Genomic DNA, 49,446 nt, shown 5'->3' with positions numbered 1-49,446 from the left:
AGTGGCATTCTACTCAACCGCCTTCTCGAGTCAAGCCTTATTTGCAAAGGCTTTTCGAGGTTACCGACCCGGTTGTTTGCGTTGCCGCTTGCCGTGTCGATGGAGGCGCATTATAGGGATCCTGATCACGTTGGCAAGGGTGTTTTTGCATTAAATTCGTATTTTCCGCACGACCGCTTACTTATTGTTCGAAACGATGACTTATTCCACGAAACAGCCCACCACAGTCGCCTGCGGCTATCTTCTTTAGTGCCTTCTCTGCGACAAATCAGGGCCATCATGATTTGATCTCATCCCTCTATATCCTTGGTGATCGAGGTCACTCCTTCGGGTAACATAGCGCCCCTTTGCGATTCACACACTCTTGGGCTTTGGAGAGTTTAATGCCTTTTGCACTTGGCCAGCGTTGGATTAGTGATACAGAGACGGATCTTGGTTTGGGGACTGTCGTTGCTGTTGAAGGACGCATGGTTACCCTGTTGTTCCCGGCTACCGGTGAAAACCGCATGTATGCCAAAGAAGAGGCGCCGGTGACCCGGGTCAGCTTCAATGTGGGCGATCAGATTGCCAGTCACGAAGACTGGACCATGACGGTCGACGAAGTGCAGGAGAAAGATGGCCTGCTTATATATGTAGGTGTTCGCACCGACAATGATGAGCCGGTTGTCCTCAAGGAAGTGTTTCTCAACAACTTTATCAAGTTCAACAAGCCGCAGGATCGCCTGTTCGCCGGTCAGATCGATCGGATGTCCCGCTTTACCCTGCGCTACGAAGCGCTGGTCAACCAGCACAAGCGTCGTCGCAATCCGACCCGCGGTCTGGCCGGTGGCCGGGTCAGCCTGATCCCGCACCAGCTCTATATCGCCCACGAAGTGGGTCACCGCTACGCTCCGCGCGTACTGCTGGCCGATGAGGTTGGTCTGGGCAAGACCATCGAAGCGGGCATGATCATTCATCAGCAGCTGCTCTCCGGCCGCGCCCATCGGGTGCTGATCCTGCTGCCCGAAACGCTCCAGCACCAGTGGCTGGTCGAGATGCTGCGCCGTTTCAACCTGCACTTCTCCCTGTTTGACGAGGAGCGCTGCATCGAGGCGTTCGCCGATGCGGAAAACCCCTTCGAGACCGAACAGCTGGTGATCTGCAGCCTCGACTTCCTGCGCAAGAAGCGTCGTCGCTTCGAGCAGGTGCTGGAAGCCGAATGGGATCTGCTGGTTGTCGATGAAGCGCACCATCTGGAGTGGAGCGAAGAGGCACCGAGCCGTGCCTATGAAATGGTGGAAGCGTTGGCCGAACAGGTGCCGGGCGTGCTGCTGCTGACCGCGACCCCGGATCAGCTGGGCCACCAGAGCCACTTTGCCCGTCTGCGCCTGCTCGACCCGGAGCGTTTCTACGACTACGACGCCTTCCTTGCCGAGGAGCAGGCCTATGGTCAGGTCGCCAGCGCCGCGCAAGAGCTGCTGGATGGCGAGACCCTGAGCGAAAACGCCAAAGCCATCCTGGCCGATCAGCTGACCGGTCTGGATCTCGGCGATGCCGCTGCCCGCCAACAGGCGGTCGCCAAGCTGCTGGATCAGCACGGCACCGGTCGCGTCCTGTTCCGCAACAGCCGCGCCAACATTCAGGGCTTCCCCGAGCGTCATCTCAATGTCTACCCCATGCCGCTGCCGGAGCAGTACAAGACCGCCATCAAGGTGATGGGCATGATGGGTGGCAACGGCGGCGATCTGCAGACCCGCGCCCTGCGCTATCTCTACCCCGAGAAGATCTTCCAGCAGTTTGAAGGCGACAGCGCCAGCTGGACCCAGTTCGACCCGCGCGTTGACTGGCTGCTGGAGCTGCTGATCTCTGCCCGTCAGCAAAAGGTGCTGGTGATCTGCTCCGAAGCAGCCACCGCCATCGCACTGGAAGAGGCCGTGCGTACCCGCGAGGGGATCCGTGCCGCCGTCTTCCACGAGGGGATGTCCATCCTCGAGCGGGACAAGGCCTCCGCCTATTTCGCCCAGCAGGAGGGTGGCGCCCAGGTACTGCTCTGCTCCGAGATCGGCTCCGAAGGTCGCAACTTCCAGTTTGCCAGCCATCTGGTGCTGTTCGATCTGCCCCTCAACCCGGATCTGCTGGAGCAGCGGATCGGCCGTCTCGATCGCATCGGTCAGCAGAACACCGTCGAGATCCACGTTCCCTATCTGGAGGGCACCTCCCAGCGCGCCCTGCAACTCTGGTATCACGATGGCCTCGATGCATTCGAGCAGACCTGCCCGACCGCCCGCCCGGTGTTTGAAGCGGTGCGTGACGAGCTGTTCGAGCTGCTGGCCGCCAACACCGGCGTTCAGGCGACCCTCGAAGCGCTGCTGAGCCGCACCCGCGAACTGCATGAGCCGCTCAAAGCCAAGCTGGAACAGGGTCGCGATCGTCTGCTGGAGATCCACTCCAGCGGTGGCGAAGCCGCCAAGCAGCTGGTCGAGAAGCTGGCCGCCGAAGATGACGACACCGGCATGATCTCCTTCGCCCTCAAGATGTTCGACGAGATCGGCGTCAATCAGGATGATCGCGGCGAAAACGCGCTGGTGCTGATGCCGGGCGATCACATGCTGGTGCCCAGCTTCCCGGGCCTGCCGCAAGACGGCATGACCATCACCTTTGATCGCACCACCGCCCTGTCGCGGGACGATATGTCGTTCCTCTCCTGGGATCACCCCATGATGCGCGGCGGTATCGACCTGATCCTCGGCTCCGAGATCGGTGCCACCTCGGTGGCTCTGCTCAAGAACAAGGCGCTGCCAGTCGGTTCCATCCTGCTGGAGCTGATCTTCGTCGCCGAGTCTGCGGCTCATCCCCAGCTCTACCGCTTCATGCCGCCGACACCGATCCGCCTGCTGATGGACAAGAACGGCAACAACCTTGGCGAGAAGGTGGCGTTCGATGCGTTCAACCGCCAGCTGACCCCGGTCAACCGCCACCTTGGCAGCAAGCTGGTGACTGCGTCCCAGCCGGTGATCCACGGTCTGATTGGCCAGGGTCAGGCGATTGCCGAAGAGCTGAAGGCCGGGATTGTCGACAAGGCCCGCGCCCAGATGGCGCATACCCTGCAGCAGGATCTCGATCGTCTGGAGGCGCTCAAGGCGGTCAACCCGAACGTGCGCGACAGCGAGCTGGAATATCTGCGCAATCTGCAGGCAGAATTGCACCACCTGATCGACCAGACCCAGCTCAAGCTGGATGCCATCCGCTTTATTGTGGTTACCCATAACTGATAAAACGGTGAAATGGCCAGACCCAACGCGAGTTGGCTGCCATGCACTTTTTATCGTGGTAACCCATAACTGATGGGGGCTTGCCCCCGCTTTGACCAAAGATGCGAGACGCTATGTTTGTATACTCACCGCCCCTGGAACCCTGGCTCGATATCCTGTTCAAGGACAAGGACATCATGGTGGTCAACAAGCCCACTGGCCTGCTGAGCGTCCCCGGGCGCGGCCCCGAGAATGAAGACAGCGTCCTGCATCGGGTGAAGCAGCAGCACCCCAAAGCGGCGGCGGCTCATCGCCTCGATATGGCGACGACCGGCGTGCTGGTGATCCCGCTCAACCCCAACTCCCACCGGGAGCTGAGCCGGCAATTCCGCGAGCGGGAGACCGAGAAGCACTACCTCGCCTGGGTGTGGGGTGAACCTGAGCAGGATGCGGGTGAAGTGGATCTGCCGCTCTGCGTCGACTGGCCCAACCGGCCGAAGCAGAAGGTGGATTTTGAGGAGGGGCGTCACGCCCTGACTCTGTGGCAGAAGCTGAAGGTGGAGAACGGCAACAGCCTGATCAAGCTGACCCCGATTACCGGTCGCTCCCATCAGCTGCGGGTTCATATGCTGGAGCTGGGTCACCCCATCCTCGGCGATAACCTCTACGCCAACCCGGATGCGCTGGCGGCGGCACCGCACCTTTATCTGCATGCGGCCAGCCTGACCATCAGCCACCCCCGCAGCGGCGAGCGGATGACCTTCGAGGCACCGGCTCCTTTCCCGGTCTGAGCCTGACAGGTAACAGCCAAATAAAAAGAAAGCCCCCATCGAGAGATGGGGGCTTTTTTATCGCTCAGACGCGGATATCGATATTGCTTCCGAGGGAAGCGCTGGCCGATGTCGGCGCAGCCGGAGCGGATTGCGCTGCGGTTTGCAGCAATTTCAGTGCGGATTCGCCCTCTTGGGTCTGCTGTTTTTTGGCCAGACTGGCCGCCATCAACGCAGAACCGAACGACGCATTTGCAGAGCTGGATATGTCCATAGGTTACCTCCTGCATCAAAGAGTATCGGCCGCCCTCAGCCAGACATGAGCAATCAATGGACAATAATCCGAACCGGGGCACAGTTGCATGTCGATCGGGCGAACGCTGCACAAGGGGTAAATCGCCCCAAAACCGCGCCAGCAGGGCACTTTGAGAGGTTATCGACCATTCGATAAACAAATGATTACGGCAATACCATTTAAAAAATAAATGATAAAAAGTGCTGCCAAGCTACCCGAAAATGCCTATTCGAGGCCCGCAAGCTCCTCCGCCGTCATCGGGCGCAACACCCGACAGGGGTTGCCGACCGCCACCACGTTGGCGGGCACATCTTTGGTCACTACCGAACCGGCGCCGATGACGCTGTTGTCACCGATAGTGACGCCGGGACAGATGACTGTGCTCCCGCCAATCCAGACGTTGTGGCCGATCCGCACCGGCTTGCCGAACTCGACACCCCTGATGCGCGGCGCCACCGCCACCGGGTGAGCGGCGGTGTAGATCTGCACCCCGGGCGCCAGCAGCACGTTGTCGCCGATGTGCACCTCACAGACGTCGAGGATGGTGCAGCCCACGTTGGCGTAGAAGTTCTCGCCGACGAAGATGTTGGCGCCATAGTCGCAGAAGAACGGCGGATTGATGGCACACTCCTGGCCGCGGCTACCGAGCAGCTCGTGCAGCAAAGCATCCCGCGCCGGTTTCTCCTGCCAGCTGGTGTTGAAGGTGTGGTAGAGCCTGCGGCAGCGCTCGCGCGCCGCTTTCAGCTCGGGATCGCCCGCATCATAAGGCTCCCCCGCCACCATCTTCTGCCACTCAGCACCGCGCACCACCTTCGTCATCGCCTACTCCATCAGCCAGATCAGGGATTCATAAGGGCGCAGCATACCCGATTGCGGTTGGGCCGGGCTATCCGGGTAGTTGCCGAGCAGCAGGCGACCCTTGCCGGTGGCCAGCTCGTCCGGCAGGGCGAAGGTGGCCGGCTCGCCGTAGAAGTTGCTCACTACCAGCAGGGTCTGACCGTTGGCGCGACGGGCATAGGCCCAGATCTGCGGGTGCTCCGTCAGCAGCTCCTGATAATCCCCCTGAGTGAAGATGGGGTGCGCCTTGCGCAGCGCAATGAGATCACGATAGTGCCAGAACACAGAGTTCTGGTCGGCCAGCGCCGCCTCGGCGTTGATCTCGGGGTAGTTGGCGGCAGGCTTGAGCCATGGCGTTCCGCTGGTGAAACCGGCGTTGGGGGCAGCACTCCACTGCATCGGGGTGCGCGAGTTGTCGCGGGACTTGGCGCCGAGAATCGCGAGGATCTCGGCCTCGCTCATCCCTTCCGCCTGCTTGATGGCGAAGATATTGCGGCTCTCCACATCCTGATAGTCATGGATGCTGCCATAACCCGGATTGGTCATGCCAATCTCCTCCCCCTGATAGATGTAGGGGGTACCCTGCAAACCGTGCAAGGTGCTGGCCAGCATCTTGGCGGCCACGACCCTATGTTCGCCCTCGTCACCGAAGCGGGAGACGATACGCGGCTGATCGTGGTTGCACCAGAACAGCGCCGACCACCCCTTGCCATGCATGCCACTCTGCCAGTGGTTGAAGATGCGCTTGAGTTCGAGGAAATCGAACGGCGCCTTGGTCCACTTGTCGCCGTTGGGGTAATCCACCTTCAGATGGTGGAAGTTGAACACCATGGAGAGCTCGGAGCCATCCAGCGCGCCGTAGCGCTGGCAGTGCTCCAGCGAAGTAGAAGACATCTCCCCCACCGTCATGGCGCCAACCGGCGCAAAGACGTCGCGACTCACGTCCTGCAAAAATTCGTGGATGCGCGGCCCGTCGGTGTAGAAGCGGCGACCATCGCCAATCTCGTCGTTCGGGAACGTCTGATCTTTGGAGATAAGGTTGATGACGTCGAGCCGGAACCCGTCCACCCCCTTTTTGGCCCAGAAGTGAATGATGTTTTTGACCTCGGCGCGCACCGCCGGATTTTCCCAGTTGAGGTCTGCCTGCTCGCGGGCAAACAGGTGCAGGTAGTACTGACCGGTGGCGGGATCCAGCTCCCAGGCGCTGCCGCCAAATTTGGATTGCCAGTTGTTGGGCACGCCGCCATCCACCGGATCGCGCCAGATATAGTAGTCGCGGTAGGGGCTGTTTTTATCCCCCAGCGCCGACTTGAACCAGGCGTGCTCGGTGGAGGTGTGGTTGACCACGATATCCATCACGATGCGGATGTCCCGCGCGTGAGCGGCGGCCAGCAGCGCCTCGAAGTCGGCCATGGTGCCGTAGGCGGGATCGATGGCGTAGTAGTCGGCGATGTCGTAGCCGTTGTCCACCTGCGGGGAGACGTAAACCGGGGTCAGCCAGAGGGCATCGACACCCAGGGTTTTGAGATAGTCGAGGCGGGCCATGATCCCCTTGAGATCACCGGTGCCACGGGCGCCGGAATCCTGAAAGCTCTTGGGGTAGATCTGGTAAATCACGGCACTCTGCCACCAGGGTGTTTGGCTCATGGCTCTTTCTCTTGTCATAAATTGAAATGGGAGAGGGCGACCCGTTGGGTCGCCCTGACAATCAGATTCAGGCGCTGGCTTCGGCCAGCTTGCCCGCCGCCTGCTGGCGCTTGTAGACCAGCAGGGTCAGCACCACCGGCACCACGATGGCGACCAGCATGGCGAGGGAGTAAACGCCCCAGTATTGCGGCTGGATGGAAAGGATGCCCGGCAGGCCGCCTACCCCGATGCCGTTGGCCATCACCCCGGCGAAACCGCAGATGAGGGCAGCAAGGCTCGATCCCACCATGGCGCACAGCATGGGGAACTTGTATTTGAGGTTGATACCGTACATCGCCGGCTCGGTCACCCCGAGATAGGCGGAGATGGCGGCAGGCACCGAGATCTCCCGTTCGTTCTCCTTGCGGCTAATCAGGATGATGCCGACGACAGCAGAAGCCTGAGCGATGTTGGAGAGGGCGATCAGCGGCCAAATCGGGGTGCCACCCATGCTCTGCATCAGCTGCAGATCCACCGCGTTGGTGGTGTGGTGGATGCCGGTGATGACCAGCGGTGCGTAGAGGAAGCCGAACAGGGCGGCACCGATTGGGGCGAAGGAACCGGTCATGGCGGCCTTGGCAGCAAAGCCGACACCGTCACCGAGCCAGCGACCGAACGGACCGATAAAGGCGTGAGCCACGATCACCGCCAGCAGCAGAGAAACGAACGGCACAATCACCAGATAGAGATAGGCCGGAATGATGCGCTTGAGGTTGGTCTCCACCCAGGCCAGGAATACCCCCGCCAGCAGCGCTGGAATGACCTGCGCCTGATAACCCACCTTCTGGATCACGAACAGACCGAAGTCCCACACCTCGGGAGTCTGCTGACCGATGCCATAGGCGTTCATCAACTGCGGCGACACCAGCGTGATACCCAGCACGATACCGAGGATCTCGGAGCCACCCATCTTCTTCACTGCAGACCAGCAGACACCCACCGGCAGGAAGTGGAAGATCGCCTCGCCCAGCAGCCAGAGGAAGGCGTGCACCTGAGCCCAGAACTGGCTGATCTCGGTGAGGGTGTGAGTGCCATCGTCGAACATCTTGATGTCGCCGATGACGTTGCGAAAGCCCAGGATCAGACCGCCGGTGATGATGGCGGGCAACAGCGGCACGAAGATCTCCGCCAGATGGGAGATGCCCCGCTCCAGCGGGTTCATGTTCTGGCGCGCCGCCTGCTTGGCGGCCTCCTTGCTGCCACCGCTGACGCCGAGCTCTTCAGTCAGCGCCTTGTACCACTGCTCGACCTCGTTGCCGATCACCACCTGGAATTGACCGCCCTGGGTGAAGCTTCCCTTCACCGCCGGGATGGTTTCGATGGCCTTGCTGTCGGCCTTGGCCGGATCGTTCAGGACGAAGCGCAACCGGGTCAGGCAGTGGCTGACGGTGGCGATGTTCTCCTTGCCGCCGATCTTGTCGATCAGGGTGGCAAGCTGCTGTGCGTTGATCTTGGACATGGGTCTTCCCTCTGTGACGCCATTGAATAGTGGTCTGCATCGCCCTTGCGAGCCACCCTTTGGGCTCGAGCGTTTTTGGTATCGTTCCCATTTAGCATGCCGACAATCTTGCCAGATCAAAATGGGAACGTTCCCAATTCGTGGCCAGCGTCACAAAAAGCGCGTTTTTTGTTCAGCCTGAAGTGATGGGGCTCACAGGGTGCGGCAGGGGGCTATGGTTGCCAGCGGAGGCTGCTCCTGCTCGATCTGGCCGAGCAGCTGGCGCGCCGCCTGCTCCCCTGCCCCCTTGTAACCCAGATCCAGAGTGAGAGCGTTGGGGAAGAGGAAGGTGAGCATGGGGTTGTTGCCAAGGCCGGTCACCAGCACCTCGCTGCGCCCCTGTTCTTGCAGGTATTTTGCCGCGCCGATGGCGAGGGTATCGCTGGCGCAGACCAGCGCGCCGGTCGTCGGGGTGAGCAGGTCGGCAGCCAACCGGTAGCCGCTCTGCAGGCTGAGATCGCCGAGGGCGCTGCGCGCTGCCAGCCCCTGCTCAGCGCAGTAGCCGAGGTAGGCGTCGAGCCGGCGCTGGCCGGTGGTGAGGTCGGCGGTATCCACCCCCAGATAGGCGATATCGCGGATACCGCGGGCAGCGAGCTGGCCCAGCATGGTGCGCACCGCCCCGGCATCGTCAAAACAGACCGAGGAGAAACCGGGGTATTCGCGGGCAACCAACACCAGCTTATCCCTGAGCGGCGCCATGGCGGCATAGTCGAGATCGTTGAAGGCGAACAGGATGATGCCATCCACTCCGCGCCGCTCCAGCACCGCCAGATGCTCCAGCACCTTGGCGGGAGAGAATTTGCTCTCCATCAGCACGGCGTCGTAGCCGCGCTGGTAGAGGGTCTCCAGCATGCCGCGTACCGCCTGATTTTCCGAGCTGGAGTCGAGCCGCGAGACGATGATCCCCACCACCTGCTGGCTCTGGCTGCGCATGGCCCGCGCCGACTTGCTCGGCACGAAGCAGTGCTCGGCGATGATCTGCTCCACCCGCTCGCGGGTCTCCTGCTTCACCTTGGGATCCTGATTGAGCACCCGGGAAACCGTCGACTTGCCGACCCCCGAGAGGCGGGCGATATCGAGGATGGTCAGTTTCTTGTCCATGGATTGACTCACTGGGGCTTGGCGCAGGCGGTGGAAATTGCCCACATTGTTGTGATTAACCCCTGTGAATACAAGCCCATGGCGTTAGAATGCCCTTTTTGCCCCGCTTCGGGCGGTGCACCAAGAGGACGCCCACCATGGATCTGCTGGCCAGTCTGCTCTTCTCCCTCTCCATCACAGGCCCCATCTGCGTGATCCTGCTGCTCGGCATCTGGCTCAAGCGGCTGGGGCTGCTGCCGGAGCCCTTCACTGAATCCGCCTCCCGGCTGGTGTTTCAGGTCACCCTGCCCGCCCTGCTCTTTCTCAGTATTCTGGGCACCAACTTCGCCACCATGCCGAGTCCCTGGTTTATCGGTTACGGCCTGCTGGCCACCGTCGCCAGCTATCTGGTACTGGAACTGCTGGCGGGCCGCTTTATCGGCGAGCAGCAGCTGCGCGGCATCTTCGTGCAGGGGAGTTTTCGCGGCAACAGCGCCATCATCGGGCTCGCCTACGTGCAGAACGCCTATGGCCACGAGGGGCTGGGGGCGGCAGCGCTCTACGTCGGCGCGGTCACCGTGCTCTACAACATCCTCGCGGTCATCACCCTCACCCGCAGCCTCGGCGGCGCAACCGGCATTCGCCCCATCCTGCTCGGCATCATCAAAAATCCGCTCATCATCGCCATCGTGGCGGCCTTGCCGTTCAGCCTGCTCGGCATCAAGATGCCGCAGTTGCTGCTCACCACCGGCAGCTACTTCGCCAACATGACCCTGCCGCTGGCGCTGCTCTGCACCGGCGCCTCCCTCAGTCTCGGCGCCCTGCGCGGCGGGGCGGCGCTGACCGGCTGGGCCAGCATGATGCGGCTCTGCCTCATTCCAGCGGTGTTCACTCTGGGGGCAGCCCTGCTCGGCTTCAGCCATCTGGAGCTTGGCATTCTGTTTCTCATCAGCGCCACTCCAACCGCCGCCGCCAGCTATGTGATGACCCGCGCCATGGGGGGCGACAGCGTGCTGGCAGCGAACATCATCGCCACTACCACCCTTGGCTCGCTGGTCACTACCAGCCTCGGGGCAACTCTGATGAATTACCTCGGTTTGATGTACTGACCCTGCCAGAGGAAACTGCAAACCGCATCGCCACCACGAACCTTGGCTCGCATGTCACCCACACACCGGCTGGGAGCAACCCTGATGAACTATCTGGGTCTTATGTACTGACGGCTTGACCTTGCCGGAGGCGGCAGCTTTACCCTTGTGCCATATCAACCGAGGAGAGCATTAATGACCATCGAACTCACCATCTCCGGCATGTCCTGTGGTGGCTGCGCCGCCAGCCTGCAAAAAGCCCTGCTGGCCCAGCCTGCGGTCACCACCGCAACCGTCGACTTTGCCAGCAACAAGGCCGTCATCGAGAGCGAGCTGAGCAAGGCCGAGCTGATCGCCCTGATCGAAGCCAAGGGTTTCTCTGCGAGTTAAATTATCTCCATAGAGGTATAAAACAGGTTAAAAATCTGTACTCACCTGTCTTTTGGTGAGTTTTATCACAGATATTGATGGTTATCTGGGCAAACTGGCTGCGATTATTCCAACCATAAGGATTTGCAGCATGACCCTACCGATCCGCAAGACCCTGCTCGCCGCCGTCGTCGGCCTGACCCTCTCCCCCATGGCCATGGCGCTGCCCAACGTGCACATTCTGGCGACCGGCGGCACCATCGCCGGGGCTGGCCAGTCCGCTACCCAGTCCAACTACGAGGCTGGCAAGGTGGCCATCGAAACCCTGATCGCTGCCGTGCCCGAGATGAAGAACGTGGCCGACGTGCAGGGTGAGCAGGTAGTGAAGATCGGCTCCCAGGACATGAACGACGAGGTGTGGCTCAAGCTGGCCAAGCGGGTCAACGAGCTGCTGGCCAAAGATGATGTGGATGGCATCGTCATCACCCACGGCACCGACACCATGGAAGAGACCGCCTACTTCCTCAATCTGACCGTCAAGAGCGACAAGCCGGTGGTGCTGGTCGGCGCCATGCGCCCCTCCACCGCCATGAGCGCCGACGGCCCGATGAATCTCTACAACGCCGTGGTGACCGCCTCTGACCCCGCCTCCAAGGGACGTGGCGTCATGGTGGCGATGAACGACACAGTGCTCGATGCCCGCGACGTCACCAAGACCAACACCACCGGCGTGCAGACCTTTGCCTCCCCCAACTTCGGCCCGCTCGGCTACATCCACAACGGCAAGATCGACTACCAACGCAGCCCGGCCCGTCTGCATACCAGCAAGACTCCGTTTGACGTGAGCAAGCTCGACAAGCTGCCGCAAGTCGGCATCGTCTACAGCTACGCCAACGCCACCGATCTGCCGGCCAAGGCGATGGTGGATGCCAAGTTCGACGGCATCGTCAGCGCCGGGGTGGGTAACGGCAACCTCTACCACACCCTGTTCGACACCCTGGCCAAGGCGAGCAAGGAAGGCATCCGGGTAGTGCGCTCCGCCCGCGTACCGACCGGCTCCACCACTCTGGATGCCGAGATCGATGATGCCAAGTACGGCTTCGTCGCCGCCGAGACCCTCAACCCGCAGAAAGCGCGGGTGCTGTTGATGCTCTCCCTGACCCAGACCAAGGATCCCAAGCAGATCCAGCGCTACTTCCAGCAGTTCTGACAAAGGACTTCTGCAATCATGCCAAGGGCGGGATCTCCTGCCCTTTTCTCATCCCCCAGCGTCACACCCTGCCCCTGCGAGATCAAATTAGCGAGCAGGATCACCCGCTTTCACAAGCACATCGCCGCCAAATTCATTACACTGCCAGCGATATTTTCTACTCAAGGAGTGCAGCTGCAGTATGGAACTGTTGATCCTGTTGGGATTGATCTTGCTTAACGGCCTCTTCGCCATGTCGGAAATTGCCATCGTCACCGCCCGCAAGGCGCGCCTTGGCAAGCTGGCCAATGAAGGAAGCCGCTCGGCGGCCATCGCACTCAAACTGGGCGAAAACCCGACTCATTTCCTCTCTGCCGTGCAGATCGGCATCACCTCCATCGGCCTGCTCAACGGTATCTATGGCGAATCCCTGCTGGCCCAGCCCTTCTCCCTCTGGCTGCAGGAGTGGGGACTCTCCCCCAAGAGCAGCGGACTTATCGCCACCGTCATCGTGGTGGTGGGGGTAACCTACCTCTCCATCGTGGTCGGTGAACTGGTGCCCAAGCGGCTTGGCCAGCTCAGCGCCGAGCGCATCGCCTGTATGGTGGCGCGCCCCATGCTGTGGCTTGCCATCATGACTCGCCCCTTCGTCTGGCTGCTGTCGGCATCCACCAACACCACCTTGCGCCTGCTGCGGGTCAACCAGAATGGCAACGCCAACGTCACCGAGGAGGAGATCCATGCCATGCTGGTAGAGGGGTCGGAAGCCGGGGTGATCGAGGATCACGAACACACCATGCTGCGCAACGTGTTTCGTTTAGACGAACGCAGCCTCTCCTCCCTGATGGTGCCGCGCAGCGATATCCGCTATCTGGATCTGGCGCTGCCGCTGGAGGCCAACCTGCAACGGCTGGTGGAGTATCGTCACAGCTTCTTCCCGGTCTGCGACGGCAGCCTGTCGGATCTGGTAGGGGTCATCAACGTAAGCAAGGTGCTGCACGCCTACATCAAGGGGGAGCCCATCGATCTGGCGGCCCTGACCCAGGATTGCAGCCTGCTGCCCGAGACCCTCAACGGGGTCGAGCTGCTCAACCACTTCCGCACCCACAGCGAACAGATGGTGATGGTGGTGGACGAGTATGGCGAGCTGCAGGGGCTGGTCACCCAGCAGGATCTGCTGGAAGCGCTGGCCGGGGATTTCCAGCAGGAGGATGGCGAGGACAACTGGGCATTCCAGCGTGCCGACGGCAGCTGGCTGCTCGATGGCCTGATCCCGCTGCCCGAGTTGAAGGACTGTCTGGAGCTGGTTCGCCTGCCGGAAGAAGAAAAACATCACTATCACACCCTCGGAGGGCTTATCATGCTGCTCCTTGGTCGTGTTCCACACACCGGCGATCTGGTGACCCTGGAACAGTGGCAACTGGAAATTGTTGACATGGATGGTCTGCGCATCGACAAGGTGCTCGCCATGCCCTTGACCGATCAACCCAGCTAACCTGCGGAGTTTGCAAGTATGGAGCGGTTTTACCAACTGGCTCACGCCTTTATGCATCAGGATCTGGTGACCCTGTCCGATCCCAAGATGGCCTTCATGGTTTGCGCCGTCTTACTGACCTTTCTGGTATTGGAAAATGGCTTTATCCCCACCGCTTTCCTGCCCGGCGACAGCCTGTTGATCCTGACCGGCGTCCTCATCTATCAGGACGTGCTCTCCTTCGGGGTGATCCCGTTGCTGATCATGGCCACCTTCGTCGGCACCTGGCTCGGCTACATGCAGGGGCGCTTCCTCGGCCACACCCAGCTCTACCACCGGTTGCTCTCCCATGTGGAAGAGAAGCACCAGCAGAAGGTTTACTACCTGCTGGACAAATACGGGATCATCACCCTGATCACCGCCCGCTACATCGCCTTCGTCCGCACCGCCTACCCCTACATAGTCGGCGCCACCGAACTGCCGCAGGGCCGCTTTCTCATCGTCAATCTGATCAGCTCCATCATGTGGATCTGCCCGCTGGTGGGCTTTGGCTACTACCTGAGCCACACCAAACTGGCGGCCGAATATCAGTCCCAGTTCCTCAGCATCATCATCTACCTGCCGGTGGTGCTGCTGGTGGGTGGCATCATCGCCCTCATCTGGCGCTGGATCAGCAAGCGCAAAGCCACACGGACCCAGAACTGACGCCGGCTGACCAAGCCCGCACGAAGAGCCCTCCCATGGAGGGCTTTTTTGATCCCGCTTTTGCGCAAAGCGCAGAAATAGTCTCGATCGCCCCTTGTAAAGCCCAGTCAAAAATGAGTGAATCTAGCGCCTTTTTTCGATGGGAATGGAGTCGGTAGTATGCGGTGTCGGATTCGCGCAGTTGCGCTGGTTGTCGGCTTGATGGGAATGCTGGGATTGCCTGCGGCGAGTGCCGCCCCCAGCCCTGCCAAGCTGGATGTACGCTCGGAAAGCGCACTGGTGGTAGACGTCAACTCGGGCAAGACCCTTTATCAGAAGAATGCCAACAAGGCTCGTCCCATCGCCTCCCTCACCAAGCTGATGACGGCGCTGGTGGTGCTGGAAGCACGGCAGAATCTGGATCAGATCATCACGGTCGACAAGGATGACATCGACCGGGTCAAGCACACCCACTCGCGCATTCGCATGGGTACCAAGGTGACCCGCCGCGACGCCCTGCATCTGGCGCTGATGTCCTCCGAAAACCGGATGGCCTCGGCCCTCGGCCGCCACTACCCGGGCGGCCGCAGCGCCTTCGTGCGCGCCATGAACAACAAGGCCCGTCAGCTGGGCATGCGCAATACCCACTTCTACGACTCCACCGGCCTCTCGACCCGCAACGTCGCGACCGCGCAGGATCTGGCCAAGCTGGTAGCTGCCGCCTATCGCCAGCCGCTGATCCGCCAGTTCACTCAGGACGAGAACCGCGAGATGCGTTTCAGCACCCCGGCCTACAGCCTGATGTTCAACAACACCAACCCGCTGGTGAAAAACCCGGATTGGGATGTGCGCCTCTCCAAGACCGGCTTTACCGATGAAGCGGGCCGCTGTCTGGTGATGCGTGCCAAGCCGGACAACCGCGAGCTGGCCATCGTGCTGCTCAACTCGGTGGGCAAGCGCACCCCGGTCGGCGATGCCAACCGCATTCGCAAATGGCTGAAAAGCTGAGTGAATCACTCCTACTGAAAAAGGATGCTGCGGCATCCTTTTTTATTGCCGCCAAACCGCGCAGGAGCGCGTTATAAGGCATTTGGCGGTAGTGACCAGGTATCCACGCATGCAAGATAAACCACTGCAAACAGCGAGGTTTTGACGCTGTAGGCTAACGAGGGGCAACGGGCAGGAAGAAGTGGGAATACGGGTGTTGCAGCAAGCTGGGAAGAGGCCGTTGCAGCACCATTAGCGGGAACAAGCGAGATGGATAGAGGGTGAAAAATACCCATAAAAAAACAGCCCCTACCGAAGTCGAGGCTGTCTGTATGGTGCGCCCGAGAGGATTCGAACCTCTGACCACCTGGTTCGTAGCCAGGTACTCTATCCAGCTGAGCTACGGGCGCTCACAACTTGTAGCACTGCTTGAGATATGGTGCGCCCGAGAGGATTCGAACCTCTGACCACCTGGTTCGTAGCCAGGTACTCTATCCAGCTGAGCTACGGGCGCTCATAAATTGTTGCACTGCTTGAAACATGGTGCGCCCGAGAGGATTCGAACCTCTGACCACCTGGTTCGTAGCCAGGTACTCTATCCAGCTGAGCTACGGGCGCTCATAAATCATTGTATTTGTTTGAAATGGTGCGCCCGAGAGGATTCGAACCTCTGACCACCTGGTTCGTAGCCAGGTACTCTATCCAGCTGAGCTACGGGCGCCCTGTTTTCAAACGATAAAAAAAGCTTACTCAACAGTAAGCCTTTTTTAGTGCTGACTTGCTGATGGTCAACACATGACTCCAAAGAGTCGAATATGGTGCGCCCGAGAGGATTCGAACCTCTGACCACCTGGTTCGTAGCCAGGTACTCTATCCAGCTGAGCTACGGGCGCAAAATGGCGGAGAAGGGGGGATTCGAACCCCCGATGCGGGTATAAGCCGCATACTCCCTTAGCAGGGGAGCGCCTTCAGCCTCTCGGCCACCTCTCCGTTTGCGGGGCTGATAATACTTCACAGGGATTTTTAGTCAAACACTTTTTTGGAGAAAAAAGCGTGTTCGCTCAGCATTTGGCCAAAGCGTGGAATATTCAAACAATATCGACACTTATCCCGCTCTTTTGCACCTTGCAGCGCGGTTTTGCCTGGCCTTAAAAAACAAAAGGCGACACATGAGGTGTCGCCTTGTCACAGCCATTAAAGCCGCTTAGAAGCCGGATTGACCCGGAACTTTCTCAGCCTGGATGCGCTGGTAGATCTCTTCACGGTGTACGGAGACCTCTTTCGGCGCGTTAACACCGATACGGACCTGGTTACCTTTAACGCCCAGTACGGTGACAGTCACTTCATCACCAATCATCAGGGTTTCCCCTACACGACGAGTCAAAATAAGCATTCGCTTGCTCCTGTATCCTGTTTTGTTTTTATATCGATATGCGACATTATCTTACAAAGATACCGATATGGTAAATGGTTGAAACTAAATCAATCAGCGATTGTTAGCCCAAAGGCTGCTCTTGGGGCGCTTGATCCAATCCAAAAGCGGCGTGCAGGGCCCGCACCGCCAGCTCCAGATACTTCTCGTCAATCACCACCGAGATTTTGATTTCAGAGGTCGAAATCAACTGCATGTTGATCCCCTCCTCGCCCAATACCTTGAACATGGTGCGCGCAACACCGGGATGGTTCCACATGCCGACACCGACAATGGAGACCTTGGCAATCTCGCCATTCCCCTGCACGCAGGAGGCGCCAAGCGCAGTCGCGGTCTCCTCCAGCAGCGCACGGGCACGGCGGTAGTCGTCACGATTCACCGTGAAGGTGAAGTCGGCGGTGCCATCTCCCAGGGTATTTTGCACAATCATGTCGACATCAATGTTGGCGTCGCTGATCGGATTCAGGATCTGCGCAGCCACGGTCGGTCTGTCCGGCACACCCAGAATGGTCAGGCTGGCCTCGTTGCGGTTAAAAGCGATCCCGGATACCAGGGGAGCTTCCATCCTCTCACCTCCATATGTGATTAAGGTTCCCTCTCCGTCGACAAAGCTCGACAGCACCCGCAGCGGGACGCGGTACTTGCCCGCAAACTCCACCGAGCGGATCTGCAGCACCTTGGCACCGAGACTGGCCATCTCCAGCATCTCCTCGAAGGTGATGGTGTCGAGACGACGAGCCTTGGGCTCGATGCGCGGATCCGTGGTGTATACCCCATCCACATCGGTAAAGATCTGGCACTCATCGGCCTTGATGGCCGCCGCCACGGCAACCGCCGTGGTATCCGAGCCGCCGCGGCCCAGCGTCGTGATGGCGTTATGCTCGTCACGGCCCTGGAAACCGGCGATCACCACCACCTTGCCCGCAGCCAGTTCAGCATGAACCAGCTCGGTGTCGATGTGAGTGATGCGCGCCTTGCCATAGGCGGAATCGGTATGAATCCGTACCTGATCGCCAGTCATCGAGACCGCCGGGCAACCGCGTTTGTTCAACGCGATGGCCAGCAGCGCTATGGTGACCTGCTCACCGGTGGAGACCAGTACATCCATCTCACGCCGGTTGGCATCAGGATCCAGCTGCTGGGCCATGCCCAGCAACCGGTTGGTTTCGCCCGACATGGCGGAGACCACCACCACCACGTCGTGTCCCTGGGCGCGGGTCTGCTCGACCCGCTCAGCTACTGCCTCGATCCGCTCCAATGTGCCGACCGAGGTGCCGCCGTACTTCTGTACATAGAGTGCCACAGATCACCTCGCCCGATTACAGGCGCTCTTCCAGCCAGGAGTGAACGGATTGCAGCGCTGCCGTCACCGCCTCAGGCTGGGTACCACCCGCCTGTGCCATGTCCGGACGGCCACCGCCCTTGCCACCCACCTGCTGGGCAACCAGATTGACCAGCTCACCGGCCTTGACCTTGCCGGTCAGGTCGTTGGTGACACCGGCGATCAGGTTGACCTTGCCGTCGGCACAGGTTGCCAGCAGCACAACACCGGACTTCATCTGGTTCTTCAGCTCGTCCAGCATGCCGCGCAGGGATTTCGGATCGGCCCCTTCCAGCGCTGCAACCAGCACCTTCTGACCGTTGATCTCGATCACCTGACCCAGCAGGTCGTTACCGGCCTGAGCGGCCAACTTGGCCTTGAGCTGCTCCAGCTCGCGCTCCATCATCTTGGCCTTGTCCAGCATCTGGCGAACCTTGTCGGCGATGCAGAATTGGTCGCCTTTCACCAGGGCAGCAGCCTCTTCGATCTGCTCGCCAACCTGATGCATGAAGTCGATGGCCGCTTTGCCGGTCACCGCTTCGATACGGCGCACGCCAGCTGCGATACCGCTCTCGGCGATGATCTTGAAGAAGCCGATATCGCCGGTGCGCTTGGCGTGAGTACCGCCGCACAGCTCGGTGGAGTAGTCGCCCATGCGCACCACGCGCACGTCATCTTCATATTTTTCACCAAACAGCGCCATGGCACCGGCGGACTTGGCCGCTTCCAGATCCATCAGCTGGGTGGTGATTTCGTGGTTGGCGCGGATCTGGTTGTTGACCAGCTCCTCGACCCGGCGAATGGTCGCCATGGTCAGCCCCTCGAAGTGGGAGAAGTCGAAACGCATGCGCTCGGCCCCAACCAGAGAACCTTTCTGGGTGACATGCTCGCCCAGTGCCTGACGCAGGGCAGCGTGCAGCAGGTGAGTCACGGAGTGGTTCAGGGCGATGGCCTGACGACGGTCAGCGTCTACCACGGCCTCAACCTCGGCCCCTTTCTCCAGGGTGCCCAGCTCCATATAACCCTTGTGGATGATCGCCTTGCCCGCTTTCAGGGTGTCAGTCACGGCAAAGATGCCGTCGTCCACTTTCAGGGTACCGCTGTCGCCAATCTGGCCGCCGGACTCGGCGTAGAAGGGGGTCTCTTCCAGCACGATGACCGCTTCGTCACCGGCGATAAGACCGCTCACCTCTTCCACACCCTTGTAGATACCGACCACGCGAGTGCGCTCGCTCAGGGTCTTGTAACCGGTGAAGGGGGTTTCGAAATCGAGCTTGAGCATCTCGTTGTAGTTCACGCCGAAACTGGACGCTTCCTTGGCACGAGCACGCTGCTTCTCCATCTCGGCCTTGAAGCCCTCTTCGTCGATGCCGATCTCGCGCTCGCGCACCACGTCGGCAGTCAGGTCGGCCGGGAAGCCGTAAGTGTCATAGAGCTTGAACACCACTTCGCCCGGAATAACCTTGGCATCGCCCAGGTTGGCCAGAGCGTCTTCCAGCAGCAGCAGACCGCGATCCAGAGTGCGGACGAACTGCTCCTCTTCAATGCGCAGCACGCGCTCGACCAGCGGCAGCTGGGCGATCAGCTCGGCAGCGACATCCTTCATCTGCACTGCCAGCTCGGCAGCCAGTTTGTAGAAGAAGACATCGGTAGCGCCCAGCTTGCGACCATGACGCACGGCGCGGCGGATGATGCGACGCAGCACATAGCCACGACCTTCGTTGGACGGCATCACGCCATCTGCCACCAGGAAGGCGCAGGAGCGGATGTGGTCAGCGATGACGCGCAGAGACTGGTTGCTCAGATCTGTGGTGCCGACAATCTCGGCCGCTTTCTTGATCAGCGCCTGGAAGATGTCGATTTCGTAGTTGGAGTGGACACCCTGCATGATAGCGGAGATACGCTCCAGACCCATGCCGGTATCCACGGACGGACGCGGCAGCGGCTCCATGGTGCCGTCAGCCTGACGGTTGAACTGCATGAAGACCACGTTCCAGATCTCGATGAAACGGTCGCCATCCTCTTCCGGTGAGCCGGGACGGCCACCCCAGATGTGATCGCCGTGGTCATAGAAGATCTCGGTGCAGGGACCGCACGGGCCGGTATCACCCATCGCCCAGAAGTTGTCGGAGGCGTAAGGGGCGCCCTTGTTGTCACCGATGCGCACGATGCGATCAGCCGGAACACCGACCTCTTTTTCCCAGATGTCGAAAGCTTCATCGTCAGTCGCGTAGACGGTTACCAGCAGGCGCTCTTTCGGCAGCTGCAGCACCTCGGTCAGGAAACCCCATGCAAACTTGATGGCATCCTGTTTGAAGTAGTCACCGAAGCTGAAGTTACCCAGCATTTCAAAGAAGGTGTGGTGACGAGCGGTATAGCCGACGTTTTCCAGATCGTTGTGCTTACCACCGGCACGCACGCAACGCTGGGAAGTCGTCGCGCGATTGTATGCACGCTTGTCTGCGCCAAGGAACACGTCCTTGAACTGGTTCATACCCGCATTGGTAAACAACAGGGTCGGGTCGTTATGCGGTACCAGCGAGCTGGAGGAGACAACCTGGTGCCCCTGGGAACGGAAATACTCGAGAAACGCAGCGCGAATCTCTGACGTGGACATATACATGGAAAATCCTGCTTGATTCGAATACGGACTTTTAACCGCATTAATGTAAGTTTTCTGCGGGGTAAAGTAAAACGGACAGGGCCGCCACGGGCGAAAAAGCGCACATAAACGGGCCAGAAAAGAGCGGCACCGCCCACAGTGGCTTTTTTCACTGTCGAGAGGCAAAAAAGCAGCGCATAAAGAGGGATGAGATGAACAAAAGGCCGTTTTTTCGGGATTGTGTGCGCAAGCTACTGAGCCGGCAGGAAAAACCTGCCACAAGGAGAGGTGAAACGACTTTTGCCACGCAGTGGCGTTACTCCTCCCGCTCCTGCAGGGCCGAGATGGCATAACGCGCCTGATCCTGGGTAAAGCCGCGCCCCAGCAGATATTTGAGCCACTTCATCCGCAGCTTGAAGTCAGCTAGGTCGGCTATTTTGGCCCGTCGCTCCAGCAGTTCGAGGGCGAGCTCGAACCAGTCCAGCTCGGGTTGCTCGAAAGCAGCATCGATCTGGCCATCGTCCAGCCCCTTGCGACGCAGGTCGAAACGGATCTTGAGCGGGCCATGTCCCTTGGCGGCACCAGCCCGCACCGCCATGGCACCATAGCGCTCGTCATTGACCCAGTTGTAACCGCGGCAGTAGTCGACCACCGCCTCGATCACCTCTTCCTGATAGCCCTGCTGGCGCAGGCGTCTGGCCAGCTCCGACTCGGCACTCTCGCGGCGGGCCAGACTTCGCATGGCATAGCCGCGGGCAGCGGCCAGCTGTTCGGCAAAGGTCGGCTCGGCGGGCTCAACCGGTTCGGTAACGGATTCATCAACCATCATAAATAACAAGGCCGGGTATCTACCCGGCCTTCCTTTGTTCCTTATTCGAACTCTTGTTCGCTTTCGGCATCAAACTCTTCTGCCTCAACCGGTGCAGCCTTGTCATCGACAGGTACGGCACCGGAGAGCAGCAGCTCGCGCAGTTTGGCTTCCACTTCGCCAGCCATCGCCTTGTTCTCGGCGAACAGCTTCATCACGTTTGCCTTGCCCTGACCAATCTTCTCGCCGTTGTAGCTGTACCAGGCACCAGCCTTGTCGATCAGCTTGTGCTTGACGCCCAGGTCAACCAGCTCACCCTCTTTGGAGATACCGGCACCGTAGAAGATCTGGAATTCTGCCTGCTTGAAGGGAGGAGCCACCTTGTTCTTCACTACCTTGACGCGGGTCTCGTTACCGACCACTTCGTCACCTTCCTTGATGGCGCCGGTACGACGGATATCCAGACGCACGGAGGCGTAGAACTTGAGCGCGTTACCACCGGTGGTGGTCTCCGGGCTGCCGAACATGACGCCGATCTTCATCCGGATCTGGTTGATGAAGATGCACAGGCAGTTGGCGTTTTTGATGTTGGCGGTCAGCTTGCGCAGCGCCTGGGACATCAGACGAGCTTGCAGGCCAACGTGGGAGTCACCCATCTCGCCTTCGATTTCCGCTTTCGGAGTCAGGGCTGCCACGGAGTCGACGATGATGACGTCAACTGCATTGGAGCGCACCAGCATGTCGCAGATCTCCAGCGCCTGTTCACCGGTATCCGGCTGGGAGATGAGCAGGTCGTCGACATTGACGCCCAGCTTGGCGGCATAGATAGGATCCAGCGCGTGCTCCGCATCGACGAAGGCACAGGTCTTGCCCTTCTTCTGGGCTTCGGCGATAACCTGCAGGGTCAGTGTGGTTTTACCGGAAGATTCCGGGCCGTAGATCTCGACGATACGACCGCATGGCAGACCACCGATCCCCAGCGCCACGTCCAGAGAGAGGGAGCCGGTGGAGATGGCTTCGATATCCATGGTCTTGCTGTCGCCCAGACGCATGATGGAGCCTTTGCCGAACTGCTTTTCAATCTGACCCAGCGCAGCCGCCAGTGCCTTCTGTTTGTTCTGATCCATGCCAATCTCCGCTGGAAATCGTGAGTAAAAATGAAGTTGGGCTAAGTATACTGTCTATTCATACAGTATCAAGCCCAATTTATCTGAGCAGGGCCAACAGACCCGACAAGGCCTGTCTCACCGCCTGCTGGCGCACCTGCCGACGATCCCCGTCGAAGCGGGCCAGCAGGGAGTGGTGGCGGCCATTGCTGTCGGCCCAGGCGAACCAGACGGTGCCGACCGGCTTGCCCTCAGTCGCGCCGCCGGGGCCGGCGATGCCGCTGATGGCAACGCTGATGGAGGCCGACGAGTGCGCCAGCGCACCGCGGGCCATCTCCAGCACGACCGCCTCGCTCACCGCGCCGTGCCGCTCAAGGCTCTCGCGGCTCACCCCCAGCATCTGCTGCTTGGCCTCGTTGGTATAGGTGACAAAGCCGCGATCAAACCAGCCTGAGCTACCCGCGATGTCGGTGATGGCCGTGGCCACCCCACCACCAGTACAGGATTCGGCGGTTGCCGCCAGCCAGCCCCGCTGGCCAAGGGCCCGCCCCAGCTCGATGGCGAGGTGCTCTATCTCTGCGTCCAGTTTCATCACAGCTCCTTCTGATTCGTGGAAAGGGCACATTATGCGATCCCGCCGCAGCCCCTCGCAACTGAGCTGATTGTCACAAGACTGATGACTCGCATCAGCCCAATGGTGGTGTGAGCCAACCTCCCCCGGCGCGGCGCTTATGTGTAGAATGGCGCCATCAAGCTCAAGGCTCATCACCGCAGACCCGGGCCCGCAGAGGCCCCTTCTGGAATAGAACATGACCGCACAACACCAAGCTACTGGCGCTGCACCAAGCGCCAATCTCAGCGCTCACACGCCCATGATGCAGCAGTATCTGACCCTCAAGGCCGAGAACCCGGAGATCCTGCTGTTCTACCGGATGGGCGACTTCTACGAGTTGTTCTACGACGATGCCCGCAAGGCCTCCCAACTGCTCGACATCTCCCTGACCAAGCGTGGCCAGTCGGCCGGCAGCCCCATCCCGATGGCAGGGGTGCCCTATCACGCCATCGAGGGTTATCTGGCCAAGCTGGTACAGCTCGGCGAGTCGGCCGCCATCTGCGAACAGGTGGGGGATCCCGCCACCAGCAAGGGGCCGGTGGAGCGCAAGGTCATTCGCATCATCACCCCGGGCACTGTCTCCGACGAGGCGCTGCTCAGCGAGCGACAGGACAACCTGATCGCCGCCGTCTACCACGATGGCCGCCGCTTCGGCTACGGCACCATGGACATCGGCTCCGGCCGCTTCTTCATCAATCAGTTCGAGAAAGAAGAGACCCTGCTGGCGGAGCTGCAGCGCACCAATCCGGCGGAGCTGCTCTACCCCGAATCGTTCGCCTTCCTGCACCACGTCGAGGGTCGTCGCGGCCTGCGCCGCCGCCCGGAGTGGGAGTTCGAACTCGGCACCGCCCGCAAGCTCTTGTGCCAGCAGTTCGGCACCCAGGATCTGGTGGGCTTTGGCGTCGAGCAGAGCGAGACCGCCCTGTGCGCCGCCGGCTGTCTGATGCAGTACGTCAAGGACACCCAGCGCACCGCCCTGCCCCACATTCGCAGCGTGCGCCTCGAGCAGCCCGATCACGCCGTCATCATGGATGCCGCCACCCGCCGCAATCTGGAGCTGACCCAGAATCTGGCCGGCGGCCACGACAACACCCTCTCCGCTGTGCTGGACTGCACCGCCACACCGATGGGCAGCCGCCTGCTCAAGCGCTGGATCCACCAGCCGATCCGCGATCGGGTGATCCTCAAAGGTCGCCAGAGCACCATCAAGGAGCTGATCGAACAGAACCTCTATGACGAGCTGGGGGGCCTGCTGCGTCAGGTCGGCGATGTGGAGCGGGTGCTGGCGCGTCTGGCCCTGCGCTCGGCCCGTCCGCGCGATCTCACCCGGCTGCGGCAGGCTTTCGCTCAGCTGCCCGAATTGCAGCGCCTGCTGGCGGAGAGCGAGCACGAGGCGGTGCAGCAGCTGCGCGAGCGGGCCAGCACCTTCCCCGAGCTGCTGGATCTGCTGGAGCGCGCCGTGATGGAGGTGCCGCCTGTGTTGATCCGCGATGGCGGCGTCATTCGTGAAGGGTTCAACGCCGAGCTGGACGAGCTGCGGGATCTGGCCAACGGCGCCACCGCCAGCCTCGCCCGCATCGAGGAGCGCGAGAAGCTGCTGACCGGCATCAACACCCTCAAGGTGGGTTACAACAAGGTGCACGGCTTCTATATCGAGGTGAGCCGCGCCAACAGCCATCTGGTGCCGGCCCACTACATCCGCCGCCAGACCCTCAAGAACAACGAACGCTACATCATCGACGAGCTGAAAAAGTACGAGGATCGGGTGCTCACCGCCCAGGCTCAGGCGCTGGCGCTGGAGAAACGCCTCTACGAAGAGCTGCTCGATGCTCTGCTGCCGCATCTGGGCGATTTGCAGGAGTCTGCTGCCGCGCTGGCGGAGCTGGACGTGCTGGCCAACCTGGCCGAGCGGGCCGAGACCCTCGACTACCGCTGCCCGACCCTCATCGATGAGGATCAGATCCTGATCGAAGCGGGCCGCCATCCTGTGGTTGAGCAGGTAATGACAGATCCCTTTATCGCCAACCCCATCCGGCTGGAGCGGGAGCGGCGGATGCTGATCATCACCGGCCCCAACATGGGCGGTAAATCGACCTACATGCGCCAGACCGCGCTGATCGTGCTGCTGGCCCATATCGGTGCCTTCGTGCCCGCCGACAGCGCCCGCATCGGCCCCATCGACCGCATCTTCACCCGGATCGGGGCGTCGGACGATCTCGCCTCCGGCCGCTCCACCTTTATGGTGGAGATGACCGAGACCGCCAACATCCTCAACAACGCCACCGCCCGCAGTCTGGTGCTGATGGACGAGATTGGCCGCGGCACCAGCACCTACGACGGCCTCTCGCTGGCGTGGGCCTGTGCCGAGCAACTGGCGAGCAAGATCGGCGCCTACACCCTGTTTGCCACCCACTACTTCGAGCTGACCCGCCTGCCGGAGCTGATGAGCGGGCTGGCCAACGTCCACCTCGATGCGGTGGAGCACGGCGACACCATCGCCTTTATGCACGCGGTGCAGGAGGGGGCGGCCAGCCGCTCCTACGGCCTGCAAGTCGCCGCACTGGCGGGGGTGCCCAAATCGGTGATCCAGCAGGCCCGCCACAAGTTGCACGAGCTGGAAAGTGCCACCCCGGTGGCCGCCGGTGAAACCCGCCCGGCCCCGGTGGCCATGGCGCCCCAGAGCCATCCGGTAGTCGATGAGCTGGAAGCGGTGCGCCCGGACGAGCTCACCCCCCGTCAGGCACTCGACCTGCTCTATCGCCTCAAGCAGATGCTGTAACCTGCGACTGCCGATCAGAAAGATAAAAGGGGAACCGCGAGGTTCCCCTTTTCATTACTGCATTCCCTATTCCGGCCATTTTGCCGCTAGGCAGCCCGCGCCTCTCTGCCCGCCCGCAGCAGGCTCTGGCGTCCCTGCCAGTAGCCCTGCAGATAGCCGGACTCCAGCTTGAGCTGATCGCGGGTAAAGCGGGAGACCGGAAAACCGGCCGGTGGCGCGATCACCTCGATCTCGCAATCGGCAGGTGGCGTTTCGATAAAGTCGAGAGCGCGGTTGTAGGCCACATCCCGTGCCAGCATCGCCTGTGCCAGTGCAGGCTGGGTCTTGAGCAGCGCCTTCACCATCCAGCAGAAACGGGCCGGCTTCTTGCGATAACCGCGCGGCTCGGAGAGCACTACCGTCATCCGCCGCGCCCCGCGCCGATAGGCCTCGATCACCGGGATCGAGTCGCTGATGCCGCCATCCGCCATGAGACGGCCATCGACACAGGGGGTCTCGTGTTGCACCACCGGCAGGGCGCAGGTGGCGGTCAGCACCTCGTCCATGTTGTCGGGGTGCACCGGCAGGTAGACGGCTTCACCGGTCGCCACATCAGTGGTGACCGCATAGAAGGGAATACGGCAGGCGGAGAAGGTATCGAGATCGAGGGGAAAGCGGTAACGACTGGTACGCCAGAGCCAGCTGACATCCACCAGATCACCCCCCTTGACGAAGCGCAGCGGGTCGAGAAAGTCGCTGCTGCAGGCCAGCTCGGTGATGATGTGATGGCTGCGGCGTGGCTGCTCGCTCAGATAGGAGACCAGATTGGTCGCCCCGGCCGAGACTCCCATGACGAAATCGAACGGGTAGTGGTGGCTTTCCACGAAGGCATCGAGCACGCCACTGGCGAAGATGCCGCGCATGGCGCCCCCTTCGACAATGAGCGCGTTGGTAGCAGAAGAGAACATGTGAAGGCTCCGTCAGCGGTAACAAATCCGGGGCTCACCCCGATCGGTGATGGACGCCTTCATGTCGGACACCAAGACGCCTGAGCTGGACGGTTCAGGAACAAGTTCAGCGGGGCTGATAAGCCGGGCAGGAGCCAAACCTGATTACCGTGAAGCGAGTCACAGTATATTCAGTAGGCAGCGCATTCATTAAATGAATTTAAATTATACAGAACATGCCTTATTGGAATGAAAAAGGTGCGTTTGCGCAGGCTAATGATCCACCGGGAGGGCATCCCGGCTCAGGGCAAGCCGGGGCCGAAACGCCCCGTCACCGGATCGTAATGGTAGGCGTCGTAATCAAAATCGATCCCCTTGAGCAGCGGGTTGGGCAGCTCGAACAGCTGGCGCTGGTGGAGTCTGGCCTGACCGAGGGAGGGTTTGAAGTGGTGCAGCCAGAGCCGCTGTAGCGAGCCATCCTGCCACGCCAGCTTGAGCCCGGCCTGAATGCGCCGGATCCCCGCCTGATTCCCCTTGAAGGTGTAGAAGAGATGGAGAAAGGGGTAGTGCAGGGCGATATGCTGCTCCACGGTGAGACCGGCCACATCCCGGTGCTGCTCCAGCTCGGTGAAGAGCTCGTTGGCGCCGCGGCAAAAGAGGTCGGCCCGCCCGCGGGCCACCAGCTTGAACAGCCGCTCGTAGCTGTCCACCTCCTGCACCTGCAGACCTGCCGCCCGCAAAATGGCGGCATCCTGCCAGCCACGTCCCTGCACATTCTGGTACTGCTTGAGCTGCTCGAAGCGGGTCACCCCGGCAATCGCCTTCGCCTGCTGCGGGCTGACGAAGCAGATGCGATAGCCGAGGATGCCGAGCTCCACCGGAAAGCGGACATAGTCGAGGGCCTCGCCGCTATCGGGCTGCGGGGTATCGACGGCAAAGAAGTTGGGGTAGAGGTTGGTCTGCAGCACTTGGCGCAGCCGGATCCGGTTCATCGGCGGCGCTGCCCGCAGCTCGTAGTCACCGAAGCTGTCGCGGGTCTTCTCCAGCGCCAGCTGCAGCAGCTCACGAAAATAGATGGTGCGCTGATCCCGGTCGCTCTCCGGGCTGATATGGGTAAAAACGTCGCTCGCCCGCAGGGGGGCGGCAAGGAGGGAGAGGCTGCACAGCAGCAAGCAGGAAGCGAGGCGATGAAAGGTCATACTGCTCATCCCGGGAATACACGCTCACTAGAGTGTAGCGCCGGGACGAGCAGCCTTGTAAAGGGGAGCTCAGCCTACCAGAACATCCGGCCCAGCAGGGGTGCCAGCAGCACGGTCACCATGCCGGCGATCATCATCACCATGCTGGAGACCACCCCCTCTTCGTTGCCCATTTGATACGCCCTGGCGGTGCCGGCGCCGTGGGCCGAGGCACCAAACCCCGCCCCCTTGCCAAGGCGACTGCGAATGGCCAGCACGGTGAGCACGCTCTCCCCTACCGCCATACCGATGACGCCGGTCAGCACCACAAACAGCGCGGTGAGATCGCTCTGACCGCCGATGGCGCGGGTCGCCTCCACCGCAAACGGCGTGGTGATGGAGCGCATCGCCAGACTGCGCTGCAACATGTCGGAGAGATCGAGCCAGCGGGCCAGCAGCACGGTACTCCCCACCGCCATGATGACCGATGCGACCACCCCGACCGACAGCGACAGCCAGTGGCGACGAATGAGCTGGCGGTTCTCGTAGACCGGCACCGCGAAGGCGACGGTGGCCGGGCCCAGCAGCCAGAGCAGCCAGTGGGATTCCGCCATGTAGTCCTGATAGGGGATGTGGAACAGCACCACCACGGCCACCAGCAGGGTCGGCGCCAGCAGCAGCGGCATCAGCGGCAGGATCCGCTTTTTGCCGTAGAGCCATTTGCTGGAGTAGTAGAAGAGCAGGGTGAGGGCGAAACAGAGCAGCCCGAGCAGGGTATCAGACATGACGGCGACTCCGACGGGCCAGTTTCAGTTCGAGGCGGTAAACCCGGTCCACCACCAGCGCCGTGGTACCGAGTACCAGGGTGGTGCTCACCAGCAGCACCACCATGATGCGCCACCCCTCTTGCAGCAGCAGCTCCTGATAGTTGACCACCGCCACCACAGCGGGGACGAAGAAGAGCAGCATCTCGGCCAGCAGCCAGCGCGCGCCGGCACTGAACCACTCGGCCTTGACCACTCCAAGCAGGATGCAGGCCAGCAGCAACAGCATGCCGGTGAGGTTGGCGGGCAGCGGCAGATGGAGGGTTCGAACCGCGGTATCGGCCAACAGCCAGATGGCTGCCAGCAACACAATCTGGAAGAGTGTCTGTAACCAGCGCAGGGCAAGGGATTTCATGATCAAGGGTCTTTCTGTGAACTGGTTCACAGTATAGAGAGAGGCAAAACCTTCCAGAAATGAATTTAAATTATCAATTTCATGCCTTAAAGGCATGAACTACCCCTCTCGCAACGCGCGGCCAAGGTCGCGGCAGAGCTGGCGCAGGGTGGCGTTGTCGAGGCCGGCATAGCCGAGCAGCCACCCCTCCCGATCCGCCTGCCCCAGATAGAAGGGGCGCAGGGGTCGCAATCCCAGCCCCTGCCGGTTGGCCATGTTTGTCCAGCGCGCCTCGCCGCCGGGGGGCAACAGCGCGGTGCACTGCAATCCGGCACCGGTGTGGATCGGGGTCAACTGCGGGCAGTGCTCGGCCAGCTGGGCCAGCAGCAGATCCCGCCGACTGCGGTAGAGCAGCCGCATCTGACGCAGGTGGCTGGCAAAATAGCCCCCCTGCAGAAACTCGGCGGTCACCGCCTGCAACAGCTGGTTGCTGTGGCCGTCGAACGCGGCGCGCGCGCGGGCAAAGGGCTCCAGCAGCGCTGGTGGCAGCACCAGATAGGCGAGGCGCAGCGAACCGAACAGCACCTTGCTGAAGGTGCCCACATAGATGACCCGGCCGCTGCGATCCAGCCCCTGCAGCGAGGGGAGCGGCCGCTGGTCGTACTGAAACTCGCCGTCGTAGTCATCCTCCAGGATCCAGGCCTGCTCCCGCTCGGCGCGGGCCAACAGCGCCATGCGCCGGGGCAGGCTCATCGCCATGCCGAGGGGATACTGGTGGGAAGGGGTGGTGTAGATGAGGCGCGGCGCCGGATGATCGCCCGCCGGGTTGAGCCCCTCCTCATCCACCGGCACCGGGTGGAGGCGCGCCCCGGCGGTTTGCATCGCATTGCGCGCGCCGAGGTAACCCGGCTCCTCCAGCCAGACCGTATCACCGGGGTCGAGCAGCAGCTGGGCGGCAAGCTGGATCCCCTGCTGGGAGCTGGTGAGCAGCAGCACCTGCTCCGGGTGGCAGACCAGTCCGCGCGACTGCACCAGATAGGCGGCGATGGCCTGGCGCAGGGCGGGCAGACCGGCCGGATCGCCATACTGCATCAGGCGCGGCCCGTGCAGGCGCCACTGCTGCTGCAACAGTCGCCCCCACAGCTCGCGGGGAAAGGCGATCGTATCGCCCTGACCGCTGGCAAAACTGTGCGGGGTGCCCATCTCCTCCTGACAGGCGCCGCTGGCGAGGATCGCCGCCCCGCGCTTTGACAAGGGGGCGCCACCGCGCTGGCTGCTGCGTGGTGCGGGCACCACCGCCAGCGCCACGAAGCTGCCCACGCCGACCCGGCGGGTCAGGTAGCCCTCCGCCTCCAGCCGGCCATAAGCCTGTTCGACCGTACCGCGCGACAGGGAGAGATCCCGCGCCAGCACCCGGCTCGGCGGCAGCCGGCTACCCTGTGGCAGGTGACCGGCGAGGATGGCATCGCGCACCGTGCGCACCAGCCGCTCCTGCACCGGCAGGCTGGCATCGTTCTCGGCAAACAGGGTCGGCAAGGCGCTCATTGGTCTACTCCATCCAGCAGAATTGGTACATCCGTGTGAACCATTATGCCGCTAGAGTGGAGCTCTGCCATCTGACAAGGAGTTAATCATGAGTCACGTTCGTTCCACCGGCCTGCTCTCGCCCGAGCAGGCCGCCCTCTTCTTCGAGGCCCAGCTCGCCTGCCGCACCGATGCCGCCGATCTGGCCGCCGACCTGATGGCGGCAACGGCCGGCATCGTCGTCATCGATACCCGTTCGCCAGCGCACTACGCCGCCGGCCACATTCCCGGGGCCATCTCCCTGCCGCACCGGGAGATGGTGCCCGAGCGGGTGGCCGGGCTCGATCGGGATGCCATCTACGTCTGCTACTGCGACGGCATCGGCTGCAACGGTTCGACTCAGGGAGCCTGCAAGCTGGCGCGCCTCGGTTTTCGGGTCAAGGAGCTGATCGGCGGCCTCCACTGGTGGCAGCGGGATGGCTTTGCGGTCGCGCTCGGCGACGAGCCGGGTCGGCTGACAAACGAGGAGGTGCGCTGTGGCTGCTGAGATCAACGAATTTGGCCAACCGGTCGGGCCGCTGGTCGCCGGCTGGGACGGCGCCCGTTTCCCCGAAGCGCAACTACTTGAGGGGTGGGGCTGTCGCTGCGAGCCGCTCGATCCGGCCCGCCATGAAGCAAGCCTCTGGCAAGCCTTCGGCGAGGATGACGGAAGCCTCTGGACCTACCTCACCAGTGGCCCCTTCCCGAGCCGCACCGAGTGGCAGGGATGGCTGGCACACATGGCGGCGGGGCGGGATCCCCAGTTCTACGCCATCGTCGATGCCGCCAGCGGTCGCGCCCTCGGGCTCGCCAGCTTTCTGCGCATCGACCCCCTCGCTGGCAGCATCGAGGTGGGCTGGCTCCACTTCGCCCCAGCGATGCGCCGCACCCGGCTCGCCACCGCCGCCATGGCACTGATGATGAGACGCGCCTTCGCCCTCGGCTATCGCCGCTACGAGTGGAAGTGCAACGCCCTCAACCTCCCCTCCCGGCAGGCAGCGCTGCGGCTCGGTTTCACCTTCGAGGGGATCTTCCGGCAGGCCCGGGTCGACAAGACGCGATCGCGCGATACCGCCTGGTTCTCGGTGATCGACAGCGAATGGCCCGCCCTGCAGGCAACCCTTGGTCGCTGGCTGGACGATGCCAACTTCGACCAGAGCGGGCGCCAGCACCTCTCCCTCTCGACTCTCACCGCCGCCCTGCGCGGCAACTGAATACATGCGGGCGGCCACCGTGGCCGCCCCATGCTTTTCCTGCCATCCGATCGGCCAACCTGTTTATCCCCTGCCCGCAGCGCGCCTCACCCCGTTAGTTGGCTCAGATCCTTCATAAAATGAATTAGAATGAGTCATTTCATGCCATATTGGCATGATTAGAGCCCTTGTTATCCCGGGAGAGCCCATGGATATTCGCGCCCTGCGCTACTTTGTCGAACTGGTTCGGGAGCAGAGCTTCACCCGCGCCTCGGAGAAGCTGTTCGTCACCCAGCCCACCATCAGCAAGATGATCCGCAATATCGAGGAGGAGCTGGGCCAGCCCCTGCTCAACCGGGAGGGGCGTCGCTTTACCCTGACCGACAGCGGGCAGGTGCTGTTCCAGCGGGCCCAGACCATTCTGGCCGAGATGCAGCAGCTGGAGGCGGAGCTGGCGGATCTGCAGAGCCTGCAGCATGGCCGCCTCACCCTCGGCATTCCCCCCATGGTGGGTCACCTCTACGCTGACCTCATCCGCGCCTACCGCACCCGCTACCCCAAGGTGGAGCTGACGCTGGTGGAGTATGGCGGCCGTCTGATCGAACAGGCGGTGCTGGAGGGGGAGCTGGATCTCGCCATCACCATGCTGCCCACCAAAGAGGAGGGGCCGCTCAGCGCCCTCGATCTCGATCGCTATCCCATTCAGGTGGTGCTGCCGGATCAGCCGCGCTGGCGCGGCGATGCGCCGCTGCGGATGGAAGCGCTGCAGGAGGAGCCCTTCCTGCTCTATACCCAGGCCTTCACCCTGAGCGAACGGCTGGAGCAGGCGTGCCGCGGGGCGGGGTTCGTGCCACAGGTAGCGGCGCGCAGCAGTCAGTGGGATTTTCTCACCGCCATGGTGCGCAGCGGCATGGGGGTCGCCTTCCTGCCCGAGCCGGTCTGCAACCGGCTCAATCCGGAAGGGCTGGTACTGCGGCCGCTGGAGCCCGAGCTGAGCTGGCGACTCGGAGTGATCTGGCCGCGCGAGCGCTATCTGTCGCGCACCGCCGAAGCCTGGCTGGAGCTCTGCCGCAAGTGGCGGGAGCCTCACTGATCGCCGAAGCGATCGGTGAGCGGATTGTAGAAATAGGGACGGTAATCGAAGCTGATCCCCTTGAGGAAGGGGTTCTCCAGCTTGATCAGCCGCCGCTGCTGGGGGTGGGCAAAGGCAATGGCCGGGCCGAAGCTCTTGCGCCACAGTGCCTGCAGCGAGCCATCCTGCCAGGCGATTTGCAGCCCCTGCTCGACCCGCCTGAGCGCCTCGCGGTTGTTGGCGTTGGTATAGAAAACCCGGGGCAGCGGGTAGTAGATCATCAGGGCATCATCGACCTTGAGCCCCTCCACCTCGTCGTGGGTGAGCAGTTCGCTGCGCAGTTCGCTGACCCCGCGGCAGAAGAGATCGAAACGGCCGCGCGCCACCATCTTGAACAGCTTCTCGTAGCCATCCACCTCCATCACCTCCAGCCCGGCGTGGCGCAGGATATCCACATCGAGCCACCCCTTGCCCTGACCGAAGGTGAAGCGGCGCAAGCCAGCAAGATCGGTCACCTCCCTGACTGCCGCCTGCTGCTGCGGGCTGACAAAACAGATGCGGTAGCTGACGATCCCCAGATGCACCGGAAAGGGGACATAGGCCAGCTCCTGGCCATCGCGGGTACTGCTGTAACTATCCATGGCAAAGAGATTGGGGAAGCTGTCGAGCTGCATGCTGAGCCGTGCCCGCGCCTTGGTCATGGGGGGCGCAGCCTCCATCACATAGTCGCCAAACTGGTCGCGCGTCTTGTCGAGGGCGAGGCGCAGCAGCTCCCGATCGTAGGTGGTGCGCGGATCCCGCTCGCTCTCGGGACTGAGATAGGTAAAACGGGTCACCGCCTCGACCGTCAGCGGGAGCAGCGCAAGCAGACTGGCCACCAGCAGCGCCAGCCACCGTCCTGCAAACCGCTCTGCCGTTCCATGGCTTATCACTCTCATCCCTAGTCCCCTGCCCGGTGGGTCTGTCTGAAACTGGCCACATAGTGCTGATAGGTGGGCGAGTTGCGCACCGCCTCGATGGCATCCCACACCTGCTGACTCTCGTTTGGATGGCTCTGGCGGAAGGTGTGGGAGAAGACCAGATAGTAGGGCTTCTCCACCAGCACCGGCGTCAGCCGCTCGATCTGCCCTTGCAGGTCGGGATGGGCCGCCAGCAGACTGTCGGCCACTTCGGTCTGCAAGGCGGTGGCAGCGGCCCGATCCATCACCAGCTTTTTCAATATGATGAGCGGATCCCGGCTGGAGTCATCCACCTCGACTCCCGCCCCCTGCAGGAACTCGACGATGGAGAAACCGGACTGGGCCGCCACTATCCCCTTGACCCTGAGGGTGGTGCCATCCCACTGGCTCTTGCCCCCCTTGAGCTGATAGAGGCTGTAGCTTTCGATGAGCAAGCGCTTGTCGGGATCCGGCTTGTCACCGCGCATCGGGTAACTGCCTATCTTGCTCGCCCGCTCCGCGCTGTAGCTCATCTTGAAGGCGGCATCCATCTGGCCGCTGCTCACCAGCGAGAGACAGCGCTTCCAGGGAAGCGGGGTCATCAAAATCTCGATGCCAAGACGCTCTGCCACCAGCTTGAGGTGATACTGGACAATCCCCTCCCCCGACTGCAGCAGCCAGGGGTAGGAGTCGCTGTTTTCAAAACAGGAGTGCAGGGTAAAGGCAGGGGTAGCACTACCCGTGGCGGGGAGAAGCAGCGCAGCGTATAGCAGGGACCTGACAGATGCTCTCATGGGCCATATCCTTGGCAGCCAGTCTCCTTCCACTATACCAGCCAGCCCGTTACCCTGCCGTGGCGGCTACGTCAGGCCATGCGGGGCATCACTCTTCGCCGCTTACTCTTCACCGATTACTCTTCGCCGATGGGAGCGGCAATCCACTTCATCAAGGTCAGCATATCCTGCGGCGCCACGCCGACCGAGAGGCCGCGCTTGCCGCCGCTCACCAGAATTTCGTCAAATTGCATAGCCGACTCGTCGAGCACGGTGGGCAACAGCTTCTTCTGGGCCAGCGGGCTGATGCCGCCCACCTTGTAGCCGGTCAGCTTCTCGGCCTCCGCCGGCTTCATCATCTCCACCTTCTTGAGGCCGGTCGCCTTGGCCAGCTGCTTCAGGCTGCACATGCCGGATGAGGGCACGATGGCCACCACCGCCTGTTTGTCGTGGTGGGCGATCAGGGTCTTGAATACCTGTGCCTCCGGCAGCCCGAGCTGGGTAGCGGCATGCTTGCCGAAATCGTCGTGGGCTTCGCACTCGTAGGGGTAGAGCTTGTGGGGGATCTTGAGCTTCTTCAGCAGGTTGATGGCAGGAGTCATGATGGATGCCTTGAATCGAATCGCATAAAAACAAGGCCAAACAGTCTGCGCCTCACGATAGGGTGATGCAAGTCGCAAGGGTAATTTGGGGCGCTCTGCCCCTCCGGACAGAGCCTTTCCGACAGCGCCCCATGCTATTCTCAACCCCCGATTTCACCGATATTCTCCCCCCATTTCCCATGCAGATCGAGCTTGTTCCCCTTACCCCCGAAGAGACCCTGAGCCCCGGCGGGCTGGCCCTGCAGCAGCGGGTCATCAACTCGCAACCCGCCTTTAATCTGGCGCTGGGCGGCCCTGCGGCGCTTTCCCTCAGCGCCATCCGGCAGGATGCCGAAGCCGTGCTGGCCGCCGGCGGCCGCTATCTGGCCATCCGCAGACAACAAGAGGTTGTCGGCCTCGCCCATCTGCTGGCCAGCAACCCCTTCGATGGCCATCCCTGGATTGGTCTGCTGGTGATCGACAGCGAAATGGCGGGTAAAGGAGTGGGGCGCAGTGCCGTCAGCCAGCTTTGCCACCATCTGGCACGACTCAACCCGGCGCCGGTTCGTCTCTGCGTTCAGCTGAGCAATCCTGCCGCCCTCACCTTCTGGCTGTGCTGCGGCTTCGAGCTGGTCGAGGAGGATCTCGACGAGGAAGGTCGCCCCATCGCCATTTTGCAGGCCATCCAGCATAACGGCGCGAACCCGCGCTGAGCCGGGCCGCTCGGCACATTCAGCCGGGTTACAATGGCGGTTATGGCATCAAGCGGGACAAAGGGCTCGTCAAAACAGAAAGGGCGCCGAGGCGCCCTTTGTCATTGAGGGGAGCTTGGTAGCTCCGACTATCAACCCGTATTACGCATACCTGCGGCAATACCGGCGATGGTGACCATCAGCGCCTTGTCCAGCTCGGGGTGCAGGGTCTCCGGGTGGTTGCGGGAGCGGTTGAGCAGCTCGGCCTGCAGCACGTTGAGCGGGTCTGTGTAGGGGTTGCGCAGCTTGATGGACTCCTTGATCCAGGGCTGATCCTCCAGCAGATCCCCGCGCGGGCTCAGTTTCAGCACCACGTCGATGGATTCGGCGAGCTCCTGACGCAACTGTTTGCCAAGGCCCCACAGCTCCTGCGGCACCAGACGGGTGTCGTAGTACTCGGCGAGCCAGACGTCCGCTTTGAGGAACACCATCTCCAGCATTTCGAGGCGGGTGCGGAAGAAGGGCCACTGGGCGCTCATCTCTTCCAGCACGGCCAGCTTGCCGTCGTCGATCGCCTGCTGCAGCGCCTTGTGGGCACCGAGCCAGGCCGGCAGCATCAGGCGGTTCTGGGTCCAGGCGAAGATCCACGGAATGGCGCGCAGGCTCTCGACGCCGCCGTTGGGCTTGCGCTTGGAGGGACGGGAGCCGAGCGGCAATTTGCCAAGCTCCATCTCCGGGGTGGCGGCGCGGAAGTAGGGCACGAAGTCCGGGTGGCCGCGCACGATGCTGCGGTAGTGATCGCAGGAGACGGTCGCCAGCTGCTCCACCACTTCACGCCAGCACGCTTTCGGCTTGGGCGGCGGCAGCAGGTTCCCTTCCAGCACGGCGCTGGTGTAGAGCTCGAGGCTCTTGATCGCCACTTTCGGCAGACCGAACTTGAAGCGGATCATCTCGCCCTGTTCGGTGACGCGCAGACCACCGCGCAGGGATCCCGGCGGTTGCGACAGGATGGCCTGCTGGGCCGGCGCACCGCCACGACCGACGGTACCGCCACGGCCATGGAACAGGGTGAGGCGCAGATTGTTGGCCTCGGCCAGCGCCACCAAGGATTCCATGGCGGCGTACTGGGCCCAGCCGGCGGCCATCATGCCCGCATCCTTGGCGGAGTCGGAGTAACCGATCATCACGTACTGACGACCCTGGATATAGCCGCGATACCAGTCCACCGACAACAGGCGCTCCATCACGGCGGTGCCCGCCATCAGGTCTTCCTGAGTCTCAAACAGCGGAGCGACCGGCATGCGGAACTTGCAGCCAGCTTCTTTGAGCAACAGCTGCACCGCCAGCACGTCGGATGGCGCGCCGGCCATGGAGATGATGTAGATACCGAACGCATCGGGATCGTGTTGGGCAATCACCCGGCAGGTCTCGATGGTTTCGCGGGTCTCGTCGCTCGGCTCCCAGTCGTTGGGGATAAGCGGGCGACGGGAGTTGAGTTCGTTGAGCAGGAAAGCCTGCTTGTCATCCTCGCTCCACTCGGCGTAATCCCCCAGCCCCAGATAGCGGGTCAGCTCGGAGAAGACCTGGCCGTGGCGCTCGCCATCCTGACGGATATCGAGCTTGACCAGATGGATGCCGAAGCAGGCGATCTTGCGCAGCACATCCAGCAGCATGCCATCGGCGATATTACCCATACCGCAGGCGTGCAGGGAGTGGTAGCAGAGCTCCAGCGGCTCGCGCAGCTGGGCGGTGGTCTTGACCAGATCCCGGCTCTCGCTTGCCTGTCCCTGCACCTTGGCGGTCAGGTACTCCTGGGTTTCGCGCAGTTGTTCGCGTAGCTCGCGCACCAGCGCACGGTAGGGCTCGGGGTGATCGCCAACCCGGGCGCGCACGGCGTCGGTACAGTCGGACATGGAGAGCTCGGAGGTGAGCTCCTTGATGTCTTTGTAGAACAGGCTCACCGCCATCCAGCGGCCCAGCTCCAGCACTTCGGCAGTCACCTTGGCGGTGACGAAGGGGTTGCCGTCGCGATCACCGCCCATCCAGGAGGTGAACTTGACCGGCGCGGCATCAAGCGGCAGCCGCACACCCAGATGGTGTTGCAGACGCTCGTCCAGATTGCGCATGAATTCGGGGATGGCGGGCCACAGGCTGTTCTCCACCACAGCGAAGCCCCACTTGGCCTCGTCCACCGGGGTCGGGCGCTGTTCGCGGATCTCGTTGGTGTGCCACGCCTGATTGATCAGCTGCTCGATGCGATTGAGGATCTTGTCCCGCTCGCGGGGCAGCAGGTCAGAGAGTTCCAGCGCCTCGAGGCAGTCGTTGAGCTGCACATGCTTGTGGATCAGGGTACGACGGGTCACCTCTGTGGGGTGAGCGGTCAGCACCAGATCGATATCCAGCTCGCGCACCGCCTGAATGATGGCCTCTTGCGACAGGTTGGAGGCTTTGAGTTTGTCGAACATCTGCTCCAGCGGATCCGGGGTGCAGACCTGCTCTTCGCAGCGACGGGAGATGGTGTGGAACTGTTCCGCCACGTTGGCCAGATTGAGGAACTGGCTGAAGGCGCGCGCCACCGGCAGCAGTTCGCTATCACTCAGGGTGCGCAGGGTATCGAGCAGACGTTCCCGGTCTGATTCATTGCCCTTGCGGGAGGACTTGGCCAATTGGCGAATGGTTTCGATCTTGTCGAGAAAGGCCTGACCCTGATGATCCTTGATGGATTTACCCAGCAGCTGACCCAGCATACCTACGTTGGCGCGTAGTGCGGCGTACTTTTCGTTCATTCCACATCCTTATCTTGTTGGTGCCTGACACCCATCCGGGGTGCAAGACGACCTCACTTATTGTTGTGCGATTACAACATATGCTCCGTCATCTTAGGGTGACAATCTACCCAGATTGTCTGCGCAAGGTCAAATAACAGGCCGATTCAGAAGATGTATTTCCCTCACTACTCCACAACCGGCTTGTTATGTAACTTACTTACAGTTTTTACGCCCCTTTCACCGCCGCCGCTACAGGCAAAAACGTCTGATCAGGTGCTGCAACACTGTGGTGGTCGGCTTGACGAACGAGAGATCCAGATACTCATCCGGCTGGTGCGCCTGGGTGATATGGCCGGGGCCCATCACTATGGTCTGGCAGCCAAGCTGCTGGATAAACGGCGCCTCGGTGCAGTAGTTGACCGACTCGGCGGCGCGGCCGCTCGCCTTCTCCGCTTCACGCACCAGCACCGAATCGTCGGCGCAGGCGTAGGCGGGAATGGGTTCGTGCAGATGTTGCAGGTGCAGGCAGCCCGGCTGGTGGATCTCGATGGGCGACAGCGCCTCTTTGAGCATCCCCATCAACTCGTCTGGCCCCACCTGCGGAGTAGGTCGCAAGTCGATGTGCAGCTCGCAGCAGCCGCAGATGCGGTTCGGGCTGTCACCGCCCTGGATGTAACCGAGGTTCAGGGTCGGCTGTGGCACGGCAAAACGGTGGTCGGCATAGCGATCTTTCAGATCCTGCTGCAAGCGCAGCACCTGCCCCATCGCCTTGTGCATGATCTCCATGGCGTTGACGCCGTTGGCGGGATCCGAGCTGTGGCCGCTCTTGCCGGTAATGCGGATCGCCTCCGACATGTGGCCCTTGTGGGCCACCACAGGCACCAGCCCGGTCGGCTCGCCAATCACCGCGTAGTCAGGTTTCAGCTCGGCAGCCGCAGCGATGGCGCGGGCCCCCGCCATGGTGGTCTCTTCATCGGCAGTGGCGAGGATACGCAGTGGCTTGGTCAGCTTGGTGAGGTCAATCTCTTTCAGCGCCTCAACGATAAAGGCGAAGAAGCCCTTCATATCGATGGTACCGAGGCCATAGAGGCGGTTGCCCTCTTCGGTCACCTTGAAGGGATCCTTGCTCCAGCCCCCCTCATCGAACGGCACCGTATCGGTGTGACCCGCCAGCAGCAGACCGCCCTCCCCCTGACCAATCGTCGCCACCAGATTGAACTTGCCCGGCAGCTCGGGGAGCGCAGTTACCTCGCACTGAAAGCCGAGCCGGGTGAACCAGTCAGCCAGCAGCCGGATCACCGCCTCGTTGCTCTGATCCCACTTGGGATCCGTGCTGCTGATAGAGGGGATCGCAATAATATTCTTGTAGAGTGAAAAAAAATCCAGATTGGCCATCAGCTCCTCCTTGCTTCCCCAAAACGTTTCTGTTAGAAAATACAAATGCAATGCGAATGCATGAATATTCTGTCTTTTTGCCAGGATAAGCAGCTCGCCAACAAAGGCTTCTAGTTGTAAGGGAAAGTTAATGTTCTGTCACCTGATCTATAACCGACGACACACACCCGCCTGAATTGCCCCTCCGCACTTGTGCAAAGGGGCGATCGAACACCCTTGTGCACCGCAGCACCATGCTGTGAATCTCGAACTCTGACTTGGAATATTCAACATGCTTAACACCGTTATCGTCGGTGCCAGTGGCTACGCGGGAGCCGAACTGGCCGCACTGGTACAGAACCATCCACAACTCAAACTGTTCGGCCTCTATGTCTCCGCCGGCAGTCAGGATGCCCACAAGCGCTTCTCTTCCCTGCATCCCCAGTGGGTCGGTGCCCTCGATCAGCCGCTGCTGCCACTGGACGAGGATGGCATGACCCGGATCCTGACCCAGGCTGATCTGGTGCTGCTGGCCACCGCCCACGAGGTGAGCGCCGAGCTCGCCCCCAAGTTTCTCGCCAAGGGGCTGCCGGTGTTCGATCTCTCCGGCGCCTTTCGGGTCAAGGATCAGGGCTTTTACGACAGCTTCTACGGCTTCACCCACCAGAGCGAACAGTGGCTGGATCAGGCCGCCTACGGTCTGGCCGAGTGGAATGCCGATGCCATCGCCACTGCCCAGCTGATTGCGGTGCCGGGTTGCTACCCGACCGCATCGCTGTGCGCCCTCAAGCCGCTGCAGCAGGATGGCCTGATTGCCAAGGGGTGGCAGCCCATCATCAACGCCGTCTCCGGGGTCTCCGGCGCCGGGCGCAAGGCGGCCATCAACACCAGCTTCTGCGAAGTGAGCCTCAATCCCTACGGCACCTTCAATCACCGGCACCAGCCGGAGATCAGCCATCACCTCGGCAAGGAGGTGCTGTTCCAGCCCCACCTTGGCAACTATGTGCGCGGCATCCTGGCCACCATCTATGTGCAGCTGGTGGACGGCGTAACCCCCACCCAGGTGGATCAGGCCTTCCTCAAGGCTTACGAAGGCAAGCCGCTGGTGCGCCTCACCGGCCAGATGCCCTCTATTCGCGGTGTGGCAAACACCCCTTACTGCGATATCGCCTGGCAACAGCAGGGCAACATGCTGGTGGTGGTCTCTGCCATCGACAACCTGCTCAAGGGCGCCGCCTCGCAAGCCATGCAGTGCATAAATATCAAATTCGGATTTGAACCGGCCACCGGCCTGATTTAAGGACTTAGGAAGGATCTCGAACATGGACAAACAGACGTTGGTAATCAAGCTGGGCGGCGCCCTTATCGAGAACGACGAGGCGCTGACCGCCCTGTTCGCCACCCTCAAAACCTTTCTCGACGATCAGCACCGTCCGCTGGTGCTGGTACACGGCGGTGGCTGTCTGGTGGATGACCTGCTCAAGGGGCTGGGTCTCACCTCCACCAAGAAGAATGGCCTGCGGGTGACCCCTTTCGAGCAGATCCCCTTTATTGCCGGGGCGCTGGCCGGGACCGCCAACAAGCAGATGATGGCCAAGGCGATCGCCACCGGCATTCCGGCGGTGGGTCTCTGTCTGGCAGATGGCGGCCTGTGTCAGGTGACCCAGCTCGACCCGGATCTCGGCGCGGTCGGCGAGTGCAAGCCGGGCAATCCGGCACTGGTGGCAGGCATCCTCGGTCAGGGCTTCCTGCCGGTGGTGAGCTCCATCGGCATCACAGCCGAGGGGCAACTGATGAACGTCAACGCGGATCAGGCTGCCACCGCCATTGCCGAGGCGCTCGGTGCCGATCTGGTGATGCTCTCCGACGTGAGCGGCATCCTCGATGGCAAGGGCAAGCTGGTGCCCCAGCTCGACAAGCTGACCGCACTGGATCTGATGGAGAAAGGGGTGATCCGCGATGGCATGGCGGTCAAGGTAGAAGCGGCCCTGCACGCCGCCCAGACCCTCGGCAAGCCGGTCTGTGTCGCCAGCTGGCGTTACCCGGATCAGCTGCTCAAGCTGCTGGCTGGCGGCGCGGTCGGCACCCAGGTAGCTATTTGATCTCCACCGGAACAAGGAATATCCGATGCAACATCTTCTGAAAGACAGTGATCTGAACAAAGCCCAGATTGAAGCGCTGATTGCGCTGGGCAAAGCAGTGAAAGCCGACCCGAAGAAGTACAGCCAGGCGCTGGCCGGCAAGAGCGTGGTCACCCTGTTCGAGAAGCCCTCCCTGCGCACCCGGGTCACCTTCGACATCGGCATCGCCAAACTGGGCGGCCACAGCGTCTATCTGGATCAGCAGAACGGCGCGCTGGGCAAGCGGGAGTCGGTGAAAGATTTCGCCGCCAACCTGTCGCGCTGGTGTGATGCCATCGTCGCCCGGGTGTTCGATCACCAGACCCTGGTCGAGCTGGCAGCGCACGGCACAGTGCCGGTGGTGAACAGCCTGTGCAACCTCTACCACCCCTGTCAGGGGCTGGCCGACTTTATGACCATTGCCGAGCACTACGACGATCTGTCGAAGGTGAAGCTTGCCTACCTCGGTGATGGCAACAACGTCAGCCACTCTCTGCTGCTGCTGGGGGCCACCCTCGGCACCGACGTCACCCTGATCTGCCCGAAAGGCCACGGCCCGGATACCCAGATTTTCCTGCAGGCGCAGGCACTGGCAGCCAAGTCGGGGGCGACCATCCACATCAGCGATGACGTGGCGGATATCGAAGGGTTCGACGTGGCCTACACAGATACCTGGGTCTCCATGGGTGACAACACGCCGATGGAGCAGGTCACCGAGCTCTTTATGCCTTACCAGATCAACCAGGCCCTGCTCGACCGCACCGGCATTGCACATGTGCTGCACTGCCAGCCGGCCCATCGGGAGCTGGAGATCACCTCGCAGGTGATGGATGGCCCCGCCTCCCTCATCATGGACGAGGCCGAAAACCGGATGCATATCCAGAACGCCGTGTTGCTGACCCTTCTCGGCGGCAAGTAACGCGGCACTCAATCTGAATCACGACCCTTTATCGAATCATCATGGAGAGAAGTAAAATGAGCGGAATCAACAAGATCGTACTGGCTTACTCGGGTGGACTGGATACCTCGGCCATCATTCCCTGGCTCAAAGAGCACTATGATGCCGAAATCATCGCCTTCGTGGCCGACGTCGGTCAGGAGCGCGACGATCTGGAAGGGATCGAGCAAAAAGCCATCGCCTCCGGCGCCACCAAGTGCATCATCAAGGATCTGCGCGAAGAGTTCGTCAAAGAGTACGTCTACCCGACCCTGAAGACCGGCGCCGTCTATGAGGGCACCTACCTGCTGGGTACCTCCATGGCCCGTCCGGTGATCGCCAAGGCGATGGTCGAGGCCGCGCTGGCGGAAGGGGCCGATGCCATCTCCCACGGTTGCACCGGCAAGGGTAACGATCAGGTGCGTTTCGAAGGGGCGGTCGCCGCGCTGGCGCCCCAGCTGAAAGTGATCGCCCCGTGGCGGATCTGGGACATGCGCTCCCGGGAAGATCTGCTCTCCTATCTGGAGACCCGCAACATCCCCTGCAAGGCGACCCTGAAGAAGATCTACAGCCGCGATGCCAACGCCTGGCACATCTCCACCGAAGGTGGCGAGCTGGAGAGCACCTGGAACGAGCCCTCCGAAGCGGTCTGGCAGTGGACCGTACCGGCCGAGCAGGCTCCGGACCAGCCGGAGTACGTCAAGCTGACCGTGGCCCAGGGTGAAGTGGTGGCCGTTGACGACCAGCCGCTCAGCCCGCACCAGATCCTGATGACCCTGAACGAGCGTGCTGGCAAGCACGGCGTGGGCCGCATCGACATCACCGAAAACCGGATGGTGGGGATGAAGTCCCGTGGCTGCTACGAGACCCCGGGCGGTACCGTGATGGTCGCCGCGCTGCGCGCCGTGGAAGAGCTGGTCTTGGATCGCCCGACCCGCGCCTGGCGGGAGAAGCTGGGTGCCGAGTTCTCCCATCTGGTCTATGACGGTCGCTGGTTCACCCCGCTGTGCAAGGCGATCCTCGCCTCTGCCAACGCCATCGCCGAAGATCTGGACGGTGAAGTGGTGCTGAAGATGTACAAGGGTCAGGTCACCGCGGTGCAGAAGAAGTCGCCGAACAGCCTCTACTCCGAAGACTTCGCCACTTTCGGGGCCGACGAAGTGTATGACCAGAGCCATGCCGAAGGCTTTATCCGTCTCTACACCCTGGCGAGCCGGATCCGCGCCATGAAGGAGCAGCATCAGGCCATCGGTGGTGATCATACCCACGGCTAAGCAAGCGCGATAACCCGTTGATTCCGTTGAGGGGGCATGGCCCCCTCTTCTACAGGCAGAGGGCATAGCCCCTGACCCATAATCAGCGGGTGTGACAAGATCGGCAGCGCCCCGGCCGCTTCTGTGAGATAACAGACTCGCAGAAAAACAGGGCACGATTTCAAGTTCGGTGGCCAGGGCGCCGCCGACAACGCATTCAAGGAGAGCAGTATGGCACTTTGGGGTGGACGCTTCAGTCAGGGAGCCGATAGCCGGTTCAAGCAGTTCAACGATTCGCTGCGGTTCGATTACCGGCTGGCGGAGCAGGATATTCAGGGCTCTATGGCCTGGGCCAAAGCGCTGGTGAAAGTGGGCGTGTTGACCGCCGATGAGCAGGCAAAGCTGCAACAGGCGATGGAAGTGCTGCTCACCTCGGTGCAGCAGGATCCCCAGCAGATCCTGAGCTCGGATGCCGAAGACATTCACTCCTGGGTCGAGAGCCAGCTGATTGCCGCCGTCGGCGATCTCGGCAAGAAGTTGCACACCGGCCGCTCGCGCAACGATCAGGTCGCCACCGACCTGAAACTCTGGTGCAAGGCCCAGGGCGAGCTGCTGCTCGGTTCCATCACAGCTCTGCAGCTGGGGCTGGTCGCCTCCGCTCGCGCCAATCAGGCCGCCGTGTTGCCCGGTTACACCCACCTGCAGCGGGCCCAGCCAGTCACCTATGCCCACTGGGCGCTGGCCTATGTGGAGATGCTGGAGCGGGACTACTCCCGGCTACAGGATGCCCTCAAGCGCCTCGACACCAGTCCGCTCGGCTGCGGCGCGCTGGCGGGCACCGCCTACGCCATCGACCGCGAAGCCTTGGCGCTCGACATGGGCTTTGCCGGCGCCACCCGCAACAGTCTGGATTCGGTCTCCGATCGGGATCACGTGGTGGAGCTGATGCACGTGGCATCCCTCTCCATGACCCACCTGTCGCGCTTTGCCGAAGATCTCATCTTCTACAACACCGGCGAGGCGGGCTTTGTCGAGCTCTCCGATGCGGTCACTTCCGGCTCCTCACTGATGCCGCAGAAGAAAAACCCGGATGCGCTCGAGCTGATCCGCGGCAAGACTGGCCGTGTAGTCGGCGCCCAGATGGGCATGCTGATGAGCCTCAAGGCGCTGCCACTGGCCTACAACAAGGACATGCAGGAAGACAAGGAGGGGCTGTTCGATGCCCTCGACACCTGGCACGACTGCCTCGACATGGCGGCGCTGGTGCTGATCGATCTGAAGGTCAACGGCGAGCGCACCATGGCGGCGGCGCAAGGCGGCTACGCCAACGCCACCGAGCTGGCAGACTATCTGGTGGCCAAGGGGATTCCGTTCCGTGAAGCGCACCATATCGTCGGCGAAACCGTGGTATTCGCCATCAGCGTGGGCAAACCGCTGGAGGAGCTCTCCATTGGCGAGTTCCAGCGCTTCAGCCCGGTGATCGAGTTCGACGTCTACCCCAATCTGGAGCTGGAAGCGACCCTGGCCAAGCGGGTCGCCAAAGGCGGCGTCGCCCGCGAGCAGGTAGAAGCAGCCCTGACTGCCGCCGAAGCTTGGCTGGCCAAACGGGTGGGTTAAAAACAATAAGACAAGGGAGCTATAGTAGCTCCCTTTCTTCACTTACAGTGCTATCAGCTCTACCGAATTAGTGGGTAACACCGAATCAATAGAAGCACCATTCTTATATCCGTACACCGATACCTCTGCTCCACAGAATGGGCAATTGCTTTGGTACTCTATTGCAACTCTGAATAACTTCACTGAATATCCATAGAATGGATTACTACACTGATGACAATACATTGATTTAATTGAAAACATCTTTGATTCTCCACGAATAGAAAGATATGAATTCCTCTCTTCTATGGATATGAAACGGGTGGGCTATTTCATGGGAAATAACCATAGTCACGCTTTGCATCACATCCATACGAATACGCTACCAGATTATTTATTGACAGGCTCGTCATCTACTGAAATCCATATTTTCAGTCATTTCACGCGCTGGCATTGAGCAGTTTGCCCACCCCCTCCCCCTTGCCATTGGGCAGGGTCTGTTTAAAGGCGCCGAGCAGCTGATCGAGGTTGAGATGGCTGGCACCGAGGGAATCCTTGAGGGTATCGAGCTCGCTTTGCAGCGCGTCGAGGCGGGTGCTCTGGGTGCCGCTCGCCAGCTGGTTGCGGGCGCTGTCGATGGCTGCGGGAAGGGATTGGCCACCATTCTCCTGCCCCAGGGTCTGCATCAGCTCCCCCATAAAGTGGTTGATGGCAGCGCGGTTCTGTTCGCTATCGGCATCCTTGATACCAAGTCGCTGGAACAGGCTCTGGACGGTCGGGGCTAGGTGTTCCTCCTGTACGGCAGGCTGCACGGGCTGGGGTTTGCTACTGCTGCCAAGCAGCTGGCTGCCCAGCTTGAGGGCGATCGAGGCAAGGGGAAGCAGGCTGCTGATCATGATATCTCTCCGCGACAACGACCCTTGATGGTGTTGCCAGGAGGAGTGCATAAGCGGGGCCAGAATGCAGTGAACAGCGCAGGGCGAAACCAACTCATTGAGTCACCGAGTGATTTGAATCGCCGCCTTGTGTTCGGGCATTGCAACTGAGGTCATCACACGAGAGCCGGGCGGCCAGCGGCTGCCGCTGCAGATCGAAGCGGCAAAGGGGCATTGCCGCAGCAAACCGGAGGCGGCAGGGCTCCTCTTCGCTATATGCCGGTACATGCCCGCCATCCCCTCGATCACATCATTTTTAATTCATAAAACTTATGGCTATTAAGATCATGTAAATTTTCTTATCTAACATGTTCGCGCAAGATGGCTCTCAAACCGGATTTGCCGTCACCGCTATGCTGGCCGGCAGCCGCCTTCTCCCTGCCTTTTTCGTTTATGGAGTCGCTATGTCCCTGATCACCCCTCATATCTCCCCCGAAGTCAGCCAGTTGGCTCCCGGCTTTCGCGCTTTGAGCATCACGGTGCAGGCCGCCGCCGTGGTCGACCCGAACGTGGGGGCGCGAGCCCTTGATGAGGCCTGCACCGCCATGCTGACCGCCGATGTACCGTGGGCAGAGGCGCATCTCGCCGCCTGGGGCGATCTGTTCAGAAAGTTCGGCGCCAAGCCGCAGCGGACTCCCTGCTCCGCCGAGGCCCTGAGAAAGCGGGTCGCCCGCGATGGCAACCTGCCGGCCATCGATCCCGTGGTCGATCTCTACAACGCCATCAGCATCCGCTACGCCATTCCGGTGGGGGGCGAAAACCTGCTCGCCTATGAGGGATCGCCACGACTGGTGGTAGCCGATGGCAGCGAGCTGTTCGATACCATGAAAGGAGGCGAGCCGACCCACGAAGCGGTGGAGCCCGGCGAGGTGGTCTGGCGGGATGACAAGGGGGTGACCTGTCGGCGCTGGAACTGGCGGCAGGGTGTGCGCACCCGATTGAGTGTCGATTCGGGCAAGATGTGGTTCATTCTGGAGAGCCTGCCCGAGATGCCGCTGGCTGCGCTGCATGAGGCGGGGGAAAAACTGATTGCCGGGCTGCGGGAGATGATGCCGGAGGCGGTGATCACGCAGAGCCTGATCGGCCATAACGAATAGGCGATTTTCGTCAGCAGGATAGAGAGAGGGGCGCCGCAGCGCCCCTCTCTCTTTTCACTCTGCTCAGCCCAGCAGCATATAAAGCTGGTGCGCCGCCACCCCGGCGCACAAGCCGCCGACGGTGTGGGCGACAATGGCGCGGGAGGTGAGGTGGCGATAACCAAGGGCATCCAGCATGGCGGTGTGGGTACTCAGGAAACCGCTCCAGCACATCCCCATGGCGGTAAACACAGCAACCTCGTTGCCGGTGATCCACCCCTTGGCGATAAAGGGGGGCACCAGCGACATGGCGGCACCAACCGCACCGAGCGAGGTAGCCGGGAAGGCGACCAGCTCCGGCTGCTGGAAGCCAAACAGCAGGTCAAACAGCCAGCTCACCTTGGCGGCCAGCACCGGCAGCAGGGCAACCCCCTGGAAGGCTTCGCCGGTATAGCCCTTCTCCCCCGGGCCGAAGGTGAGCAGCATGACGAAGGTGCTGATGATTAGCACCCCGGGGATCACCGCCATCCCCAGCTCCACACCAGATTTACCGCCATCGAGCAGGGAGTTGAGGATCCGCAGCCAGCCGGGAGCGGCCTCTTTGCTGACCCCGACTTTGTGCCCCTTGGCATCAGTCGGCTCATCGTCCAGCACCTCGCCCACCAGCGGGCGGATCATCCGTTGCATCAGTCGGGTAGAGACCACCGAGCCCACCAGAGCGCCCAGCAGACCGATCAGCGCCGCGCTGGCGGTGGATTCACCGCCCGGCAGCTGCAGGGTGGCCATAAAGGTCACCACGATCAGCCCCATGCCGAAGGCGGTACCGAAGTTGGTGAGCGATACCAGCTGCCAGGGGGTGAAGCCCTTACGAAAACGGCTGTCCTTGGCGAGGCTGATCACCGCCGGGTTGTCGGAGAAGAAGGTCATCAGCGCTGCCAGCGCGGTGCGCCCCGGCAAGCGGAACACCGGCTTCATCAGGGGTGCCAGCAGCACTTCCAGAAGGCGGATCACCCCGAATTCGCTCAGCAGCTGGCTCAGGGCACCGGAAAGTACGGTGATCCCCATGATAAAGAGCACGGTATTGAGCAGCAGCTGGTGGGCGGTATTGAACAGGGTGTTGACCATGGCGGAGAGGCCCATCTGGCTGCCGAGGTAGCCAAACAGGCTGCCCAGGATCAGCAGCACCAGCACGGGCTCAAGCCACTCGCGGATGGTGGCCAGTCGCCCCTTTGAGTCTATAACTACTTGATTTTCCATATCTATCCTGCCGTCATTCTGTGCGAGTGTGATTGTTGTTATGGTAAAAAGCGGTATTGAACCAAAGAAAAAAAGCCCTTGTCTTGCGACAAGGGCTTTTCGGTTTGGCTCCTCCTGCTGGGCTCGAACCAGCGACCTGCGGATTAACAGTCCGTCGCTCTACCGACTGAGCTAAGGAGGAATTATTAGTGGTGCCCAGAGACGGAAT

Annotated in this window: 43 protein-coding genes and 7 tRNA genes; 20 read left to right on the top strand and 30 right to left on the bottom strand. The window is 61.5% G+C overall.

The window, feature by feature from the left end:
• From LG31_RS21735 to rluA, 3 genes are all read left to right on the top strand, one after another.
• On the top strand, window positions 1-288 hold a 288-nt coding region (locus LG31_RS21735), incomplete at its 5' end, for a hypothetical protein (protein ID WP_238567546.1).
• A gap of 95 nt (window positions 289-383) precedes the next feature.
• Entirely contained in the window at window positions 384-3,251 is a 2,868-nt protein-coding gene (gene rapA / locus LG31_RS0118840) for an RNA polymerase-associated protein RapA (RefSeq protein WP_033115943.1), read from the top strand.
• A gap of 113 nt (window positions 3,252-3,364) precedes the next feature.
• Window positions 3,365-4,021, top strand: coding sequence for a bifunctional tRNA pseudouridine(32) synthase/23S rRNA pseudouridine(746) synthase RluA (rluA, locus tag LG31_RS0118835; protein WP_033115942.1), 657 nt, complete (start codon window positions 3,365-3,367; stop codon window positions 4,019-4,021).
• Window positions 4,022-4,085: 64 nt separating this feature from the next.
• Here rluA and LG31_RS0118830 read toward each other — a convergent pair whose 3' ends face one another.
• The 5 genes from LG31_RS0118830 to treR all read right to left on the bottom strand — a co-directional run bounded on the left by LG31_RS0118830 (window position 4,086) and on the right by treR (window position 9,417).
• Window positions 4,086-4,274, bottom strand: a complete 189-nt coding sequence (locus LG31_RS0118830) for a hypothetical protein (protein ID WP_019446232.1) — start codon at window positions 4,272-4,274, stop codon at window positions 4,086-4,088.
• Between the two features lie 246 nt (window positions 4,275-4,520).
• Entirely contained in the window at window positions 4,521-5,114 is a 594-nt protein-coding gene (locus tag LG31_RS0118825) for a sugar O-acetyltransferase (RefSeq protein WP_033115941.1), read from the bottom strand.
• Window positions 5,115-5,117: 3 nt separating this feature from the next.
• Window positions 5,118-6,779, bottom strand: a complete 1,662-nt coding sequence (gene treC, locus LG31_RS0118820) for an alpha,alpha-phosphotrehalase (protein ID WP_033115940.1) — start codon at window positions 6,777-6,779, stop codon at window positions 5,118-5,120.
• Between the two features lie 67 nt (window positions 6,780-6,846).
• On the bottom strand, window positions 6,847-8,277 hold the full coding sequence (gene treB / locus LG31_RS0118815; RefSeq protein ID WP_033115939.1) for a PTS trehalose transporter subunit IIBC: 1,431 nt from the start codon (window positions 8,275-8,277) through the stop codon (window positions 6,847-6,849).
• A 192-nt stretch (window positions 8,278-8,469) separates the two neighbouring features.
• Window positions 8,470-9,417: a trehalose operon repressor TreR gene (gene treR, locus LG31_RS0118810; protein WP_033115938.1), complete on the bottom strand. Its 948-nt coding sequence runs from the start codon at window positions 9,415-9,417 to the stop codon at window positions 8,470-8,472.
• Between the two features lie 137 nt (window positions 9,418-9,554).
• Between treR and LG31_RS0118805 the strand changes: the two genes are divergently transcribed.
• The 6 genes from LG31_RS0118805 to pbpG all read left to right on the top strand — a co-directional run bounded on the left by LG31_RS0118805 (window position 9,555) and on the right by pbpG (window position 15,208).
• Window positions 9,555-10,505, top strand: coding sequence for an AEC family transporter (locus LG31_RS0118805; protein WP_033115937.1), 951 nt, complete (start codon window positions 9,555-9,557; stop codon window positions 10,503-10,505).
• A 174-nt stretch (window positions 10,506-10,679) separates the two neighbouring features.
• Entirely contained in the window at window positions 10,680-10,874 is a 195-nt protein-coding gene (locus LG31_RS0118800) for a heavy-metal-associated domain-containing protein (protein ID WP_033115936.1), read from the top strand.
• Window positions 10,875-11,004: 130 nt separating this feature from the next.
• Entirely contained in the window at window positions 11,005-12,063 is a 1,059-nt protein-coding gene (gene ansB / locus LG31_RS0118795) for an L-asparaginase 2 (protein WP_033115935.1), read from the top strand.
• A 181-nt stretch (window positions 12,064-12,244) separates the two neighbouring features.
• Window positions 12,245-13,537, top strand: coding sequence for a hemolysin family protein (locus LG31_RS0118790; RefSeq protein WP_033115934.1), 1,293 nt, complete (start codon window positions 12,245-12,247; stop codon window positions 13,535-13,537).
• A gap of 18 nt (window positions 13,538-13,555) precedes the next feature.
• Complete coding sequence (locus LG31_RS0118785) at window positions 13,556-14,221, top strand: DedA family protein (RefSeq protein WP_033115933.1); 666 nt, start codon at window positions 13,556-13,558, stop codon at window positions 14,219-14,221.
• 159 nt (window positions 14,222-14,380) lie between these two features.
• Complete coding sequence (gene pbpG, locus LG31_RS0118780; RefSeq protein WP_033115932.1) at window positions 14,381-15,208, top strand: D-alanyl-D-alanine endopeptidase; 828 nt, start codon at window positions 14,381-14,383, stop codon at window positions 15,206-15,208.
• Between the two features lie 312 nt (window positions 15,209-15,520).
• Here pbpG and LG31_RS0118775 read toward each other — a convergent pair.
• The 12 genes from LG31_RS0118775 to pncC form a co-directional block, all read right to left on the bottom strand.
• Window positions 15,521-15,597: transfer RNA gene (locus LG31_RS0118775), tRNA-Arg, on the bottom strand.
• A gap of 27 nt (window positions 15,598-15,624) precedes the next feature.
• Window positions 15,625-15,701: transfer RNA gene (locus tag LG31_RS0118770), tRNA-Arg, on the bottom strand.
• Window positions 15,702-15,728: 27 nt separating this feature from the next.
• Window positions 15,729-15,805: transfer RNA gene (locus LG31_RS0118765), tRNA-Arg, on the bottom strand.
• A gap of 26 nt (window positions 15,806-15,831) precedes the next feature.
• A tRNA-Arg gene (locus LG31_RS0118760) sits at window positions 15,832-15,908 on the bottom strand.
• A gap of 95 nt (window positions 15,909-16,003) precedes the next feature.
• Window positions 16,004-16,080: transfer RNA gene (locus LG31_RS0118755), tRNA-Arg, on the bottom strand.
• 4 nt (window positions 16,081-16,084) lie between these two features.
• A tRNA-Ser gene (locus LG31_RS0118750) sits at window positions 16,085-16,177 on the bottom strand.
• 214 nt (window positions 16,178-16,391) lie between these two features.
• The gene (gene csrA, locus LG31_RS0118745; protein WP_005305164.1) at window positions 16,392-16,580 is read right to left on the bottom strand and encodes a carbon storage regulator CsrA; all 189 of its coding nucleotides are present in this window, start codon (window positions 16,578-16,580) and stop codon (window positions 16,392-16,394) included.
• Between the two features lie 103 nt (window positions 16,581-16,683).
• A complete protein-coding gene (locus LG31_RS0118740) occupies window positions 16,684-17,922 on the bottom strand; it encodes an aspartate kinase (RefSeq protein ID WP_033115931.1) in 1,239 nt (412 codons plus the stop codon).
• 16 nt (window positions 17,923-17,938) lie between these two features.
• Window positions 17,939-20,563, bottom strand: a complete 2,625-nt coding sequence (gene alaS / locus LG31_RS0118735) for an alanine--tRNA ligase (RefSeq protein ID WP_033115930.1) — start codon at window positions 20,561-20,563, stop codon at window positions 17,939-17,941.
• A gap of 295 nt (window positions 20,564-20,858) precedes the next feature.
• Window positions 20,859-21,368, bottom strand: coding sequence for a regulatory protein RecX (locus tag LG31_RS0118730; protein ID WP_033115945.1), 510 nt, complete (start codon window positions 21,366-21,368; stop codon window positions 20,859-20,861).
• A 44-nt stretch (window positions 21,369-21,412) separates the two neighbouring features.
• A complete protein-coding gene (gene recA / locus LG31_RS0118725) occupies window positions 21,413-22,477 on the bottom strand; it encodes a recombinase RecA (protein ID WP_033115929.1) in 1,065 nt (354 codons plus the stop codon).
• 79 nt (window positions 22,478-22,556) lie between these two features.
• Window positions 22,557-23,048, bottom strand: a complete 492-nt coding sequence (pncC, locus tag LG31_RS0118720) for a nicotinamide-nucleotide amidase (protein ID WP_033115928.1) — start codon at window positions 23,046-23,048, stop codon at window positions 22,557-22,559.
• Window positions 23,049-23,265: 217 nt separating this feature from the next.
• On the opposite strand from pncC, the gene mutS reads away from it, so the two are divergent.
• A complete protein-coding gene (mutS, locus tag LG31_RS0118715) occupies window positions 23,266-25,848 on the top strand; it encodes a DNA mismatch repair protein MutS (RefSeq protein WP_033115927.1) in 2,583 nt (860 codons plus the stop codon).
• An 86-nt stretch (window positions 25,849-25,934) separates the two neighbouring features.
• On the opposite strand, the gene LG31_RS0118710 is transcribed toward mutS, so the two are convergent.
• From LG31_RS0118710 to pdxR, 5 genes are all read right to left on the bottom strand, one after another.
• Window positions 25,935-26,795: a patatin-like phospholipase family protein gene (locus tag LG31_RS0118710; protein WP_033115926.1), complete on the bottom strand. Its 861-nt coding sequence runs from the start codon at window positions 26,793-26,795 to the stop codon at window positions 25,935-25,937.
• Window positions 26,796-27,076: 281 nt separating this feature from the next.
• Entirely contained in the window at window positions 27,077-27,973 is an 897-nt protein-coding gene (locus LG31_RS0118705) for a type 2 periplasmic-binding domain-containing protein (RefSeq protein WP_033115925.1), read from the bottom strand.
• Between the two features lie 74 nt (window positions 27,974-28,047).
• Window positions 28,048-28,737, bottom strand: coding sequence for an LrgB family protein (locus LG31_RS0118700; RefSeq protein WP_033115924.1), 690 nt, complete (start codon window positions 28,735-28,737; stop codon window positions 28,048-28,050).
• Window positions 28,730-29,131, bottom strand: a complete 402-nt coding sequence (locus LG31_RS0118695; RefSeq protein WP_033115923.1) for a CidA/LrgA family protein — start codon at window positions 29,129-29,131, stop codon at window positions 28,730-28,732. Before LG31_RS0118695 ends, LG31_RS0118700 begins: the two co-directional genes overlap by 8 nt.
• A 99-nt stretch (window positions 29,132-29,230) precedes the next feature.
• Complete coding sequence (pdxR, locus tag LG31_RS0118690; RefSeq protein ID WP_033115922.1) at window positions 29,231-30,655, bottom strand: MocR-like pyridoxine biosynthesis transcription factor PdxR; 1,425 nt, start codon at window positions 30,653-30,655, stop codon at window positions 29,231-29,233.
• A gap of 88 nt (window positions 30,656-30,743) precedes the next feature.
• On the opposite strand from pdxR, the gene LG31_RS0118685 reads away from it, so the two are divergent.
• The 3 genes from LG31_RS0118685 to LG31_RS0118675 all read left to right on the top strand — a co-directional run bounded on the left by LG31_RS0118685 (window position 30,744) and on the right by LG31_RS0118675 (window position 32,959).
• Entirely contained in the window at window positions 30,744-31,181 is a 438-nt protein-coding gene (locus LG31_RS0118685; RefSeq protein ID WP_033115921.1) for a rhodanese-like domain-containing protein, read from the top strand.
• Window positions 31,171-31,887: a GNAT family N-acetyltransferase gene (locus tag LG31_RS0118680; protein WP_033115920.1), complete on the top strand. Its 717-nt coding sequence runs from the start codon at window positions 31,171-31,173 to the stop codon at window positions 31,885-31,887. Before LG31_RS0118685 ends, LG31_RS0118680 begins: the two co-directional genes overlap by 11 nt.
• Before the next feature lie 187 nt (window positions 31,888-32,074).
• Window positions 32,075-32,959, top strand: a complete 885-nt coding sequence (locus LG31_RS0118675; protein WP_033115919.1) for a LysR family transcriptional regulator — start codon at window positions 32,075-32,077, stop codon at window positions 32,957-32,959.
• Here the strand turns inward: LG31_RS0118675 and LG31_RS0118670 are convergent.
• The 3 genes from LG31_RS0118670 to ybaK form a co-directional block, all read right to left on the bottom strand.
• A complete protein-coding gene (locus LG31_RS0118670; protein ID WP_050513490.1) occupies window positions 32,953-33,876 on the bottom strand; it encodes a type 2 periplasmic-binding domain-containing protein in 924 nt (307 codons plus the stop codon). The two genes, LG31_RS0118675 and LG31_RS0118670, sit on opposite strands and share 7 nt — an antisense overlap.
• 2 nt (window positions 33,877-33,878) lie before the next feature.
• The gene (locus LG31_RS0118665; RefSeq protein WP_033115918.1) at window positions 33,879-34,670 is read right to left on the bottom strand and encodes a substrate-binding periplasmic protein; all 792 of its coding nucleotides are present in this window, start codon (window positions 34,668-34,670) and stop codon (window positions 33,879-33,881) included.
• A 116-nt stretch (window positions 34,671-34,786) separates the two neighbouring features.
• The gene (ybaK, locus tag LG31_RS0118660; protein WP_033115917.1) at window positions 34,787-35,251 is read right to left on the bottom strand and encodes a Cys-tRNA(Pro) deacylase; all 465 of its coding nucleotides are present in this window, start codon (window positions 35,249-35,251) and stop codon (window positions 34,787-34,789) included.
• A gap of 131 nt (window positions 35,252-35,382) precedes the next feature.
• Here ybaK and LG31_RS0118655 point away from each other — a divergent pair, with 131 nt between their 5' ends.
• Window positions 35,383-35,943 (top strand): GNAT family N-acetyltransferase, encoded by a 561-nt coding sequence (locus tag LG31_RS0118655; RefSeq protein ID WP_033115916.1) that lies wholly within the window; start codon window positions 35,383-35,385, stop codon window positions 35,941-35,943.
• A 131-nt stretch (window positions 35,944-36,074) separates the two neighbouring features.
• Here the strand turns inward: LG31_RS0118655 and ppc are convergent, their stop codons facing one another.
• Both ppc and argE read right to left on the bottom strand, forming a co-directional pair.
• Window positions 36,075-38,708, bottom strand: a complete 2,634-nt coding sequence (ppc, locus tag LG31_RS0118650; protein WP_033115915.1) for a phosphoenolpyruvate carboxylase — start codon at window positions 38,706-38,708, stop codon at window positions 36,075-36,077.
• A gap of 231 nt (window positions 38,709-38,939) precedes the next feature.
• Window positions 38,940-40,085, bottom strand: a complete 1,146-nt coding sequence (gene argE / locus LG31_RS0118645; protein WP_033115914.1) for an acetylornithine deacetylase — start codon at window positions 40,083-40,085, stop codon at window positions 38,940-38,942.
• Window positions 40,086-40,356: 271 nt separating this feature from the next.
• Between argE and argC the strand changes: the two genes are divergently transcribed.
• The 5 genes from argC to argH all read left to right on the top strand — a co-directional run bounded on the left by argC (window position 40,357) and on the right by argH (window position 45,991).
• Window positions 40,357-41,364, top strand: coding sequence for an N-acetyl-gamma-glutamyl-phosphate reductase (gene argC, locus LG31_RS0118640; protein ID WP_033115913.1), 1,008 nt, complete (start codon window positions 40,357-40,359; stop codon window positions 41,362-41,364).
• Between the two features lie 22 nt (window positions 41,365-41,386).
• The gene (argB, locus tag LG31_RS0118635; protein ID WP_033115912.1) at window positions 41,387-42,166 is read left to right on the top strand and encodes an acetylglutamate kinase; all 780 of its coding nucleotides are present in this window, start codon (window positions 41,387-41,389) and stop codon (window positions 42,164-42,166) included.
• 25 nt (window positions 42,167-42,191) lie between these two features.
• Complete coding sequence (locus LG31_RS0118630) at window positions 42,192-43,103, top strand: ornithine carbamoyltransferase (protein WP_033115911.1); 912 nt, start codon at window positions 42,192-42,194, stop codon at window positions 43,101-43,103.
• Between the two features lie 56 nt (window positions 43,104-43,159).
• A complete protein-coding gene (locus LG31_RS0118625; RefSeq protein ID WP_033115910.1) occupies window positions 43,160-44,395 on the top strand; it encodes an argininosuccinate synthase in 1,236 nt (411 codons plus the stop codon).
• 210 nt (window positions 44,396-44,605) lie between these two features.
• On the top strand, window positions 44,606-45,991 hold the full coding sequence (argH, locus tag LG31_RS0118620; RefSeq protein ID WP_033115909.1) for an argininosuccinate lyase: 1,386 nt from the start codon (window positions 44,606-44,608) through the stop codon (window positions 45,989-45,991).
• A 419-nt stretch (window positions 45,992-46,410) separates the two neighbouring features.
• On the opposite strand, the gene LG31_RS0118615 is transcribed toward argH, so the two are convergent.
• The gene (locus LG31_RS0118615; protein ID WP_033115908.1) at window positions 46,411-46,866 is read right to left on the bottom strand and encodes a hypothetical protein; all 456 of its coding nucleotides are present in this window, start codon (window positions 46,864-46,866) and stop codon (window positions 46,411-46,413) included.
• A gap of 443 nt (window positions 46,867-47,309) precedes the next feature.
• Between LG31_RS0118615 and LG31_RS0118610 the strand changes: the two genes are divergently transcribed.
• The gene (locus LG31_RS0118610; protein ID WP_033115907.1) at window positions 47,310-48,002 is read left to right on the top strand and encodes a B3/B4 domain-containing protein; all 693 of its coding nucleotides are present in this window, start codon (window positions 47,310-47,312) and stop codon (window positions 48,000-48,002) included.
• Window positions 48,003-48,065: 63 nt separating this feature from the next.
• Here LG31_RS0118610 and LG31_RS0118605 read toward each other — a convergent pair whose 3' ends face one another.
• Window positions 48,066-49,238 carry a CD0519/CD1768 family membrane protein gene (locus tag LG31_RS0118605; protein ID WP_033115906.1) on the bottom strand — a complete coding sequence of 391 codons (1,173 nt, stop codon included), beginning with the start codon at window positions 49,236-49,238 and terminating at the stop codon, window positions 48,066-48,068.
• 105 nt (window positions 49,239-49,343) lie between these two features.
• Window positions 49,344-49,419 (bottom strand) — tRNA-Asn (locus tag LG31_RS0118600).
• Window positions 49,420-49,446: the final 27 nt, after the last annotated feature.

Origin of the sequence: Aeromonas lacus, from assembly GCF_000764665.1 — a bacterium.
GTDB classification, from domain to species: Bacteria; Pseudomonadota; Gammaproteobacteria; order Enterobacterales; family Aeromonadaceae; genus Aeromonas; species Aeromonas lacus.
The sequence above is the reverse complement of the archived record's forward strand: the minus strand, read 5'-3'. Positions and strand labels throughout refer to the sequence as shown.

Coding starts and splice junctions, on each gene's coding strand:
- pbpG (WP_033115932.1), top strand. CDS start 14,381: ATGCGGTGTCGGATTCGCGCAGTTGCGCTGGTTGTCGGCTTGATGGGA.
- alaS (WP_033115930.1), bottom strand. CDS start 20,563: ATGTATATGTCCACGTCAGAGATTCGCGCTGCGTTTCTCGAGTATTTC.
- LG31_RS0118610 (WP_033115907.1), top strand. CDS start 47,310: ATGTCCCTGATCACCCCTCATATCTCCCCCGAAGTCAGCCAGTTGGCT.
- LG31_RS0118800 (WP_033115936.1), top strand. CDS start 10,680: ATGACCATCGAACTCACCATCTCCGGCATGTCCTGTGGTGGCTGCGCC.
- LG31_RS0118825 (WP_033115941.1), bottom strand. CDS start 5,114: ATGACGAAGGTGGTGCGCGGTGCTGAGTGGCAGAAGATGGTGGCGGGG.
- LG31_RS0118630 (WP_033115911.1), top strand. CDS start 42,192: ATGCAACATCTTCTGAAAGACAGTGATCTGAACAAAGCCCAGATTGAA.
- treB (WP_033115939.1), bottom strand. CDS start 8,277: ATGTCCAAGATCAACGCACAGCAGCTTGCCACCCTGATCGACAAGATC.
- ansB (WP_033115935.1), top strand. CDS start 11,005: ATGACCCTACCGATCCGCAAGACCCTGCTCGCCGCCGTCGTCGGCCTG.
- LG31_RS0118830 (WP_019446232.1), bottom strand. CDS start 4,274: ATGGACATATCCAGCTCTGCAAATGCGTCGTTCGGTTCTGCGTTGATG.
- LG31_RS0118710 (WP_033115926.1), bottom strand. CDS start 26,795: ATGTTCTCTTCTGCTACCAACGCGCTCATTGTCGAAGGGGGCGCCATG.
- LG31_RS0118685 (WP_033115921.1), top strand. CDS start 30,744: ATGAGTCACGTTCGTTCCACCGGCCTGCTCTCGCCCGAGCAGGCCGCC.
- argE (WP_033115914.1), bottom strand. CDS start 40,085: ATGGCCAATCTGGATTTTTTTTCACTCTACAAGAATATTATTGCGATC.
- pdxR (WP_033115922.1), bottom strand. CDS start 30,655: ATGAGCGCCTTGCCGACCCTGTTTGCCGAGAACGATGCCAGCCTGCCG.
- LG31_RS0118730 (WP_033115945.1), bottom strand. CDS start 21,368: ATGGTTGATGAATCCGTTACCGAACCGGTTGAGCCCGCCGAGCCGACC.
- LG31_RS0118665 (WP_033115918.1), bottom strand. CDS start 34,670: ATGAGAGCATCTGTCAGGTCCCTGCTATACGCTGCGCTGCTTCTCCCC.
- LG31_RS0118655 (WP_033115916.1), top strand. CDS start 35,383: ATGCTATTCTCAACCCCCGATTTCACCGATATTCTCCCCCCATTTCCC.
- argB (WP_033115912.1), top strand. CDS start 41,387: ATGGACAAACAGACGTTGGTAATCAAGCTGGGCGGCGCCCTTATCGAG.
- LG31_RS0118615 (WP_033115908.1), bottom strand. CDS start 46,866: ATGATCAGCAGCCTGCTTCCCCTTGCCTCGATCGCCCTCAAGCTGGGC.
- pncC (WP_033115928.1), bottom strand. CDS start 23,048: ATGAAACTGGACGCAGAGATAGAGCACCTCGCCATCGAGCTGGGGCGG.
- csrA (WP_005305164.1), bottom strand. CDS start 16,580: ATGCTTATTTTGACTCGTCGTGTAGGGGAAACCCTGATGATTGGTGAT.
- recA (WP_033115929.1), bottom strand. CDS start 22,477: ATGGATCAGAACAAACAGAAGGCACTGGCGGCTGCGCTGGGTCAGATT.
- treR (WP_033115938.1), bottom strand. CDS start 9,417: ATGGACAAGAAACTGACCATCCTCGATATCGCCCGCCTCTCGGGGGTC.
- mutS (WP_033115927.1), top strand. CDS start 23,266: ATGACCGCACAACACCAAGCTACTGGCGCTGCACCAAGCGCCAATCTC.
- ybaK (WP_033115917.1), bottom strand. CDS start 35,251: ATGACTCCTGCCATCAACCTGCTGAAGAAGCTCAAGATCCCCCACAAG.
- LG31_RS0118805 (WP_033115937.1), top strand. CDS start 9,555: ATGGATCTGCTGGCCAGTCTGCTCTTCTCCCTCTCCATCACAGGCCCC.
- LG31_RS0118705 (WP_033115925.1), bottom strand. CDS start 27,973: ATGACCTTTCATCGCCTCGCTTCCTGCTTGCTGCTGTGCAGCCTCTCC.
- LG31_RS0118700 (WP_033115924.1), bottom strand. CDS start 28,737: ATGTCTGATACCCTGCTCGGGCTGCTCTGTTTCGCCCTCACCCTGCTC.
- LG31_RS0118790 (WP_033115934.1), top strand. CDS start 12,245: ATGGAACTGTTGATCCTGTTGGGATTGATCTTGCTTAACGGCCTCTTC.
- argC (WP_033115913.1), top strand. CDS start 40,357: ATGCTTAACACCGTTATCGTCGGTGCCAGTGGCTACGCGGGAGCCGAA.
- LG31_RS0118605 (WP_033115906.1), bottom strand. CDS start 49,238: ATGGAAAATCAAGTAGTTATAGACTCAAAGGGGCGACTGGCCACCATC.
- LG31_RS0118625 (WP_033115910.1), top strand. CDS start 43,160: ATGAGCGGAATCAACAAGATCGTACTGGCTTACTCGGGTGGACTGGAT.
- rapA (WP_033115943.1), top strand. CDS start 384: ATGCCTTTTGCACTTGGCCAGCGTTGGATTAGTGATACAGAGACGGAT.
- argH (WP_033115909.1), top strand. CDS start 44,606: ATGGCACTTTGGGGTGGACGCTTCAGTCAGGGAGCCGATAGCCGGTTC.
- LG31_RS0118695 (WP_033115923.1), bottom strand. CDS start 29,131: ATGAAATCCCTTGCCCTGCGCTGGTTACAGACACTCTTCCAGATTGTG.
- treC (WP_033115940.1), bottom strand. CDS start 6,779: ATGAGCCAAACACCCTGGTGGCAGAGTGCCGTGATTTACCAGATCTAC.
- LG31_RS0118670 (WP_050513490.1), bottom strand. CDS start 33,876: ATGAGAGTGATAAGCCATGGAACGGCAGAGCGGTTTGCAGGACGGTGG.
- LG31_RS0118785 (WP_033115933.1), top strand. CDS start 13,556: ATGGAGCGGTTTTACCAACTGGCTCACGCCTTTATGCATCAGGATCTG.
- ppc (WP_033115915.1), bottom strand. CDS start 38,708: ATGAACGAAAAGTACGCCGCACTACGCGCCAACGTAGGTATGCTGGGT.
- rluA (WP_033115942.1), top strand. CDS start 3,365: ATGTTTGTATACTCACCGCCCCTGGAACCCTGGCTCGATATCCTGTTC.
- LG31_RS0118675 (WP_033115919.1), top strand. CDS start 32,075: ATGGATATTCGCGCCCTGCGCTACTTTGTCGAACTGGTTCGGGAGCAG.